Raw genomic sequence first — 56168 nt, 5'->3', positions numbered from 1 at the left:
GGAGCCGTCGCCCTCGACCGCCTGCGCCGGATCGAGGCGGAGGTCGCCGCGCCGCGCCAAGCGGATCCACGCCCAGGAGACACTTACCCCGCGGACACTTACCCCGCGGGCACTCACCCGGCGGATCCGCATCCGGTGGATGCGGCTGGGATCCAGGGTCCCGCCGCAGCGCCTGCGCCGGATCGGTCGTCATCGGACGACGTGCTCGCCACCATCGAGCATCTGGCCGCGCTCCACGCGCGCGGCGTGCTCACCGATGCGGAATTCTCGACCAAGAAGGCGGAGCTGCTGGCGCGGCTGTGAGCGGCGCCCGACCGGCGGATCCGGCGCCGGTCGTCCGACCCTCCGTCCTCATCCCGAGGGGCCGCAGCGCGACGGAGGCCTCAGGACGGGGGGGAGGATCGGACCTGCCGGTTCCGAACGGCCTCAGACGATGCCGACGCGCAGCAGATCGTGGACGTGCACGATGCCCACGGGCCGTCCGTCCGCGACCGCGAAGACCGCCGTGATCAGCCGGCGGTTCATCAGTTCCAGCGCGGTCTGGGCGAGCTTGTGGGGCTCCACGGTGATTGGGTCGCGGGTCATGATGTCCGTGACCGGCGTGTCGAGGATCGCGGGGCCCATGTGGCGGCGCAGGTCGCCGTCCGTGACGATGCCGACGAGGCGCCCGGCCGCGTCCGTGACGCCGACGCAGCCGTAGCGCCGCGCCGCGATCTCGATCAGCACCTCGGACATCAGCGCGGTCTCGTGGACCAGCGGCATGTCCTGGGGTCCGTGCATCACCTGCTGCACGGTCTTGAGGCGGGCGGCCAGGGTGCCGCCGGGATGCAGGGTGTGGAAGCGCGCCGAGGTGAAGCCGCGCCGCTCCAGGAGCGCCACCGCCAGGGCGTCGCCCAGGGCCAGCTGGATCAGGCTCGAGGAGGTCGGCGCGAGGTCGTGCGGGCAGGATTCCCGCACCCGGGGCAGTTCCAGCAGCACGTCGGCGGCCTTGCCCAGCGTGCTCTCGCCGTTGCGGGTGATGGCGACCAGGGGGATCGAGAACCGGCGGCTGAAGCCGACGAGGTCGGACAGCTCCGCGGTCTCCCCCGACCACGACAGGGCGATGATGACGTCGTCCCGGGCGATCATCCCGAGGTCGCCGTGGCTCGCCTCGGTGGGGTGGACGAAGAAGGCGTGCGTGCCGGTGGAGGCCAGCGTCGCGGCGATCTTGCGGCCGACATGGCCGCTCTTGCCGATGCCGCTGACGATGACCCGGCCCTTGCTCTGCAGGATCGTCTGCACCGCCTCCTCGAAGGCCGCGCCGAGCCGGCCCTGGAAGGCCGCGCTCGCCTCCTGCAGGGCCGCGATGCCGAGCTGGAGGCTGCGGATCCCGAGGTCACGGGTGGTGGCGAGATGCGCCGACGGCGCGTCGTAACGATCGTCGCGCAGGGCGCTGGAGGCGGGAGCGTTCATCGTTTCCGTTCTGGACCCGTCGACCGGATCCGGCACCGAGGGCCGGGCTCGCGGATCGGCGCAGCAAAGCGTGTCCGGCGACGCTAGGCAGCCGTCGTGGTTGAAATGTGACGCGGGGACGACGCAGCGCCGCACGCCGGTTGAAGGCGCGGCCGCCGCGGTCCATGCTGCCGGCACGCCATCCCGCATGCCACCCCGCGCCGCGGGCCCAAGGAGGGCACAAGCCCCATGACCATCCGCTTCCCCGACCCCGATCCCGCGATCCTCGCCCGCCGCGACGCGATCCTGGCCGGCCTCGCGCCCCTGGTCGCGCCGGAGGCGCTGGTGGTCAGCGAGGACGAGCGCCGGGCCTTCGAGACCGACGGGCTCACCGCCTACCGGCAGATGCCGCTCGCCGTGGTGCTGCCCTCCACCACCGCGGAAGTGGCCGCCGTGATGGCCTATTGCCACGCCAACAACGTGCGGGTCGTCCCCCGGGGCGCCGGCACCTCGCTCGCGGGCGGCGCCATCGCGCAGGCCGACGCGATCATCCTGGGCGTCGGCAAGATGACCAAGGTCCTCGACCTCGACTTCGCCAACCGCACCGCCCGGGTGCAGAGCGGCATCACCAACCTCGCCATCTCGGGGGCGGTCTCCCACGAGGGCTTCTTCTACGCCCCCGATCCGTCGAGCCAGCTCGCCTGCACGATCGCCGGCAACATCGCGATGAATTCCGGCGGCGCCCACTGCCTGAAATACGGCGTGACCACCAACAACCTGCTCGGCGTCACCCTGGTGCTCAACGACGGCACCGTGGTGGAGATCGGCGGCGAACACCTCGACAGCGGCGGCTACGACCTGCTCGGCCTCGTCTGCGGTTCGGAGGGTCAGCTCGGCATCGTCACCGAGGCCACCGTGCGGATCCTGCGGGCGGCGGAAGGGGCGCGGCCGGTGCTGGTCGGCTTCTCGAAGGTGGAGGATGCGGGCGACTGCGTCGCCGCGATCATCGCAACCGGGATCATCCCGGTGGCGATCGAGTACATGGACCGCGAGGCGATCCTCATCACCGAGGATTTCGCCCAGGCCGGCTACCCCCGCGACGCCGAGGCGATGCTGATCATCGAGGTCGAGGGCTCGGATGCCGAGTGCGACGCGATGCTGGCGCGGATCGAGACGATCGCCAAGGATTTCCGCCCGACCAGCGTGCGGGTCTCGCGCTCGGAGGCGGAATCGGCCGCGATCTGGAAGGGCCGGAAATCGGCCTTCGGGGCCACCGGCCGGATCTCCGACTACATCTGCATGGACGGCACGATCCCCACCGGCCAGCTCGGTCCGGTGCTGGAGCGGATCGGCGCGATCTGCGCCGGGAAGGGCCTGCGGGTCGCCAACGTGTTCCACGCGGGCGACGGCAACCTGCATCCGCTGATCCTGTTCGACATCAACACGCCCGGCGAATTGCAGAAGGCCGAGGCCGCCGGCGACGAGATCCTGAAGCTCTGCGTCGAGGTGGGCGGCTGCCTCACCGGCGAGCACGGCGTCGGCATCGAGAAGCGCGACCTGATGCGCTTCCAGTACGATCAGGTCGATCTCGAGCAGCAGATGCGGGTGAAGGCGGTGTTCGATCCGGACTGGATGCTGAACCCCGCCAAGGTCTTTCCGCTGGATGGGCGGCTCGCGGCCTGATCGGCGGCCGCGTGACCGTCAGGCCGGACCGCAGCCGGCCTGAATCCACAGCGCGCCAGGGCGCCCTGCAGGACCTGCGGACGGTGAGGACGCGACCGTCTCCGATCGCGCGCCTACGACCGTCCGGCTTCCGCGGCCGCGATCAGGCGGCCTCGACCTTGCGGCCGGCACGCGGCTTGGTCGCGGCGGCCGAAGCCTTGCGCCGGCTCGGGGCGGGGGCGGAGACCGCCTCGTCAGCGGGTTCCGCATCCTTGTCGGCGGACTGAGACCGGCCCGGCTGGCCGAGACCGAGGCTCTTCGCGAGAGCCGAGCGCTGGGCCGAGTAGTTCGCCGAGGTGGTCGGGTAATCGGCCGGCAGGCCGTAGCGCTCCCGATAGCTCTGCGGATCGAGCCCGTGCTTGGTCAGGTGGCGCTTCAGCGTCTTGTACGACTTGCCGTCGATGAAGCTGACCAGTCCGTCAGGCCGGATCGACTTGCGGATCTGAGCCGGCGTCGGCCGCTCGACGCTCTCGGTCGCCGGGGCGACCGGGCCGGATCCGATCGCGTTCAGGGCCTCATGGATGCTCGCGATCAGGGCCGGCAAATCGGCCGAGGGTAGCGAGTTGTTGGAAACGTAGGCCGCGACGACGTCCACGGTCCGTTCGATGTAGTCCAATTGCGATGTCGGCGCAGCTTCTGACATTCTCTCTTTCCTCGGCGCAAAAGCCTGGTTGGATCCTCACTTTTCGCGAGTTAAGACAGCGTCCAGAAAATGCAAGGCGATTCATACAATTATCTGTGATCGTGCAGAAGTCTAAACCTCGATCACGCGGCTGTGCTTACAGGGTATGGTTGCATAGATGGCACTTGAGGCGCACTTCTGAAGCGCTTTATCCCCGCCGGTCCCACGAATGCTAGCCGGATCCTGGAGCCGGGTTTTCGCTGGCGGCAGAGACCTTTACCGCCCGGACCGAGGGCGCACCTAGACGATCGCTCACGATTGCCCTGCGGTCATGCCGGGACAACGCTCGATCTTCGTACAGTTGTGGAAAGACGGGCGGGGCGCCTGCGTCATTTTCGCCCGCCGATCGCGACGTTAGACGAAAGTCTTACGCGGATCGAAGGCATCGCGCACAGCCTCGCCAGCGAAGACGAGCAGGCTCAACATCACGGCGATGACCAGGAAGCCGGTCAATCCGAGCCACGGCGCGGTGAGATTGTCCTTGCCCTGCGCGAGAAGCTCTCCGAGGGAGGGCGAGCCCGGCGGCAGGCCGAAGCCGAGGAAGTCCAGGGACGTCAGGGTGGTGATCGAGCCGTTCAGGATGAACGGCAGGAAGGTCAGGGTCGCCACCATGGCATTCGGCAGCAGATGAACCGTCATGATGCGGATGTTCGACAGGCCCAGCGCCCGCGCGGCCCGGACGTATTCAAAATTCCGGGCTCGCAGGAACTCGGCGCGCACGACGCTGACCAGCGCCACCCACGAGAACAGCAGCATGATCCCGAGCAGGACGAAGAAGCCCGGGGCAATGAAGGCCGAGATGATGATGATCAGGTAGAGGGTCGGGATGCCGCCCCAGACCTCGATGAAGCGCTGGAAGGCGAGATCGACCCAGCCGCCGAAATAACCCTGCACGGCCCCCGCGACGACGCCGATCACCGAGGAGACCGCGGCCAGGATCAGGCCGAACAGCACCGAGATTCGGAAGCCGTAGATCACCCGCGCGAGCACGTCCCGGGTGGTGTTGTCGGTGCCGAGCCAGTGCCAGGGAATGTCCGCGCAGCCCGTGCCGCCGAGCTTCTCGGCCACGGGCCGGCATTGCGCGTCGGTGAGCATCCAGGTGGGCGGGGACGGCGACGGCGTCGGCAGATCCTCGTTGATCGTGTCGTACGAGAACGGGATCGGCGGCCAGAGCGCCCAGCCGTTCGCCGCGATCTCCTTGCGGATCTCCGACGACCGGTAATCGGTCGTCGCGAGGAAGCCGCCGAACTTCTCCTCGGGATAGTCGACCAGCACCGGGACCAGCCACTCGCCCTTGTAGGACAGCAGGATCGGGCGGTCGTTGGCGATGAATTCCGCGAACAGGCTGAGGACGAACAGGACCGCGAAAATCAGGAACGACCCGTAGCCGAGCCGGTTGCGGCGGAAATTGTCGAGGCGGCGCCGGTTGAGCGGCGACAGGCGCGCGCGCCGGCCCGCGGCGGCGACCGGGACCGGTGCCCCCTCGTCCGGCCGCAGGACCAGCGGCTGGGCGCCGGGCATCGGCGCGGGCACGACCTCGCTCTCGCCGGGACGCGTGACCTCGTTCATCCGTGCTGTCTCCCGGCCCGTGCCGCGCGCCATCCCGCTGCCCCGGGGCTTGCCCAGAGACTTTCCCAGGGACTCGCCCAGGGATTCGGGCAGCCCCAGGACCGGCCGGACGGGGAGCGGCTGAGGGGGCTCAGCCGTCGAGCCGGGTCGCGGTGCCCTCGATCTCGGTGGGACGCAGACCGCCGCTGCGCTCCATCCAGCGGCGCAGCAGACGGACATTGCGGCGGTTGGCCTTGAAGGCGGCGTCGAACAGGTCGCCCGCCAGCGGCACCGCACCGATCAGCCCGTCGAAGGCGACGTTCATCCCCATCCGGGCCAGCAGCCAGCGCGGCGCGCCCAGGCGCTTCGCCTCGTAGACGATGAAGGAGGAGATCACCATGCCGGCCACGTCGCCGATCACCGGCACGAGGCCGATCAGCGCGTCGAACCCGACCCGCCGGTTGATGCCCGGGATGACGAAGGCCGTGTCCATCAGGTGGGCCAGCGTCTCCAGCCGGGCGAGGCTCGCCTCCCGGCCGAGATCCGCCTTCAGGAAGGCGGGGTTGGAGGGCGTCGCGCCCCCGGGGAACGTCTCGGCACGGGCGAAACGCCCGGCCTGGGCAGCCTGGGTGAAGTCCATGGTCGGGATCCGTCGGGAAGCCATCGTCCGCAACGATGTGGCCCCCCGGTCGGATCCCCGCAAGGACGGGGCCGCCACGGGTCACGCCGCCCTCCCGGCAAGATCGCTCATGCGGTCGAGGGCCGCATCCAGGGTGGCGTCGTCCTTGGCGAAGCACAGCCGGACGATGTTGCGGACGGCGGCGTCCGGGTAGAAGGCGCTCACGGGGATCGCCGCGACGCCGTGCCGGGTGACGAGCGCCTCGCAGAATGCCGCGTCGTCGGCGTAGCCGAGATTCGCGACGTCGATGTTGAGGAACCACGTGGCCCGGGCCGGCAGCACGGTGTAGCCGAGGCCGCGCAGGCCGTCCGCGAGCCGGTCGCGGGACCGGGCATAGCCGGCGCGCATGGCCTCGAACCACGGGACCGGCTTGCCCAGCCCGTAGGCCACCGCCTCCTGGAGGTTCGGGGGCGTGGTGAAGGTGAGGAACTGGTGCGCCTTGGCGAGCCCGCGCATCAGACGGGCATCGGCCATCACGAAGCCGACCTTCCAGCCGGTGAGCGAGAAGATCTTGCCCGCCGAGCCGATCTTGACGGTTCGCTCCCGCATCCCGGGCAGCGCCATCAGCGGCCGGTGGCGCGCACCGTCGAACACCACGTGCTCCCAGACCTCGTCGCAGAGCGCGGTCACGTCGAACCGCTGGCAGTAGCGGGCGAGCAGGTCGAGATCCTCGGGGGCGAACAGCGTGGCGCTCGGGTTGAGGGGATTGTTCAGCACCACGACGCGGGTCCGCGCCCCGAAGGCCTCCGCCAGCGCGGCCTCGTCGAGGCGGAAGGCCGGGGGTTGCAGCGCCACGATCCGCGGCACGCCGCCCGCCCGCCGCACGAGGGGCAGGTAGGCGTCGTACATGGGCGCGAACAGCACGACCTCGTCGCCGGGCTCGATCAGCGCCAGGAGCGCGCCGGCCAGCGCCTCCGTGGCCCCGGAGGTGACCATCACCTCGGTCTCCGGGTCGAGGACGAGACCCTGGTGCCGCGCGTAATGGGCGGCGACCGCCTCCCGCAGGGCCGGCAGCCCCATCATCGGGGGATACTGGTTCCAGCCGTCGCGGAGCGCCCGCGCGCCCCGCTCGCGCACGTCCTCCGGCCCGGGATCGTCGGGGAAGCCCTGGCCGAGATTGATCGCGCCGTGGACCCGCGCGAGCCGGGACATGGTCTCGAACACCGTCGTGGGGAGGGCGTCGAAGACGGGGTTGATGAAGGCGGGCTTCATGCGGCGCGGCAGGGGGCGCGGCTGTGGGCGCCGGGCATCGAGGGGGTCGGCATCGCCGGCCTGTAGCATGGGCGCCGCGCGTTGCGGAATGTGCGCGGTCGCACAGACCCGGATTCCGACGCGCACGCACCGGCTGACGAATGTTGACATTCATCACCCGTATCTTAGGTTCGGATCACGGCCGGAGCGGCGCACACGCCGACGGAGCTTCGCCCCCTCGCTCCGTCAGCGGGGTTCCGCTCCGGTCCCCAAGAAGGGCCATCGACTTGCGGGTCGGTGGCCCTTTCGGCATGTCCGGAGGCGGCCGCTCCGATCGTCGGGCGGGTCTTCCGGATGCGACGATGCGGCCTTCCTCACGCACGGTCCTCGGCTGCCTGATCCTGGCGCTGCTGATCGGCGGCGTCGGGATCGGCCTGCGCCGCGCCGTGACCGTCACCCCGGTGGATGACGCCTTCCGCGCGGTGCTGCGGGCCTATGCGGCGCCGGATGCGGCCGGCGGGACCCAGCAACACGACTGAAACGTCGCCGCCCTAGTGACGGCGCATTGGCCGGGCACCGGTAAGTGCACCGACAGGTGAACCCGCAGGTGAACATGTCGCCGCGGTAAGGAGCCGTTCGGGGCCCGGACAGCTTTATGGGCGTATGCTCCCGCACACGGGATCGGAGCCGTCGGTTCCCGAGGGACAGGGCGGCTTCAGGACAGGTCTTCGGGACGCGGCGTTCCGGAGGCGGAGTGGGGGCTTCGACAGCGAGGGATAGGGTGCCGCCGGTCGCGCAGGCGACCGGCATGTGCTCTAGTCAGGCATGAACGAGAGTTCACCGATCCGGACCGACACGGCCCGGGCTTACCAGCCCGGCGAGGCGCCCGCGCGGGAGGTCCGGACGCGGCGCTTCCGGCCGATCCGCTGGCTCGTGATCCTGATGCTGCTCGCCGGCGCCGGGGCGATCGGTCATCGCTGGTACGAGGCGCGCACCGACAAGGGCGCGGAGCCCGCGACGGCGCACAAGGGCGGCGGCCGCGGCGGCCGGCACGGCGGCGCCGACATGCCGCAGGCGGTGGGCGTCGCGGCGGTCACGACCGGCGACATGCCGGTGGTGCTCCAGGGCCTCGGCACGGTGACGCCGCTGGCCACCGTGACGGTGAAGTCGCAGATCAGCGGCTATCTCACCCAGGTGAAGTTCCGCGAGGGCCAGACCGTGAAGGCCGGCGACGAACTCGCGCAGATCGATTCCCGGCCCTACGAGGCGCTGCTCGCCCAGTACCAGGGCCAGCTCGCCCGCGATCAGGCGCTCCTGCAGAACTCGAAGCTCGACCTGCAGCGCTACCAGACCCTGAACCGGCAGGACTCGATCTCGAAGCAGAACGTCGACACCCAGGGCGCCCTGGTGAAGCAGAACGAGGGCACGGTCGCGGCCGATCAAGCGCTGGTCGACCAGCAGAAGCTCAACATCGCCTACACGCACATCACGTCGCCGGTGGACGGGCGGGTCGGCCTGCGTCAGGTCGACCAGGGCAACTACATCTCGGCCGCATCCACGGCGATCGTGGTGGTGACCCAGCTCCACCCGATCTCGGTGATCTTCACCCTGCCGGAGGACGACGTGGCGCGGGTGATGCGGCAGGTGCGAGCGGGCGCGAAGCTGACCGTGCGGGCCTATGACCGCGGCGACGCCCACGAGATCGCCGCCGGCCGGCTCGACACGGTCGACAATCAGATCGACACGACCACCGGCACGGTGAAGCTGCGCGCGCTGTTCGACAACGGCGACGAGGAGCTGTTCCCGAACCAGTTCGTGAACGCCAAGCTCACCGTCGACACGGTGCGGGGCGCGGCGCTCGTGCCGAATGCGAGCCTGCTCCAGGGCACGCCCGGCACCTACGTCTACCTGATGGACGGGGACAACAAGGTCACGGTCCGGCCGATCAAGACCGGCGAGACCGACGGGACCAACACCGTGGTGGTCTCGGGCCTGAAGCCCGGGGATCGAGTCGTCACCGACGGCACCGACCGGCTGAAGGACGGCGCCCCGGTGCGGATCACGGAGGGCGCACAGGCGGCGGCAGGGGACGGGAAGGCCGCGGAGGCCAAACCCGACGGCAAGGGTGAGGTGAAGTCCGGCGCGCCGACCGACGCGGCGGCGGATGTTCAAGGGACAGCGGAGGGCGGTCGTCGGCACCGGCGCCGTCAGGCGCAGTGAGGACGGGTCTGGCGCGCGGGACCCGCGGCCTCCCCTCCCCCTTCCGCGGAGTCGGGGAGATTCCGGAAGGTCAGTCCCAGTCTCCTCCTCATCCTGAGGTGCGGCGAAGCCGCCTCGAAGGAGGGCTCCAGGGATCGCGCGGCCGGCTGGAGAGCTCCTTCGAGGCCTGCTCTGCGCTTCGGCACCTTAGGATGAGGGCGCGGATGGGACGTCCGTGCCCCCCGATTCAAGCCTCCCTGCAGTGCAGGCTGTCCGGCGCGGAAGGGTCGCGCCCATGAACCCGTCCCGCCTCTTCATCCTGCGCCCGGTGGCGACGACGCTGCTGATGCTGGCGATCCTGATCGTCGGCGGCGTGTCGTACCTGAACCTGCCGGTCTCGGCGCTGCCGGCCGTCGACTACCCGACGATCCAGATCCAGACCTTCTATCCCGGCGCCAGCCCCGAGGTGATGACCTCCTCGGTCACGGCGCCCCTGGAGCGGCAGTTCGGGCAGCTCGCCAACCTCAACCAGATGACCTCGCAATCCTCCGCGGGGGCCTCGGTCATCACCCTGCAGTTCAGCCTGGACCTGTCCCTCGACATCGCCGAGCAGCAGGTCCAGGCGGCGATCAACGCCGCCGGCAACCTGCTGCCCTCGGACCTGCCGGCGCCGCCGATCTACGCCAAGGTCAACCCGGCCGACGCGCCGGTCCTCACCCTGGCGCTGACGTCGAAGACCCTGCCGCTCACCCAGGTGCGCGACCTCGCCGAATCGCGCCTCGCGCAGAAGATCAGCCAGGTGGCGGGGGTCGGCCTCGTGAGCATCTCGGGCGGCCAGCGCCCGGCCGTGCGGGTGCGGTTCAACGCCCGGGCGCTCGCCGCCTACGGGCTCAACATCGACGACCTGCGCACCACGATCACCAACCTCAACGTCAACACGCCCAAGGGCACGATCGACGGGCCGACGCAGTCCTACGCGATCAACGCCAACGACCAGATCCGCGACCCGAAGGCCTACAATTCGGCGATCATCGCCTACCGTAACGGCGCCCCGGTGATGCTCTCGGAGGTGGCCGACGTGGTCGAGGGGCCGGAGAACACCAAGCTCGGCGCCTGGGCCGACGCGACGCCGGCGGTGATCCTCAACATCCAGCGCCAGCCCGGCGCCAACGTCATCGCCACCGTCGACAAGATCAAGGCGCTGCTGCCGCAGCTCCAGGCGAGCCTGCCGGCCGCCGTGGCGGTGGCGCCGCTGACCGACCGCACCACCACGATCCGCGCCTCCGTGGAGGACGTGCAGTTCGAGCTGGGCCTCGCCATCGCCCTGGTGGTGCTGGTGATCTTCCTGTTCCTGCGCAGCCTGTCGGCGACCCTGATCCCGAGCCTGTCTGTGCCCCTGTCGCTGATCGGCGCCCTGTCGGTGATGGACCTCTACGGCTTCTCCCTCGACAACCTGTCACTGATGGCGCTGACCATCGCCACCGGCTTCGTGGTCGACGACGCCATCGTGGTGATCGAGAACATCGCCCGCCACGTGGAGGCGGGCGACTCGCCCCTGGAGGCGGCGCTCAAGGGCTCCCGCGAGATCGGCTTCACCATCATCTCGCTCACCGTCTCGCTGATCGCGGTGCTGATCCCGCTGCTGTTCATGGGCGACGTGGTCGGGCGGCTGTTCCACGAATTCGCCATCACGCTGGCGGCCACCATCATCATCTCGGCGGTGGTCTCGCTGACGCTGGTGCCGATGCTGTGCGCGCGGCTCCTGAAGCACGTGCCCGAGGCCGAGACCCGCCGCCGGGAGGGCGTGCTCTCCCGTCTCGGCCGGCGCGCCATCGACGCCACCATCGCGTCGTACGGGCGCTCCCTGCGGGTGGTCCTCGACCACCAGGGCCTGACGCTGCTGGTGGCGCTCGGCACGCTGGGGCTCACCGTCTACCTGTTCGTGGTGATCCCCAAGGGCTTCTTCCCCGTGCAGGACACGGGCGTGATCCAGGGCATCACCCAGGCGGACCAGTCCGTCTCCTACGCGGCCATGGCCGAGCGCCAGCAGCGCATGGCCGAGATCGTCCTCAAGGACCCGGACGTGGCCAGCCTGTCCTCGTTCATCGGGGTCGACGGCCAGAACGTCACGCTCAATTCCGGCCGGATGCTGATCAACCTGAAGCCCCGGGATGAGCGCACGGCCTCGGCCAGCGCGATCATCCGGCGGATCTCGGCGGCGGTCGCGAACGAGCCGGGCATGCGGCTGTACATGCAGCCGGTCCAGGACCTGACCATCGACACGGCGGTCTCGGCGACCCAGTACCAGGTCATCCTCGAGAGCCCGAACATCGACGATTTCGAGACCTGGGTGCCGCGCTTCACCGCGGCGCTGGCGAAGTCGCCCGTGGTGGCGGACGTGGCGAGCGACCACCAGGGCCAGGGGCTCGCCGCCTACGTGACCATCGACCGGCCCACCGCCGGCCGCTACGGCATCACCCCGGCCACGATCGACAACGCCCTCTACGACGCCTTCGGCCAGCGCATCATCTCGACGATCTTCACCCAGTCCAACCAGTACCGGGTGATCCTGGAGGCCGATCCGAAGCTGCACACGACCCTGCGCAGCCTCGACGCGATCTACCTGCCCTCCTCCACGGCGACCAACGGGCAGGTGCCGCTCTCCGCGGTGGCGCGGATCAGCGAGCGGCGGGCGCCGCTCCTGATCTCGCATCTCGGCCAGTTCCCGGCCACCACCGTGTCGTTCAACCTCGCCCCGGGCGCCGCCCTCGGTCAGGCGGTCGAGGCGATCGACACGGTCAAGGCCGAGATCGGCCTGCCGCCCTCGTTCCGGGTGGTGCCGCAGGGCTCGGTCTTCGCCTTCCAGTCGGCGCTCGGCAACGAGCTGTTCCTCGTGCTGGCGGCGATCGTCACCGTCTACATCGTGCTCGGCGTGCTCTACGAGAGCTTCATCCACCCGATCACCATCCTGTCGACCCTGCCGTCGGCGGGGATCGGGGCCCTGCTCGGCCTGATGCTGTTCGGCCTGTCGCTCGACATCATCGCGGTGATCGGCATCGTCCTGCTGATCGGCATCGTGAAGAAGAACGCCATCATGATGATCGACTTCGCGCTCCAGGCGGAGCGCGAGGACGGGCTGGAGCCCCGGGAGGCGATCTTCCAGGCCTGCCTCCTGCGCTTCCGGCCGATCCTGATGACGACGCTGGCGGCTCTGTTCGCCGCGGTGCCGCTGATCCTGGGCACCGGCGTGGGCTCGGAGCTGCGCCAGCCGCTCGGCATCTGCATCGCGGGCGGCCTGATCGTCAGCCAGGTGCTGACGCTGTTCACGACGCCGGTGATTTACTTGGCCTTCGACCGGTTGGAGCGGCGGATTTCCGGGCGGCGGGGGCCCGATCTCGCGGCCGGCGAGGCGCTGCCGTGAACATCTCCGAGCCGTTCATCCGACGGCCGGTGGCGACCACGCTGCTCACGATCGGCGTGCTGCTGGCGGGCGTGTTCGCCTTCCTGAAGCTGCCGGTGGCGCCGCTGCCGCAGATCGACTTCCCGGTCATCCTCGTCCAGGCGCAGATGGCCGGCGCCTCGCCCGAGACCATGGCCACCACCGTGGCGGCGCCGCTCGAACGGCGGCTCGGCGCCATCGCCGACGTCAACGAGATGACGTCGACGAACGCCCTCGGCTCCACCCGGATCGTGCTGCTGTTCGGCCTGAACCGCGACATCGACGGTGCGGCCCGCGACGTCCAGGCCGCCATCAACGCGGCCCGCGCCGACCTGCCGGCCTCGCTCCGGCAGAACCCGACCTACCGGAAGTTCAACCCCGCCGACACGCCGATCATCATCCTCGGCATGACCTCGGAGACGCTCACCCGCGGGCAGGTCTACGATTCCGCCGCCACCGTGGTGCAGCAGAAGCTGTCGCAGCTGCCCGGTGTCGGCAATGTCGATATCGGCGGCTCGTCCCTGCCGGCGGTGCGGGTCGAGCTCGATCCCACGGCCCTGTTCAACTACGGCATCGGCCTCGAAGGCATCCGGGCGGCTTTGGCCTCGGCCAACGCCAACTCGCCCAAGGGCGAGATCGATGCGGGCGACCGCCGCTACCAGCTCTACGCCAACGACCAGGGCCGCAAGGCCGCCGATTACCGCGACATCATCGTGGCCTATCGCAACGGCGCCGCGGTGAAGCTCACCGACGTGGGGGAGGTGCTCGACGGGGTCGAGGACAAGCGCAACCTCGGCATCGTCAACGGCAAGCCCGGCGTGCTGCTGTTCGTCTACAAGCAGCCCGGCGCCAACGTGGTCGAGACCATCAACGCCGTGAAGGAGGCCCTGCCGCAGATCACCGCGGCGCTGCCGGGCGGCATCGACATCAAGCTCACCGGCGACCGCAGCGCCACGATCCGCGCCTCGCTCTCGGCCACCGAGGAGACGCTGCTGGTGGCGGTCGGCCTCGTCATCCTGGTGGTCTTCGCCTTCCTGCGCTCCTGGCGGGCGACCCTGGTCCCGGCGGTCGCCGTGCCGATCTCGATCATCGGCACCTTCTCGGCGATGTACCTGCTCGGCTACTCGCTCAACATCCTGTCGCTGACCGCGCTGATCATCGGCACCGGCTTCGTGGTCGACGACGCCATCGTGGTGCTGGAGAACGTCCAGCGGCACATCGAGGAGGGCAAGCCCCGGCTCCAGGCGGCGCTGATCGGCGCCCGGGAGGTCGGCTTCACGGTGATCTCGATGAGCCTGTCGCTCATCGCGGTGTTCCTGCCGATCCTGCTGATGGGCGGCCTCGTCGGGCGCATCTTCCAGGAATTCTCCGTCACCCTGTCGCTGTCGATCCTGATCTCTTTGGTCCTCTCGCTCACCACGACGCCGATGATGTGCGCCCGGCTACTCCGGGCCGAGGGGCACGGCCCCAACGGCGAACCCCCGGCGGGCCGCCGGCCGAACTGGCTGATCCGGATGCTGGAGGGCGGCTTCTCGCGTCTGCTCGGCGCCTACGAACGGACCCTCGCGGTGGCGCTCGCCCATCCGCGGCTCGTGCTGCTGAGCCTGCTCGCCACAGTCGGCCTCAACGTCTACCTCTACATCATCGTCCCGAAGGGCTTCTTCCCCGAGCAGGATACCGGGCAGATGATGGGCGGCATCCAGGCCGACCAGCGCATCTCGTTCCAGTCCATGGAGAAGAAGCTCAAGCAGGCGACCGCGATCGTCGGCGCGGATCCGGCGGTGGAAAGCGTCGTCGGCTTCACGGGGGGCCGCGGCACCAACTCGGCCAACGTCTTCGTCGGCCTGAAGCCGCTCAACGAGCGGGCGCCGATCTCCGCCGTCATGGCGCGGCTGCGGCCGAAGCTCGCGCAAGTTGCGGGGGCGCGCCTCTACGTCTTCCCGCGCCAGGATCTGCAGATGGGCGGGCGCCAGAGCTTCGCCCAGTACCAGTACACCCTTCAAGGCGACACTGCCGCGGAGCTGTTCGCCGCCGCCCCGAAGCTGGTGGCGGCCCTGCAGAAGGATCCGACCTTCGCGGACGTAACCTCGGACCAGCAGGAGGGCGGGCTGGAGAGCCGGGTCGTGATCGACCGAGCGACCGCGTTCCGCTACGGCATCACGCCGATCAAGATCGACAACACCCTCTACGACGCCTTCGGCCAGCGTCAGGTCTCGACGATCTACAATCCGCTGAACCAGTACCACGTCGTGATGGAGATCGCGCCGCGCTACCTGGAGACGCCGGAGACGCTCAAGCAGATCTACGTCTCGACCTCGGGCGGCAACGCGCCGGGCTCGGCCACCACCAACGCGGTCGCCGGCACGGTGGCGGCGGGCGGGACCGTCAACATCAACACGGCGACCGGCACCAGCAGCCCGGGCAGCGGGTCGTCGGCGAGTGCCGCGACCGGCGCCGCCACCGGCTCCGGGGCGGTGGGCGGCTCGGGCAGCGCGGGCGCCGTCGCGGCGGCGGCCGCCGCCTCCGCCACCAGCACGGCCGACACCGCCTCGAACGCCGCCGCCATCGCGTCCGACTCGGCCCGCAACGCCTCCTCCAACGCCATCGCGGCGAGCAAGGGCGGGGCCTCGTCGAGCGCGCCCGTCTCGGCCGCCAAGGAGACGATGGTGCCGCTCTCGGCCTTCGCGCGGATCGAGCCCGGCAGCGCCCCCGTGCAGGTGAGCCACCAGGGCCTGTTCGTGGCGACGACGATCTCGTTCAACCTCGCGCCGGGCAAGAGCCTGTCGGACGCCACCGACGCCATCGACCGGGCCATGGCCTCCCTGCAGCTCCCGGCCACGATCCACGGCGAGTATGCCGGCGCGGCCAAGAACTACGTCGCCTCGGCCTCCCGCCAGCCGCTGCTGATCCTGGCGGCGATCCTGGCGGTCTACGCGGTCCTGGGGATCCTCTACGAGAGCTTCGTGCACCCGCTGACGATCCTCTCCACCCTGCCCTCGGCCGGCGTCGGCGCCGTGCTGGCGCTGCTGGTGACCGGCACCGACTTCACCATCATCGCGCTGATCGCCGTGTTCCTGCTCATCGGCATCGTGAAGAAGAACGCGATCATGATGATCGACGTGGCGATCGATTCCGAGCGGACCCGGGGCGCGAATCCCGTGGACGCGATCCGCGAGGCCTGTCTCCTGCGCTTCCGGCCGATCATGATGACGACGCTGGCGGCCATGCTCGGCGCCGTCCCGCTGATCCTGGCCAACGGCGAGGGCTCGGAGCTGCGCCGCCCGCTCGGCATCGCCATCGTCGGCGGGTTGATTGTGAGCCAGATCCTGACCCTCTACACCACCCCCGTCGTCTACCTCACCCTCGATCGCCTCCGGCACAGGGTGCTCAACCGGCGCAGGCGCGCGGGGCGGGGCGGAGAAGCGGCGCTGCCGGCCGGAGAGTGATGGTTAAGGTTTCACGTGAAACAGCGGCGGCTCCGGTCGGGTGTGAACATCTGTCCAACCCACGCCCTCATCCTGAGGTGCCCGCAGCAGCGGGCCCCGAAGGAGGGTTCCAGGGATCGCGCATCTGGCTGGAGCCGTCCTTCGAGGACACCGCTGCGCTCCGGCACCTCAGCATGAGGGCGCGGCTAGGCATGACGCCTGCGTCCGTCGGATTGTTGAGCCGCGAACCTGCCGCTGCCAATCGCCGGCGCCGCACCCTCGCATCCCTCCTCCTCGCCGCCCCGCTCCTCGCCGGCTGCGTGGTTGGCCCCGACTACACCCGGCCCTCTGTGGAGACGCCCTTCGCCTACAAGCAGGGCGGCGTCCGCGAGGACAGCCCGGCCTATGTCGCGGCGCGCAAGAACGGCTGGCGCGAGGCCCGGCCCAACGACGCCGTGGAGCGCGGCGACTGGTGGCGGGTCTTTCGGGATCCGAATCTCGACCGGCTGATCCGCCTCGTCGACGTCGACAACCAGTCCCTCCGGCAGGCGGTGGCGAATTACCGGCAGGCCCGGGCCCTCGTCGCCTCCGCGCAGGCCGCCCTGTATCCGACGGTGATCGGCGCGCCGAGCATCACCCGGACCGGCAGCGGCACCACCACACGCACCAACGTGGCGCTGCTCGGCCAGGCGAGCTGGGAGCTCGACCTGTTCGGCGGCACGCGCCGGACCATCGAGAGCGAGGCGGCCCTGGCGCAATCCGACGCCGCCACCCTCGCGCTGACCCGCTTGAGCATCCAGGCGGAGATCGCCGCCGACTACCTGACGGTGCGCTACGCGGATTCGCTCCAGAAGGTGCTCGAGGCGAACGTCGAGAATTTCAAGAAGACCTTGGCGATCACCGAGAACCAGTACGCCGCGGGCGTCGCGGCCCGGTCCGACGTGATCACCGCGCAGACCCAAGTCCAGACCATCGAGGCCCAGGCCATCGCGGTTCGCCTGACCCGCGTGCAGTACGTCAACGCCATCGCCACCCTGATCGGGCGCCCGCCCTCGGAGGTGTCGATCCCGGTGGCCGGAATCCCGCGCAATCCACCCGGCGTGCCGGTGGGCATCCCCGGCGACCTCCTGGAACGGCGCCCGGACGTGGCCCAGGCCGAGCGCCTCGTCCAGGCGCAGAGCGAGCGCATCGGCGTTGCGGTGGCGGCCTTCTTCCCCACCGTGACCATCTCGGCCCAGGGCGGCATCTCGGGGGCGACCCGCAACGGCCTGCTCTCGGCCGCCAACCAGGTCTGGTCTGTGGCGGCCTCTGGCAGCGAGGTGTTGTTCGACGGCGGCGCCCGCACGGCGGCCCTGCGCTCGGCCGAGGCCGGCTACGATTCTGCCGTGGCCGGATACCGGCAGGTGGTGCTGGCCGCCTTCGCCGAGGTCGAGAACCAGATGGCGGCCCTGCGTATCCTTGGCCAGCAGCAGAAGGCGCAGGACACCGCCGTGGACCTGTCGCGCAAGGCCGTGGAGATCACCCTCAACGAGTACCGGGCCGGCACCCAGAACTTCACCACGGTGGTGACCGCGCAGAGCCTGCTCGTGAACAACGAGGTCAACGCCCTCCAGGTGCGGCTGAGCCGCTTCACTGCGGCGGTCACGCTGATCCGCGCCCTCGGCGGCGGGTGGGACGCGCGCTCGCTGCCGAGCGATTCCGAGCTGAAGGGTCCGAGCCTGCCGATCGACCGGGGCGGGCAGGCGGTGCGCCCCGACGAGTAGGGATTTGCGGGCGCGGGCGGCCGGCTTCCGGTCGAGGCCGTCCGGTGATGCAACCCTCCGCATCGGCGCGACGTCGCAAAGCGGCCCAGGGTCCGGCGGCGTCGAAGGGCGTGACGGTGTCGGTCGCCCCGGAAGACGTGGCTGTGGGCTCAGGGTTCGAGGAACCGGGTATGCATGCGGGGTTCCTTGATCCTGGACCCGGCGCAGCATAGCCCCATAGGCGCCGGAACGGGCCTCGCCGTAGCGGGTTGTCAGGCCGGTTTGCCGCACTGCAGCCAGACGGGAGTCAGGGATGGCCGAGCCGACGACAGCCCTCAAGGATACGGCAGCCTGCGGCACGCAGCCGGCACCGCCCTGTACGCTGGTGATCTTCGGGGCCGGTGGCGACCTGACGAAGCGCCTGCTGATGCCCTCGCTCTACAATCTCGCGGGCGCGGGGCTCCTGGCCGAAGGCTTCTCGATCCTCGGCATCGACCACAACGACGGCACTGACGAGTCCCTGCGCGACAACCTCACCCAGACCCTGGAGGCGTTCAGCAAGGACCCGACCTCGGAGTTCCACGCCGACCACATCGACCCGAAGAGCTGGGGCTTCATCCGAGACCGGCTCCACTACCTCAAGGGCGATTTCGAGAAGCCCGAGACCTACGCGGCCGTGAAGCAGAGGGTCACCGGCAGCGCGGTGTTCTACTGCGCGGTGGCGGCCCGCTTCTTCGGGACCATCGTGGACGGGCTCGGTCAGGCCGGGCTGCTCAAGCAGGAGGGCGACGGCTTCCGCCGCGTGGTGATCGAGAAGCCGTTCGGCTCCGATCTCGAATCGGCCCGGGCGCTCAATGCCCGGATCCTCAAACAGGGCGACGAGAGCCAGTTCTACCGGATCGACCACTTCCTGGGTAAGGAGACCGTGCAGTCGATCATGGCGTTCCGCTTCGCCAACGGGCTGCTGGAGCCGGTCTGGCGGCGGGAATACATCGACAGCATCCAGATCACGGCGGCCGAGACGGTGGGCGTCGAGGAGCGCGGCGGCTTCTACGAGCCGACCGGGGCGCTGCGCGACATGGTGCCGAACCACATGTTCCAGCTCCTCTGCATGGTCGCCATGGAGCCGCCGAACTCCTTCGACGCGGAGGCCGTGCGCACCGAGAAGGCCAAGCTCGCCGAGGCCGTGAAGCCGATCCCGCCCGAGGATGCGGTGCGCGGCCAGTACACGGCCGGCACCTCGGAGGGGCGCGACGTGCCCGCCTACCGGGACGAGCCGCACGTGGCGAAGGACTCGGTCACCGAGACCTACATCGCCCTGAAGCTCAACATCGAGAACTGGCGCTGGGCCGGGGTGCCGTTCTACGTCCGCACCGGCAAGCGCATGACCGGGCGGCGCACCGAGATCGCGGTGCTGTTCAAGCCGGCGCCGTTCAAGATGTTCGAGGACACGCCCACCGCCGATCTCGCGCCCACCGTGATGCGGATCCAGATCGATCCCGATCACGGGGTCAGCACCGAATTCAACGTCAAGGTACCGGGACCGCAGATGGCGATCGGCCGGGTCCGGTCCGGCTTCCGCTACAAGGACTTCTTCGCCGACCGGCCGAATGTCGGCTACGAGACGCTGCTCTACGATTGCATGACCGGCGACGCGACGCTGTTCCAGCGCGCCGACAACATCGAGGCCGGCTGGGCGGCGGTCGATCCGCTGCTCAAGGGCTGGCCGCAGGGAGAGGTGACCTTCTATCCGGCGGGCAGTGCCGGCCCGAAGGAAGCCGACGCACTCCTGGCTCGCGACGGCCGCCACTGGCTGGGTCTCGACGGCGAGACCGACTGAGAGGGGGCCGCCTGATCGGTTCTCCGCCGGGCGGCCGCACGATAGCCTTCCCCATAGCCTTCCCCATTCGTGAGGATGCGACAGCCTTCCGGCGTCGAGAGGGTTGCCTCGGGCGGGGGGCGCGTCACCGTCGACAGGCGCTTTCCGGACCGCGACGCCATCGACGATCTGACGGCGTTCGACAACCCGGCTCCCGCCATCGCCCCCGACGAGCGGTTGGCGAAGAGCGGCCTGCTGGAGGGATCGTCCCGCGCTCGATCGACCCGGCCGTCTGCCCAGCGGGCGGAAGCCGGTCGTGCACCGTCGTTCCGTCATCGCGCACGATGTGGCCGACGCGACCATCCGCGTCCTGCACGGCGCTCCGCCGTGGCCGCCGAGCGGGAAACGAGGGCGCGGTCGTGGTCGCGGAGCGCTGAACCCGGATCCGGTTTCAGCGGCGCTTGAACGGCAGCATCGCGGCGACGGCGAGCGCGTCGACCCGGTTGTTGAGCGGGTCGCCGGCATGGCCCTTCACCCAGTGCCACGCCACGTCGTGCCGGTCGCGAGCGGCGTCGATCCGCCGCCACAGATCCTCGTTCTTCACCGGCTTCTTGTCGGCGGTGCGCCAGCCCCGGGCCTTCCAGGCGTGGATCCAGCTGGTGATGCCCTGGCGCAGGTACTGGGAGTCCGTGAACAGGTCGACGCGGCAGGGGCGCTTCAGGGCCTCCAGCGCCTCGATCGCCGCCAGGATCTCCATGCGGTTGTTGGTGGTGTGGGCCTCGCCCCCCGAGAGCTCCTTCCGGGTGTCGCCGAAGATCAGGATCGCGCCCCAGCCGCCCGGCCCGGGATTCCCCGAGCAGGCGCCGTCCGTGTAGATCGTGACGCGCTTCGGCTCGGCCGCGGCCTGGCCGCCCGGCCCGGTCGCGTCGGCGCTCACCGGGCCCTCAGCGCGGCCGCCCGTAATCTCGCGCGTCCCGGGCCTGCCGGTGGAAGGTGAGCCGGCGATCGAATTCCCGCGGATCCTTCGGCTTCACCAGGGCGCCCGGGGGCACGTTCAGCCAGTCCACCAGCCGGGTGAGCATGAAGCGGAGCGCGGCGCCCCGGCACAGGATCGGCAGGGCCGCGACCTCGGCGGATTCGAGCGGCCGCACCGCCTCGTAGCCGGCGATCAGCCCGGCCGCCATGTCCCGGTGGAAGGTGCCGTCGGCCTCGAAGCACCACGCGTTGAGGCAGACCGCGAGGTCGTACGCGAAGGCGTCCGTGCAGGCGAAGTAGAAGTCGATCAGGCCCGACAGGGCATCGCCGATGAAGAAGACGTTGTCGGTGAACAGGTCCGCGTGGATCACGCCGCTTGGCAGATTCCGCGGCCAGTGTGCCTCGAGGACGGCGAGGTCGGACCGGGTGCGCGCCGCGAGACCGGGCTCGACCGAATCGGCCTGGTCCTCGGCCTGCGCGAAGAGCGGCCGCCATGCGGAGACCGAGAGGTTGTTCTCCCGCACCATCGGGAAGTCCCGGCCGGCGGCGTGCAGCTCGGCCAGCGCCCGGCCGAGCGCCCGGCAATGCTCGACGCCCGGCGTCTTGACCGAGACGCCCTCCAGGAAGCTCACGATGGCGGCGGGGCGGCCGCAGAGCTGTCCGAGGGCCTGGCCGGCCCGGTCCCGCACGGGCTGCGGGCAGGCGAGGCCGCGGGCCGAGAGGTGCTCCATCAGCCCGATGAAGAACGGCAGGTCCTGTTCCCGGACCCGCTTCTCGTAGAGGGTCAGGATGTAGGAGCCCTGGGTGGTGTGCAGGAAGAAATTCGAGTTCTCGACCCCCTCGGCGATGCCCTTGAAGGAGAGCAGGCTGCCGATCGCGTAGGCGGACAGGAAGTCGGCGAGCGCCGCGTCGGATACCTCGGTGTAGACGGCCACGTGTTCGCGCTCTGATTTCGGAAGGTCAACATGGCAAGGGGCGCCGAAGCGCCCCCGCATAGAGCATGCCGAGCCTCAGGCCCGCGTGTCGGCCTGGACCGCCTACTCGGCGGCCTCGCTGCGCAGCTCCCGCGGCAGCGGGAAGACCATGTCCTCGATCACCGTCGAGACCGTGTCGACGATCACGTCGTAGCGGGCCGCGAACGCGTCGATGATCTCCTCCACCAGCACCTCGGGCGCCGAGGCGCCGGCGGTCAGGCCGAGCTTGCGGATGCCCTCGAAGGCCGGCCAGTCGATCTCCTCGGCGCGGAGCACCAGACGGGTGATCGGGCAGCCGACGCGTTCGGCGACCTCGCGCAGGCGCTGCGAGTTCGAGGAGTTCGACGAGCCGACGACGATCAGAGCGTCCACCAGCGGGGCCACCTGCTTCACCGCCTCCTGGCGATTCGTGGTAGCGTAGCAGATGTCGTCCTTGTGCGGCCCGGTGATGGTCGGGAACTTCTTCTTCAAGGCGTCGACGATGTGCCTTGTGTCGTCCACCGACAGGGTCGTCTGGGTGACCCAGGCGAGGTTGTCGGGATTGTCCGGGGTGAGCGCCGCGATCTGGTCGAGATCCTCAACCAGGGTGATCGAGCCCTTGGGCAGCTGGCCCATGGTCCCCACCACCTCCGGATGCCCGGAATGGCCGACCAGCAGCACGTGGCGGCCGCGCTTGTGATGGATCTCGGCCTCGCGGTGGACCTTGGTCACCAGCGGGCAGGTGGCGTCGATGGTGGTGAGCCCGCGCGAATCGGCGTTGGCCGGCACGGTCTTCGCCACGCCATGGGCGGAGAAGATCACCGGGGCGCCGCCGTCCGGCACCTCGTCGAGTTCGCGGACGAACACGGCGCCCTTCCGCTTCAGGCTCTCGACCACGTACTTGTTGTGCACGATCTCGTGACGGACGTAGACGGGCGGCCCGTAGATGGCGAGAGCCCGTTCCACGACATCGATGGCCCGCACCACGCCGGCGCAGAAGCCGCGGGGGGCGCAGAGCAGGATTTCCAGCGGCGGCTTGCCGGCGGTGCCCGGAACGGGCTCGGTGGTCGCGATTTCGACGGTCATGAGGGGGATGTGGCGAGGGCGGGGCGGTCCTGTCAACAGGACTGGCCCAGGAACCGGGCGGGAAGAGGGAAGCGGAGCCGCTCTGTAGCACGATTGCCGCGGGAATTGGACCCGCGCCGTTCGCAGAGCGTCACGCAGGGCCGCTGCGCCGTCCGCGGTGGGGGACAGACGGTTTTCGTGAGCGACACCCGTCTCGTCTATGCGCAGGGCGCCGGCACAGCCGGCTAAAGCCGCCGGATGCCCGTCACGGCGCCGAAGCTGTGCGCCTCGATGCGGGCGACCGCCTCCGCCAGCGGCTCCGCCGCCACCGCCATGTGGTGGCCGTTGGCGTGGATCAGCGTCTCGGGATCGCGCATCAGCCCGACATGGCCGCGCCAGAACACGAGATCGCCCCGGCGCAGGTGCGCGAGGTCGAGGGGCAATGCCTGCCCGAGGGCCCTCTCCTGCATGTCGGCGTCGCGGGGGCAGGGCAGCCCCGCCATGTCCAGGCAGAGCTGCACCAGACCGGAGCAGTCGAGCCCGAGACTGGTGCGCCCACCCCAGAGATAGGGGGTCCCGGCCAGCCGCATGGCCGTGGCCACGTAATCCGGTTCGCGGCTCTCCACGGAGGCGCAATGCCGGGCGAACACATAGCCGCCCCGGGTCTCCAGATACGCGCCCGACTCACCGGTCGCCACGAGGCGGGCGCCGAGGCTGAGATGCCCGAGGACCGGCCGTTTCAGGTCCGGTTCGGGGTAGAGGAAGGTGCGCAGGGCCGTGACGCGGTGCGTCGGCTCCGGATCGGCCGGGCCCAGGCTGTCGGCGGGCAGGTAGCCGACATAGCCGTCGCGGGCGAGCTGCACGAAGGCGAAGCCCTCGGCCGCTTCGTAGAGATCGACCGCGTCGCCGAGGAGCGCCTCGGTGTCGAGCCCCGCGCCGGGATCGGGCTCGCGGCGCAGCGGCGCGGACGGCGCGGTCACGCGCAGCGGCGTGCCGGCGACGTAGCGCGCCGCCGTGACGCGGTCCCGCAGGCGGAGATCGGCGACATGCGGCCGGGCCGGAGTCAGCCGGGGATCGAGGGGTTCGCTCATGCGCAGATCCTACCATGAATCCGACCCCGCCGGGCTGACGGGCGGGTCAGCGCGGTCGCGCTGGAGCGACGCTTCCGGACGCTCCTCTGCGCCACTATGCCGCGCCGAGCGGTATAGGGGCCTGGACGGCCCGGATTCCGCCGCCGGATTGCTCGGATGCCCGGCCGATGAGGCGTCGGATGCCCCGGGGCGCGTCACATCTCCGTTCCGGATCCGCGAGACATGTGCCCAAGGCGCCCATCACACGTTTTTGATGCACTGCACAACCCGCGCGGAAGGCGCTATGTTCAGGGTTATGAAGACCGCGAGTCGCCCCGTGAAGAAGACACAGAAGAGCTTCGCCGACCTGCCGCCGATCCGCGTCCGCCGCGAGCCGCCGACGGTGAACGAGGCGGTCGCCGCCGCGCAGGACCTCGCCGACGATGTCGAGCAGCAGGTCGAGATCGCCGCCGGCCTGATGGGCCTGCCGGCTGACGAGGTCCGCCCGCACGTCCTGGCGGCCAAGAAGGCCAAGCCGGAGCGCGTCCCCGAGCGGATCCTGACCCATGCGAGCCCGAGCCGGGCACCCCGCACCGTGGTGGTCGAGCGCCGCACCCGCCCGACCGTGGTGATCGAGCGGCGCAGCCGCCCCCTCGACCCGCGCCGCTGAGCGGCCGTCAGGACGACCGCGTCACCACGCCAGCGTCTCGCCCCGGTAGTCGAGGTAGTGGGCGCCCGGCCGGCCGAGCTGCGCCCCGATCACGTCGGCGAGGCCTGTGACGCTGGTCGCCACGTCGATGTCGGCCTCCGCCCCGCCCATCTCGGTGCGCACCCAGCCCGGATGCAGGATCAGCACGGAGACGTTCTCCGCCCGGTGCCGGATCTCGAAGCTGCGCGCCAGGGTGTTCAGCGCCGCCTTGCTGGCCCGGTAGGTCTCCCAGCCCCCGGTCTCGTTCAGGCCGACGCTGCCGAGGATCGAACTCATCATCGCGATGCTGCCACCAGGGACGAGGCGATCCAGGAAGGCCTCGGCGAAGCGGATCGGACTGATCGCGTTGGTGAGGTAGACCTGCGCGGCGACATCGCGGGGCACCGCGTGCGCCGGGTCGTGCGCCAGGGTGGCGACACCGGCCACCACGAAGATCAGGTCGAAGCGCTCGGAGGCCAGCCGGTCGTGCAGGGCGGTGACGCCGGGATCGTCGTCGATGTCGGCGGTCTCGACGCGCAGGGCCTCCGGGCCGAGGCCGGCGAGGGCGGGGGACGGCCTGCGCTGGGTGGCGGTGACGCGCCAGCCGCGGGCCAGGAATGTCTCGACGAGGCCGAGCCCCAGGCCCCGCGAGGCCCCGACGATCAGCGCGTGCTTCTGCGATTGGGTCATGGTCGGTCTCCGGGTCTCGGCCGGATAAGGTTCGATCGGCCGCGGAGGTTGCGTGACCGGGGTTCGGTCTCGAACGGGCCGAGCCCGGGGTTCGCACGTGATCCGCGTGACCGGACGAATGTCCGGGTCGGGTGGTTTTCCGCCGGTCTCCTTTGGAGGATCAGCGGCGCAGAACGAGACGTCCGCTCAATCTACCATCCAGACCCGCTACAAGAGCCTCGGTATGCGGATGCCGGGCAGCCGCCCCTCATCTGACACCTCAGGCTGTTAAACCGGCGGTGGGCTTCCTGATCTCGTAATCGCGCATTCCCGGTCCCGGTCCCTTGATCTCAAGGTTTCCCGCATCCCCGAGGGCCTGGATACGACCGAACAGCACGATATCGCTGACGCCCTGACCCGGCGGATCAACCTCAACGGCGAGGTGGTGCAAGGTGCGACCGATCACCCTCGCCGCGACCTCCCAGTCTGTCGCGGCCTGAGCGATGAGCACGGCGTCGTAGTGTGTCAGCGGTGCCGATACCAAGCGGCCATTGCGCACGATGCGCAGAGGTGCATCCTCGCTCCTCAATGCTGCCCACCTCGCTGCGGCAGCATTGCACTCGGAGCGAGAGAAGACACGTCGCCTGTCCCTCAGGCGGGACGCGATGATGTCCTCGCGACGCATGATCCCGAGCGACCAGGGCCTTCGGACGCCGTCACGCGTGACGAAGTCGAGGGCTGTGGCGTCGATGATGTCGAAGGGGCGGCCATTCATGCGGAACGCAAATTCGAGGAAACTGGCGTGCTCGGTCGCGTCGCTCATGCAAACCCAATAGACGGGCTGCACGCGGGTCGACGTGGCTTCCATCCATGGCTCCTCTGCCTCGCGCTGGTCGGCGTAGGGATCGGGTCGCAGGATGGCTCTGAGCCACGCGTGTCGAACATCTGGGTCCGGCGGATTGATGGGGCCGAAATTCAGGTCGCCCGAGAGCGCGATGACCCGCGCTTCGTCGCCCTGTGACCGAAGAGCGTCACGGATGGTGTCCGCCCTGCTTGCACCCCACGCCACGTGGATGACTTCGGCCTCACCGGGCATCTGTGATCCTCCATCGCCGCATAGTGGTCAGGGCGGCTGGAAGCTTTGTCACCACGCGACGTAGCTGCGGTGTGACCCTGCTGGGCTTCTGTGTAACGTTCGGTGACAGCACCCGGGGTCTCGTGAGCCCTCGTCGCCAAGCGTCGGTCTCGCGTCCGGTTTCGGGCAAAGGGGAGACGCGTCTGGGCGACCATGTTGGGTCGATAAGAGGCCGTCCGCTTCTCTGGCCAGCCTTCTCCAAAGCGGTCGTTCCTCTTTCGGCCATGCCCTGCTGGCGCCGATGACCTCCGAGCGTCTCAGATGGGTGGTTTCCCGCCGGTCTTGTGTGGATGGCTCCCGCATTGCAAGTGGCGAATTGAGCTTCTGACGGGTTGGTCGGGTGCAGTCTTGTGTCCGGCCTGTCGATGCAGTCGTTCATGTTGACCGCTGGCCCTGATGGGATCCGCGAGCTGGGTCCCACTCTGCTTTGCGGGCTATGACGCCCTGGACTAGCGGCGGGGTGTCCCGGCTCCCGGTCTGACCGGTTCGCCATCAACTCTCATCGTCCTCGCAACCTGGAAACGTCTCCTCTGCGTGCTGTCAGGCGGCCGTGGCCGCCGGTGCGCGGTAGGTGCCGCCGCGGGTCATGATCGCCCAGGCGACCCGCGCCGTGCGATTGGCCGCCGCAACGGTCACCACGCGCACCGGCTTACGCTGCAGCAGCGCCGGCAGCCGCGGGTCGACCGAGGTCGGTGTCGTCTTCGCACGCCGGATCAGAGAGGTCATGCCGACCACGAGCAGCCGGCGCAGGTAGCGGTCGCCCATGCGCGAGATCCGGCCCAGGCGCTCCTTGCCGCCACTGCAGTTCTGCAGCGGTGTCAGGCCCAACGAGGCCGCGAACTGCCGACCGGAGCGGAAGCGTTCGGGCTCGCTCACCGAGGCGGCCAACGCGGTTGCCGACACGATGCCGACACCCGGGATCGTCGCCAGGCGCTGCGACAGGTCGCTGTCCCGATGCCAGGCGAGCAACTCCTTCTCCAGTCGGGTGAGCTGGATCTGCACGGCACCGATCTGATCGGCCAGCCCGGTCACCACGCGCTGGGCGAGCGGCGGCACCTCGGCCGCGTCTCCGGCCGAGAGCCGGGCCGCCAGTTCGAGCGCGTGCCGCAGGCCCCGCGCCATCTCGATCCCGAACTCGGCGAGCAGGCCGCGGATCATGTTCACCAACTGCGTGCGTTGCTTGACCAGCAGGTCGCGCGTCCGGTGCAGCGCCAGCGCCGCCTGCTGCTCGGTCGACTTCACCGGCACGAAGCGCATGCTCGGGCGCGTGACCGCCTCACAGATTGCAGCGGCATCGTTCGCATCGGTCTTGCCGCGCTTCACATACGGCTTCACGTAAGCCGGCGGCATCAGCCGCACGTCGTGGCCCAGGCTCATGAGCTCCCGGGCCCAGTGATGCGCCGTGCCGCACGCCTCCATGCCGACCAGGCAGCGCGGCAGCTTGGCGAAGAACGGCACGACCTGCGCCCGCCTCAGAGCCTTGCGCACGACGACGTGCCCAGCTGCGTCGACGGCGTGGACCTGGAAGATGCTCTTGGCCAGATCGATGCCGACGGTGGTGATCTCCATGGGGATGGCTCCTGCATGAGCGTGGCTGCTGCTTCGGCAGCGACCACATCTTGGCACCGAGATGCCGTCAGTCGGAGCGGGAGCCATCCACCCCATCTGCTTTCGGGAATCGAGGTTGGGGAAGCGGATGCCGCTCAGATCTCTGGGGTTGATTTCTCGACGGTCTCTCGCCCCGTGCGGCTTGAGGCCCGTGGCCTGACCGCGACCTCCATTCGTTCCCGCGCCTCGAAAGCCATCCCGACAGGCCGACCCCCTCCCCTGGGGGCGGATCCTGGGGATCCGCTGAGGGCGCTGACGGAAGGCGCGCGGCGCAGACACGCCGGGCCTGCTCGTAGGCCGCCCGCTCCGTCTCCGCACGCGCGCCAGAAGCGACGCTGTAGCCTGTGGTCCTGCGCAAAGCGCGTGATGCGCCACGATGATCCGATGGGCGGCCTCGACGGCGATTCGCCGTTGTCGTCCGAGGCGGCGCGGTGCCTCGTCGTCAACGAAGCAGGTTCGGGGGCACCGGCGGGCTCGCATTGAGCAGAGTGATCGTCACCCGTCGGTTCGGCGCGATGTAGGGATTGTCGGGGAAAACCGGCTCGGTGTCGGCGCGTCCCACCACGGACGAGAAGTGGTCATTGGGAACCCCGGCACCCGACAGGATCTCGCGCACGGCGAGCGCACGCCCGGCGGTGAGATTCCAGGGTTCGGCGGTCCGCGCCGAGCCCGGGCGTGCGGCGGCCGTGTGGCCGGTTATCGACAGGCTGTTGGGCAGCCGGCGCAGGGCGGGCGCGAGCGCCTCCAGCACGCGACGGGTGCGCTCGTAGGGGTCGACAGAGCCCTCGCGGAACATGGCGCGGCCGTCCTGGTCCACGAGGGACACGTTCACGCCCTCCTTGGTCTGCTCGATCACGATGTTCTTCGACAGCTCGGCGATGTCGGGCATCGTCTGGAGCGCCTGCCGGAGGCTGGCTATGGCGCTGTAGTTCACCTCCGTGCTGGCGGCCGGGCGGCTGGCATCGAGATCGCTGGTGCGGCCCGGACTGGTCGGGCGCACTCTGTCCTCCCGCTCGGCAGAACCCCGCTCCGCGTCGCGGGGCGTGGACGGCTTGTTGCCTGACGTGTCCAGGGCGGTGCCGTACAGGATCCCGCCCGCGCCACTGGTTGCAGGGCTCAAAGCCGCCGGCGAGAAGTATTCCGCCAAACCGATCTTCTGCTCCTGCGTCGTCATGCTGATCAGCCACATCAGCAGAAAGAACGCCATCATGGCGGTCACGAAGTCAGCATAGGCGATCTTCCAGGCCCCGCCGTGATGGGCGTGTGCGGCCTTCTTGACCTTCTTGATGATGATCGTGGTCATCGAATCCCTGCCGGATAGCGGGTCAGATCTGGGCGGGCAGAGCGGCGGTTGCCGCTTCCACTTCGCTGAAGGTCGGGCGGACGTCGCTCATCAGAGACTTGCGGGCAAATTCTATCGCCATGACCGGCGGCTGGCCGCCGATGTGGGCGAGCAGACCCGCCTTGAGGGAAAGGTAGTATTTGGATTCGGCCTCGAAGAGGCTCTTGAGCGACTGCGCCATGGGCCCGAAGAAGCCGTAGGCGACGAAGACGCCAAAGAAGGTGCCGACGAGTGCGCCGCCGATCAGATGCCCCAGCACCTCCGGCGGCTCCTTGATCGCCCCCATCGTCTTGATCACGCCGAGCACGGCGGCGACGATGCCGAGCGCCGGTGTTCCGTCGGCGAGCGCCTGCATGGCAGACACGACCCGCTCCTGCTCCTGGTGGTGCGTCTCCAGTTCCTGATCCATGAGAGCGTCGATCTCATGGACGTTGTTGGCACCCAGCGACACCATGCGCATGTAGTCGCAGACAAACTCGACCGCGTGATGATTCGCTGCAAAGGTCGGAAAGGCGTTGAACAGGGTCGACTCGCCCGGGTTTTCAATGTGCGGCTCGAGCGCCATCGAACCCTTCTGCTTCGCAAGCTTGAACAGTGAATACTGCATCCCCAGCAGTTCGACATAGGAGTTCTGCGTGTATTTGGGGCCCTTCATCAGGGTGCCCAGCATGGCGGGCACGGCCTTGAGCACCGGCCCGGTGTTGCCGATGACGAAGGCACCGATGGCTGCACCGAGGATGATGACAAACTCGAACGGCTGCCAGAGGACTGCCAAGTGGGCACCCATCGCCGCGTAGCTGCCGAACACGCAGACGAAGACGATCAGTGTGCCGACGATCAGCCGCATGATTTGCCATCCTTGCGCGGCGGCAGGTACGGACCCCGCGAAGCTTTGAAGGATCCAGCAAATCACTGAACAAGGTTAATGCTGCGTTTAGAGCGGCGGCCGGAGGATTATGGGACGGTCGGTCCCAACGTGGGGTCGAGCGGGTTTGACCCGGCGTGACGGGTGCGGGCGTGTCGCACGCGCGAACGCGCGGGTTCACGGGTCCTTGGGCCTAGCCGCCGAGCCTGCCGCTCCATCCCCGCCACTCCATCCCCAGAGCCGGCGCATGATCTGCGGCTCGGACGGCATGCGGGGGCTGCGCAGGGGCTTCGGCTTTGCCGGTGAAGGGCTTCGGCTTTGCCGGTGCATGGACCGTGCGCGAGCGGCACCCGATGCTGGCCCGCTGCTTCGCACTTCCCGCGGCGAACAAGGCGTGACGGCGGGGCGATGGACGACCGTCCCCGCATCCCTCCCGCCTCGCGGCATGGCGGTTACGCCGTGGCCGGAGTTCCGCAGGCGCCCCGTGGGCCATCAACGCCCAGACGATCCGCGCCATCATGTCCGCCAGGGCGACGGTGACCCGCATGCGCGGCTGGCGCGACCGCATGCCGGCCGACCTCGCCCCAGCTGTGTCGGGATCCCCGGGCGAACCGCAGCGTCGGGCGCCGCGCCGCAGATCGCCTCCGCGTCGGCCATGGCGCTCTTCTGCCGCTTCGCGAACGGCTTCACGCATGCCGGAGGGATTGAGCCGCGTGTCGTGACCGGCCAAGCCTATCCCGCATGCCCAGTGACGAGCACCGGCGCAGATCTCCATCGCGCCCATGCATCGGGGAGGTGTCGCGACGAACGCCCGCCTCGGATCACGCCGCAGCATCGTGCGACCCACGGCTGTGCCACTCGCATCCGAGCGGTGACCCTGGAAAATCGACTCGACCGGATCGATCCCGCCGGTGCTCACCCCACCTGGGGACGCCGCCTGCAGGGGTGTCGCAACACCCCCGCTCTGGCACAGCGATGCCGTCGGGGGATGTCCACCCCAACGCTCAGGGTGGTTTTGCGGCGGTCCCCGGCCGAGATGAGGACGCATGGGAACGACCGTCGATGAACGGTTTCATTATTTTTGAGAGATAGTCATTCGGCCTATAAGGCACGAGTTTGGGCTATACCAATGCGAATCGTGGCGAGCGGTGACGCAGAGACACAGACCGTACACCTGTCGGAAATCCTGGGTGCCTTGAGCCATGCCCTGGATCTGACGGAAGGTCAGCCCGTGGGGCATTGCATTCGTGCAACATGGATCGGCTTCCACATCGGCCGCGCGATGGGCCTGCCCGACCTTCAGCTATGGGAACTCTACCATACGATCATGCTGAAGGATCTCGGCTGCTCAAGCAACGCCGCGCGAATCTGCGAACTCTATCTATCCGACGACCTCAGCTTCAAACGTGACTTCAAGACGGTGAGCGACAGCTTGCCGAAGGTGCTGGGATTTGTCTTCGCTCACACGGGCTTGAAGGCAGGCTTGGCCGAACGGTTCCGCGCGGTGCTCAACATCTTGCAGAACGGTGGAGCGATCGCCGACGAGCTCATACAGACCCGCTGCCAGCGCGGTGCCGCGATCGCCCGGCAGCTCCGCTTTTCGACGAGCGTCTGCGACGCCATCCACGCGCTGGACGAGCACTGGAATGGCAGCGGCCGGCCGGACCGCCTCACGGGCGCTGCGATCCCGCTCTACGCCCGTGTGGCGCTGCTCGCGCAGGTGGTCGACGTCTTCCACGCCGCAGCTGGCCCTTCGGCCGCGATCGCCGAGGTGCGGGCGCGCTCTGGCACATGGTTCGACCCGCAGGTCGTCGCCTGCTTCGAAGCGGTCGCGGCCGAACCCCGCTTCTGGGAGATTCTGGGTTCGGATGAGGTCGAGGCGGCGGTGTTCGCCCTGGCACCGGTCAGCCCGATCGCGGTGGACGAGGACTACCTCGACGACATCGCCCGCGCGTTCGCCCAGATCATCGATGCCAAGAGCCCCTTCACCTCCGGCCACTCCGAGCGGGTCGCGGTCTACGCCGATATGATCGCGGCCGAACTCGGCTTTACTGCGGAACGCCGCCGCTGGCTCAAGCGGGCTGCGCTCCTGCACGACATTGGCAAACTCGGGGTCTCGAACGCGATCCTCGACAAGAACGGCAAGCTGGACGATGCCGAGTGGCAGGACATGCGCAATCACGCCGCCCTGTCGGAGACCATCCTGGCCCGCGTGGCGGTGTTTCACGAGATGGCCTGTATCGGCGGCGGCCATCACGAGCGGCTGGACGGCAAGGGCTATCCACGGGGGCTGAAAGGCGATGCGATCGTACCCGAGATCCGGATCGTCTCGGTCGCCGACGTGTTCGACGCGCTGACCGCCGACCGACCCTACCGGGCCGCCATGCCGCTTGAGAAGGCGCTCGGCATCATGCGGGCGGATGTCGGCACAGCGTTCGATCCGGCCTGCTTCGCGGCGCTGGAGCGGGCGCTCGCCGCGATCGAAGGGGATCTCGCCCGGGCGGCCTGAGCCGCGTCGCCGCTCACCGATCCTCTTGCCTACCGGGCCGGCGCCATCGGGCCGGGCCGGCCGCCGGCAGCCTCGCTGCGGGGCGCGACAGTCCGGGATGCCACGATGACGACCGTGCGCACCGCCCATCCCAGGGCCGTCGAACCCAGGGCACTGAGGCACAGTGCGTCGAGGGCGCGGGTGATCATGGTCCGAGATTCCTGGCGGAGAGAGGCGTGAGGGCGGGCGGCTGCCATCCGGACGTCGCCCGCTTTGCGAGCCCAGAGAGCACGACGCGTCGATACATTCTGATAGGAACGTCCGTTGTATTTAATACAACCTCGTTTTACTTTCTGGTTGTAGCTTTCCTCATCACGCTGGCCCCGCCGGAAGGAGGGCGCCTTCGTCCGCTTCCGGGGACCGCACGATCCGGCCTCACGGGCGACGTCGGGTCGATAGGAGGCCATCCGCTTTCCGGCGGGCCTGCGCCGAAGCGGACCGGCCGCCTTCGGCCAGTTCCAGTCCCGTAGACAAGCGCCCCTAAATGAAAGCTGGGGGTGGACAGCCGAGGGTCTGCTTCCGGTGCGAGAGACAGCAAAGCAGACGCTATCGAAGGGTTGACGTAGTTCGACACCGCTCGTCCTGCGTTGCGCTCCTGCGCGCAGCCCGTGTCTGGCCCGTGCGCGCAGGTCTAGTCGTTGTGTTTCAGCGAATACCGCCGCTGGCGGTGATGTTCTCGCCGGTAAGCCAGCGCGCGTCATCGGACGCGAGGAACGTCACGACGCCCGCGATGTCATCCGGGTGGCCGGCGCGGCCGAGAGGTGTCTGTGCGACCATCCCGGCTTCCATCTCCGAGCCGGAGATACCGGCCGTGTGCGTCCCTTCGGTCACCACGTAGCCGGGGCTGACCACGTTCACGCGTATCTTGCGCGGGGCCAACTCATTGGCGAGGACGCCCGAGATCGCGTTCACCGCGCCCTTCGTGCCCGCGTAGACCGCCGCCGCCGGCGTATGCACGTGCGTGATCGCCGAAGAGATGTTCACGATGCTCGCGCCTTCGCCGAGATGCTTCACGGCCGCCCGGGTCGACAGCAGAATGCCGAGCACGTTGACGTCGAACTGGCGGCGATAGTGTTCCTCTGTGACCTCTTCGATCGCCGCGAACTCGTAGATGCCGGAGTTGTTGACCAGCACGTCGAGCCGCCCGAACTCCCGCACCGCCGCCTCGATCACACCCTGCGCCTCGGACGCTTTGGACACGTCGCCCTGGACCGCGATGGCCCTGCCGCCGGCCGAGGTTATGGCCGCCACGACGGCGTCAGCCCCGGCCCTGCTGGACGCGTAGTTCACCACCACAGCGGCGCCATCCTGGGCCAACGCCTTGGCGATCCCCGCACCGATGCCTTTGGATGCTCCGGTCACGACGGCGACCTTGCCCTCAAGCTTCGACATGTGTGCTATCTCCGACTGGGACCGGCTCCGGAATGGCAGCCTTAGACCCATAGTTCGGAACTTCGGAACTAATGGAGCGTCGTTCAAGACCCCATATGGACGAAATATGAGACCCCTGTTTCACCCCGCTATCGAGGACGTGCGTCCAGCGGCGATCCTGCACGCGCTCGCCGATCCGAGCCGCGCGGCCATCTTCGCCAAGATCATGCAGGCGGGCTGTGTCGAGGCCTGCTCGGCAGTCTCGGCAGTTGGGGACCGGGTCATCCCAAAATCCTCGCTGTCCAACCACTTCAAGGTTCTGCGCGAGGCCGGTTTGATCCGCAGCGAACGTCACGGCGTCGAAGTGCGCAACCATTCCCGCTGGATCGAGGTGGAGGCACGCTTTCCCGGTCTGCTGGCAGGGATCATCAATGCCTACGCATCAGACCAGCGCCACGACTTGCGTGCTGCGGAGACACCCACACTCGATAAAGACGCGACCTAGGTCTGCATCCGAGAATGCTCCAATCCACCGACGGCGACCGACTTGGGTCGGGAACGGAAGGCCCGTTTGGGTTGGTAGCGGACCTTACTCCGGTTGACGATGCCCGAGGCTCTCGGCGAGGCGCACGAGATACCCATCGGGGTCTTGGACGAGACACTCCCTCTGTCCGCCCTCCACCGGTCCGGTCCGATACCAAGCCTCGCTCGGTTCTTCGAAGAGCGGCCATCCCGCCGTGGCGAGCGCCGTCAGGATCGGCGCAAGCTGATCGACCATGATCTGGAAGTTCACGCCACGTCCGTAAGGGCGCTCCAGCGTCCCCGTATCCCAGCGACCATTGCGCTGGCACAGCATGATCTGCGCGCGGCCTCGTACAAGGTAGGAAAAGCGGGCAGCCGGTCGATCATAGGCGACACCAAAGCCGAGCAGATCGCACCAGAAGCGCAGGCTTGTGTCGAGGTCGTAGACAGCCAGTTCCGGCGTTAGGGCGGAGAACCCACCCTCCGGGGGGTGGCCGGAGCCGGTGGAGCGGGCGCGAGCAATGGGGTCGGCGAGCGGTTCCATGACGCTTTCCAAGCCATGCACGAGCGAAGGAGATCAAGGTCCGCTTCGGGTCGAGTGCGGAACGGCGGCGGGGGGTGGAAAGCAGCCTGACTGCTTCTGAGTGGGTTTACCGGGAATCGGCCATCCTCGGCCCGCCAGCGCGATTCGAGGATGGCCTGCCGTTGGATCAGTGACCGCCGACGGCGAACGTCGCCCCGGGCTTATCGTGAGTGCCGATACGCTCGACCATGGTTGCCGTCGCCTCGTTCATGCCGACGACGTCGACCGTGATGCCATGGTGGCGGAGCTTCAGGACGACCCGGTCAAGAGCGTTGATAGCCGAGATGTCCCAGAAGTGTGCCGCCTGCAGGTCGATCACCACGCCCGTCAGCCCTTCCTCGCGGAAGTCGAAGGCGGCGTGGAAGGCTTCCGCCGTGGCGAAGAAAATCTGCCCGGTTATCCGGTAGGTCCGCACGTCGCCCTCGCCACGGGAAGACCGGACGGCGAAGAACTTCGTGACCTTGTGGGCGAAGAACAACCCGCTCAGGATCACGCCGAACAGCACGCCCTTGGCGAGGTCGTGAGTGGCGACCACCACAGCGACAGTACCGAGCATGACCACGCTCGACGCCTTCGGATGGGTGACCAGCGTGCGCAGGGATTTCCACTGGAAGGTGTTGATGGAGACCATGATCATCACGGCCACGAGCGACGCCATCGGGATCTGCGCCACGTAAGGCCCGAGCACCACGATGAGGAACAGCAGGAACACACCGGAGAATAGGGTCGAGAGGCGCCCGCGGCCGCCGGAGGAGACGTTGATGACCGATTGCCCGATCATGGCGCAGCCGGCCATGCCGCCGAGGAACCCGGAAGCGATGTTGGCGACGCCCTGGCCGGCGCATTCACGGTTCTTGTTCGAAGTCGTGTCGGTCATCTCGTCGACGATGGCCGCGGTCATCAAGCTCTCCAGCAAACCGACCATGGTCAAGGTCAGTGAGACCGGAAGGATGATCCACAGCGTGTCGAGGGTGAACGGCACCTGTGGCAGGGCCACCCACGGCAGCTCGCTCGGGAGCGCCCCCATGTCGCCGACCCTGTGGATGCCGAGGCCGAGGTACATCGAGACGGCGGTGAGCAGGACGATGGTCACCAGCGGTGATGGCACGGCCTTGGTCAGGTAGGGCAGCCCGTAGATGATGCCGAGGCCAACGGCGGTCATGACGTAGACCGTGGTGCCTTGGCCGAGGAGCTCGGGCATCTGCGCCAGGAAGATCAGGATCGCCAAGGCGTTGACGAAACCGGTGACCACCGACCGCGAGACGAACCGCATCAGGTTGCCCAGGCGCAGGGCCCCGGCGACGATCTGCAGGAGCCCGGTGAGGATGGTGGCGGCGAACAGGTAGCCGACGCCGTGGTCCTTCACGAGGCCGACCATGAGGAGCGCCATGGCGCCGGTGGCGGCGGAGATCATCGCCGGGCGGCCGCCGGCGAATGCGGTGACCACGGCGATACAGAAGGAGGCGTAGAGGCCGACCTTGGGATCGACACCGGCGATGATCGAGAAGGCGATGGCCTCGGGGATCAGGGCCAGGGCGACCACCGCGCCGGCCAGCAGTTCACGCGTGACGTTCGGAGCCCATTCGCTCCGGAGGTGTACGAGATTCATGATGGGTGGGAGACTTTCGTCGTCCCGCACGCGCGACGTCCGCGAACCCGTGCGGGAGGCGCAACACGGCGGGTCGGCCTCCTTGGAGGTCCGCGACACGGTCGCCGTCGATTGCGTGGTCCGGCGGATCGGCGGCCGGAAGAGCCACCCGGGCTTTCACCGGGTCCTGTCGTATGGCCCCTCGTACATCACCAGACTGGTGCGTTGCAACATCCGAACGATACCCAGTGCGTCCCCGCCGCAAGACCGGCTTCGGCGTACCAGCTTTTGCACGTCTGCTTACCGGGCCTACTCAACCCGCATTGTACGGCCGAGGAAGGTCGGAACCAGCCGCCGCTCCTGTCGAACGGACCGAGCTTTGAGCCGAAAACAGATCAGTCGGCGGTCTGGACCGACCACGTGGCGTGACGAATGCCCGGGGCGCGGGCCAGTTCGGCCGTGACGGCATCGAGCTCCTCGGCCTTCACGGCGCTGGCCGTCAGGGTCGCCACCACATCCACCGCGGTCTCGCCCCGCTCCTCCACCTCGACGCTGCCGACCGGGTAGTTCGCCGCCTCCAGGCGCTCCACCAGCAGATCCTGCGCCGGACCGGCCTCGCCAGGCGCCGTGGTGACCTGGACCTCGTAGGTCGCCTCGGTGGCGGATTCGCGAATTGGCGCGCGGTTGATGGCATTCACCAGCGGCCGGAGCGCGGTGTTGCAGGCCAGAACCGTCACCATCACGAACACGGCCTCCAGGGGCAGGTCCGCACCGCAGAAGGCCCCGACGGCCGCCGAGCACCACAGGGTCGCGGCCGTGTTGAGGCCGCGGACGTTCATGCCCTCCTTCATGATCACGCCGGCGCCGAGGAAGCCGATGCCGGAGATCACATAGGCCACCGTGCGGACGCCCCCGTCCGGGCCGGTGAGCCGCATGCCGAGATCCACGAAGGCGCTCGCTCCCACAGCGACCAGCACCGCCGTCCGCAGGCCCGCGGTGCGTTGCCGGTACTGGCGTTCGGCCCCGATCACCGTGCCGAGCACGAAGGCCACGAGCAGGCCGATGGCGGATTTCAGTTCTTCGGGGAAGGCGGCGTAGCTGGTCATCCGCGGTCTCATGGAAGCGGGGAGGTGACGAAACCGTGACACCATGGCCCGGCCCGGATCCGAAAGGGCGTCGGAACCGGGATTGACGGCCGCACCGGGCAGCGGGCACACCGGCAAGAGCCTGAGGATCCCTTAAGAATTCGGGACCCGGTCGAGGAGACGTGCAGGATGCAGCACACGGCCCGAGCGGCGGACGGGGTCCGCGCAAGATCCCGCAGCGCAAGATCCTGCCGCACAGGATGCGTCCGCGTATGAGCGGCGTCCTCGCCGAGCGTCGGCCCGACACCGTTCCCGACGACGCCCTGCACGGCCGCGTCATGGCGCTCCGCGAGGGGCTGGAGCGCGGCCTGATCGGCAGCGCCGGCCTCGTCGAGCGCCTGCTGATCGGGCTGCTCACCGGCGGCCACCTGCTGATCGAGGGCGCGCCGGGGCTGGCCAAGACCCGCGCGGTCAAGCGGCTCGCCGACGGGCTCGACGGCTCCTTCGCGCGCATCCAGTGCACCCCGGACCTGATGCCGGCCGATCTCACCGGCACCACCGTCTGGCGCCAGGACAGCGGCACGTTCGAGTTCCTGCCGGGGCCCCTGTTCCACGCCCTCGTGCTGGTGGACGAGGTCAACCGCGCGCCGCCGAAGGTGCAGTCGGCGCTCCTCGAATCCATGGCCGAGGGGCAGGTGACGGTCTCAGGGACCACCCACCGCCTGTCCGATCCGTTCATGGTCGTGGCGACCCAGAACCCGATCGAGCATGCCGGCACCTTCCCGCTGCCGGAGGCGCAGCTCGACCGCTTCCTGCTGCACGTCGTGGTCGACATGCCCGACGAGACCACGGAGCGGGCGATCCTCGACCTCGTGGAGGGCGAGATCACCCACCACGTCGACGCCATGACCATGCGGTTGTCGCTGGCGGATGTGCGCGCGGCCCGGGAGGCGGCGCTCTCCACCTACGTGTCGCCGGCCCTCAAGGACTATCTCGTGCGGCTGGTGGCGGCGACCCGCACGGATGCGGCGGCCCCGGACCTGCGCGCCATGATCGAGCACCCGGCCTCGCCGCGGGGCACCCTGGCGCTGATGATGGCCGGCAAGGCCCGGGCCTGGCTGCGGGGCCGCGACCACGTCATCCCCGAGGACGTCACGGACCTCGCCCGGGACGCCCTGTCCCACCGCATCGGCCTGACCTGGCGGGCGGCCGCCGAGGGCAAGACGGCGCGCGGCCTCGTCGGCGAACTGGTGCAGCGGGTGCGGGCGCTCTGACGGTGTTCGGGCTCCGGATTCCGGGACGTGCTTCCCCGCCCCCCTCTGCGGGGGAGGAGACCCTGCGCGGCAGCGGGGGAGCGGGGCAGCGCGACGGATCGGGAAATGGCGCCCGTCGCGACCTGTCCGGAAGCGTCGCTCCCCTCGCCCGACCCGGCCTGACGGCCGGGGCCCCCGCAAAGGGGGGAGGAACGAGAAGCGCCGCGGGCATCCACCTCTCGGGCGAGGCGCTGATGGGCCTGCGCCACCTCGCCCGGCGGGGTTCCGCGCCCGCCACCCGGACCCTGGCAGGGCTGCCCGGCGGCATCGTCACCCGGCGCCGCGGCCGCGGCTCCGAGCCGGAGGATGTCCGCCTCTGGTCCGAGGGCGACGACCGCCGCTTCATCGACCGCAACGCCACGGCCCGCACCGGGCAGCTGCATGTCCGCACCCACCACGACGAGCGCGACCGCGCCGTGGTGCTGCTCGCCGATTTCCGGCCCTCCATGCTGTTCGGCACCCGCCGGGCCCTGCGCTCGGTGGCGGCCGCCGAGGCCCTGGCGCTGCTCGGCTGGCGGGTCGCGGCCGATGGCGGCCGGGTCGGCCTCGCGGTGGCCTCGGCCGGCGCGCCGACCGTGCTGCGGCCGGCGGGCGGCGAGCGCGCCATGATCGCGGTGACCGGCGCCCTCGCCCAGGCCCATGCCGACGCCCTCGGGACCGAGTCCGGTTCGCGGGCCCACGCGGAGCCGCCGCTCGAGGCGACCCTCGCCCTCGCCCGCAGCCTGCTGCCGGCCGGCGGCCACCTCGTCATCGCCAGCGCCCTCGACGATCCCGGCCCGGGCTTCGACGAGCTCCTGACGCTGCTCGCCGAGCGGATCGCCATCCGGCTGATCCTGGTGAGCGACGCCTTCGAGCGCGCCCGGCCGCCGGGCTACTACCCCTTCGCCCTCGCGGATGGCCGCCGCGGGACCGCGCTGCCGACGGCGGCCGGGCCGGCGGGCGAATCCGCCGAGGCCCGGCTCGCCGACTATGCCCGGCGCGGCATCGCGGGCGTTCGCCTCGACGTCGAGACTGGCCCGGAGGCCTATGCGCCGCTCATGGAGCGCCTCGATGCGGTGCTGTGAGGTCCGACACGGCGGTCCGATCCGATGAACCCCGTCACTCCCGCCGAGATTCCCCTGTCCCTCGAACAGCTTCGGGGCCTGCATCTGCCCGGCGGCGCCGCCGGCGCCCTGCAGGGGGAGGTCGTCGCCGCGGCGGCTCTGGGCTTCCTTGCCGCCCTGCTGGTGGGGCTTGTCCGCTACGGGCGCGGCCGGGCGCGGGCCGGCATCCGCCGGGCGGCGCTGGCCGAACTCGCCCGGAGCCGGAATCTCGATCCGGAGGCGCGCCTCGTCGCCCAGGCCCGGCTCCTGCGCCGTCTCGGCCGGACCCTCGGCGGCGAGACCGAGGCCCGGGCGACGGGCGCCGACTGGGCCGCCCGCCTGGACGCGCTGTTCAGGACCGATTTCTTCACCCGGGGCGCCGGCCGGGTGCTCGCCGACGGGCTGTACCGGCGGCAGGATCCCGACCTCGACGCCCTGGACGCCGAACTCGGCCGCCTGATCGGACGGCTGCGGGCATGAGCGCGTTCCTGCCCGCATGGCTCAGCGCCCTCCTGTCGGCCTTCGACTGCGCCGCGCCCTGGGCGCTCCTGGCCCTCCCCCTGCCCCTGCTGGCCGCCCGCCTGATCCCGGCCGAGCCCGAGGGCGGCAGCGGCGCCCTGCGCGTGCCCGGCACGCTGGTGGGCGGGGCGCGCTCCGGCGCCGACCTCGCGGCCCGGGGGCGGCGGCGGGCCCTGCTGACCTGGACGCTCTGGATCGCCCTGGTGGCGGCCCTGTCGGGCCCGCGCCTCGTCATGCCGGCGGCCGCGCTCCCGGCCTCGGGCCGCGAGATCATGATCGCCATGGACCTGTCGGGCTCGATGGAGCGGCGCGACTTCGCCCTCGACGGCGAGACCGTGAACCGGCTCACCGCGGTCAAGCGCGTCGGCACCGACTTCATCCGCCGCCGGGCCGGAGACCGGATCGGCCTCGTGATCTTCGCCGACCAGGCCTACGTGGCGGCGGCCCTGAGCTTCGACACTGCCGCGGTCGCCCGCGCCCTCGACGAGGCGACGATCGGCATCAGCGGCCGCTCCACCGGGATCGGCGACGGCCTCGGCCTCGCCCTGCGCCGCCTGGACCCGCGGGATGCGGACGGCGAGGCCGCCTCCGGGAGGCAGTCCGGTGCCAAGGCCGCGAAAGCCGTGATCCTGCTCTCGGACGGCGCCAACAATGCCGGCCAGACCGCCCCCAAGGACGTGGCGGACCTCGCCAAGACGCTGGGCATCAAGATTTACACCATCGCGCTGGGGCCCCGCGACATGGCCGATGCCGATGGCGAGCAGGACGTGGTCGACACCGAGACCCTGCGCGACATGGCGCAGGCGAGCGGCGGCGAGGCGTTCCGGGTGCGCACCACCGAGGATCTGGTCCGCGTCGCCGACGCCATCGACCGGCTTGAGGGCGGCCGCGCCCTGGCTCCGCCCCTGCCCCTGCGCCGGGACCTCTGGCCCTGGCCGGCCGCCCTGGCGCTGCTGGCCGCCGCCGCCCTGCTGGCCAGCCGGAGGGGGGCGTGATGGGTCCACGGTTCGCCGCCTGTCCGGCACACGCCGTCATCCTGAGGTGCCCGAGCGCAGCGGAGGCCTCGAAGGAGCCCGCCCGCCGGCCGCGCGCGCCCTGGAGCCCTCCTTCGAGGCCCGCTGCGCGGTCACCTCGGGATGAGGGGATCCGGGTGGGAGACGCCGCCCGATGAGCTTCCTCGACGCCTTCGCGCTGCTGCGCCCCTGGTGGTTCCTGGCGATCCCGGTGGTCGTCCTGCTGGCGCTCCGCGCCGCGTGGCGCTCGGCGCCGTTGGGCGACTGGGCCCGGGCGGTGGATCCGGCGCTGATGGCCCACCTCGCCCGCACCGGCGCGGTGCTGGGCGGCCGGCGGCAGGCGAACCTCGCCGCCGCCCTGGCGGCCGGCCTGATCGCCCTCGCGCTCACCGGCCCCGCTGTGGAGCGGGCGGACGGGCGGACCTTCCGCAACCTCGACGAGACCGTGATCGTCGTCGACCTGTCCCGCTCGGTCACGGAGGGCGGCAACCTCCAGGGCGTCCGGCAGGCCGCCGCCGCCGTCGCCGAGGCCGCCGGCACCCGGGCGGTCGCCCTCGTAGTTTATGCGGGCGACGCCTACCTCGCCGCCTCCCCCACCACCGACCGCGACAGCCTCGGCACCACCCTGTTCGCCCTCGATGCCGACACGGTGCCGGACCGCGGCACCCATCCCGAGCGCGGGCTGGCGCTGGCCCGCCGCACCCTGGCGGAGGCCAACGTCGTGGCGGCCGACGTGGTGCTGATCAGCGACGGCGACGGCATCGGCGAGGCCGCCACCCGCGAGGCCCGCGCCATCGCCGAGCACGGCTGGCGGCTCCAGGCGCTGTTCGTCCCCGCCGACAAGCCGCTGCCGCCCGGCGCACCGAAGCCCGACCGGGCCGCCCTCGACGCCCTCGTCCGGGCCGGCGGCGGCACCGTCGCCGACATCGCGACCCCCGGCCCGGTGCTCGACGCGGTCGGCGCCGGGCTCAGTCAGCACCTCGCGGCGGGCGGCTACGGCGTCCTGGCCTATGCGGATCTCGGGCGCTGGCTGCTGCTGCTGGCGGCCCTGCCGGTCCTGGTCCTGTTCCGCAGGAGCGCCTGATGCGGCTCACCCTCCCCGACACGGGCTTCGCCGTCCCGCTCCGCGCCGGCCTGCCGCCGCGCTGGCGCCGCCGCGCCCGGATCGCCGGCCTGGCGCTGGCGGGGATCGGCCTCCTGGCGCTGCTCGCCGTCTCGCAGCCCCGGACCGGCTTCGGGCGCCTGCTGATGGGCCTCGGCCTGCCGGGGCTGGCCGCGGACGTCTTCGTCGATCCGGCCTGGCGCGCCGCCGCGCTCTACGAGGCCGGCCGCTACGCGGACGCGATCGCGCTGTTCCGCACCGGCGGGCGGCGCGCGAGCTACAATCTCGGCAACGCGCTCGCGAAGGCGGGCGACCTCGAGGGCGCGCTGGCGGCCTACGACGAGGCCCTGCGCTTCAACCCCCGCGATGCCGACGCCCAGGCCAACCGCTCGCTGATCGCCCGGATGCGGGCCGAGGTGATCGATCGCGGGCCCGGCGGCGGTATCGCCAACGGCACCGCCCAGTACGGCGCCCGCTACAACAACACCGCCAACCAGGACCAGAACAACGACATCAACGCCGCCTCCAGCGGCGAGGGGCTCGCCGGCAACAAGGAATCGAACGCCAGCGCGTCGCTGCCCGGCAACAGCAAGGTGTCCCGCCGGGGCAAGGCCGAGCAGCAATCGATCGACACCGGCAAGGGCCAGGCCCGGGGCTCGGCCGGCGACGCGGCGGGCCGGGGCCGGACCGGGGGCGGTTCCGCCATGGTGGCCGAGGCGCCCGAGCGCGAGGTCCGCCGGGTGACCAAGAGCTTCGAGGCCCACGAGATCCGACCGGACCGGCTCTGGCTCCAGACCCTGCCGGACGATCCCGGCCGCTATCTCAAGCTGCGCCTGCGCGCCGAGCAGACCCGCCGGGTCGAGGCCGGCACCGCGATTCCCGCCGGGAGCAACCCGTGGTGAGTTTTTCTGGGGTCTTCGAGAGGCGCGCCCGCGCGCTCCTCCTCCTCGCTCCCCTCCTCGCTCCCCTCCCCGCCCGCGCGGAGATCGAGCCGGGCGACCTCACCCTGACGGTGACCGCCGAACTGAACGGCAACAGCGCGCCTTTCTCCCGCGAGATGGTGCTCTTGAAGATCCACGGGGTCTACAAGCAGCCGATCCTGCTCGAGGAGGTGGTGCAGCCCTCCCTTGCCAACTTCTCCTGGACGCAGCTCGGCCGGGATCACTGGAGCAAGACCAAACTTCCCGACGGCCAGAGCGCCATCGCGTTCGACCGCACCGTGGCGGTCTTCCCGCACCATGCCGGGCAGTTCACCATCGAGCCGTTCACCCACAAGCTCACCGTCAACGATGTCGGCGAGCGGCGGGTGGTCGAGGTGCGCTCGAAGCCGATCCCCTTCCCGGTCGCACAATGGACCGAGCCCAGCGGCGGCCCCGACGCCAAGGAGCCCTGGTGGCTGCCGGCCAAGGACGTGGCGATCACCGATTCCTGGAGCCCGGATCCCGAGACCATCAAGGTCGGCGAGACCACCCGCCGGATCGTCACCCTGGAGGCGCAGGGCATGGTCGCGGAGGGCCTGCCGCCCCGGCCGGTCATGCGCACCCGCGGCATCATCACCTTCGCGGGCCCCGTCACCCGCGAGACCCTGCTGACCCCCTCGGGCCCCGTGGCGCGGGCCACCTACCAGTGGGACGTGAAGCCCGGCGTGCCGGAGATCATCCCCCTCGACGCCATCGCGATCCCGTGGTTCGACACCAACACCCGCACCATGCGCGAGACGGAAATCCCGGCCCGGCAGATCGGCGGCGGCCTGCCCGACCGGGAGACCGACCGGGCGCCCCCCGCGATCCCCTCGCCGCTCGTGGTCGCCGCCTCGGCGCTGGCCGCCTTCGGGCTGGGCTTGGCGCTGATCGGCTTCGGCCTTGGCCGGCCCTCCTTGCGCCTGTCCCGCCCGACCCGGCGCGCGCTGCAGGCGGCGGCCCGTTCCGGAGATCCCGCCGGGTTCCGCGCGGTCCTGGACACGGCGATGCGGGAAGCGCCGGACCTGGCTCGCATCTGGCGGGCGCGGCCCGGTCTTGTCGCATCCTTCGCGGCTCTCGACCGGTCGGTGTTCGGCGCATCGGGCGCGCCGGTCCCGGACCTGAGGGCATTGGCCAACGCCCTGTCCCGGTCCGAACCGGTCGCCGCCGCGGCCCGGGAACCGGACCGGCTCGCCCCCCTCGACGGTCCGGCCCGCTGACTGATCGTCGGCTTGTGAACGCGCCTCCGGGAACGGCGCGCCGCATGGCGGCTTGGGCTGCCGGCGCTGATCGCCACCGGAGATTTCGTTCATGCCCGCGATCCTGAACAGACCCGCATGTGCGCTGGCCGCGATGCTCGTCCTCGGCCTGGTCGTCCCCACCGCGCTGCCGTCGGCGGCCTTCGCCCGGTCCTCCGGCACCGAGCGCACGCTGAAGATGGTCGACACCGACAAGGACGGCACGATCGATCTGGCCGAGGCCCAGGCCGCGGCCGGCAAGGTCTTCGACGCCGCCGAGACCGACAAGGACGGGACCGTCGACGCCAAGGAGCTGAAGGGCCGGGTCAGCAAGACGGACCTGAAGGCCGCCGACACCGACAACGACGGCACCCTCGACCGCAAGGAATACCTCGCCCTGGTCGAGCAGCGCTTCAAGGCGGCCGATCCCGACAAGGACGGCACGCTCGACGCCAAGGAACTCAAGACCCCGGCCGGACGCAGCCTGCTGCAGCTCCTGAAATAGGCGCGGATCCCGGAGACTCCGCCGTTGCACAGTCCATGAGCAAGTATTATTCCTGTGCAACGGCTTAAGTTCTGGGCAGGCATCAATATTTTGCACTATCTTGCGTCATCTGAATTGACCTCGTAGGTTTCGGTCATCCGGGCGGCAAAGCATCGGATGAACCACCAGGGAGGAGCGCGATGGCACGCGCCAACGAGGTCAAGGACAGGTTCCGCGCGCGGCTGCAGGAGGCGGATGCCCGCAGCAACGACTTCCGCAAGAAACTCCTGGAGGAAGGCGCCCGGGCGTTGGAGCCGGTGGTCGGCGTCCTGAACCTCATGGCTGAGGTGCTCAACGAGGAGGACAACGTCCACGGCAGCATCACCGGCCTCGAGGCCAAGATCGATCAGGACAACTTCATCAGCCTCTGCGCGCGGCTGCGCGGGACCGACACCGAGCAGAAGATCAAGATCAAGTACGGTCCGGAACTCGGCGGCAGCAACTACATCTCGGTCTCGGGCCTGAACCAGCGCTACAACGAGCGCCTCGTGCCGGGGGCTGCGAGCTGCGCCATCGGCCGGACCGTCGGCAGCGACATCCAGCTCGACGAGCACCGGGGCGACGAGCTGGCCGAGGTGGTCCGCGAGGTGGTCGAGGATTTCTATGCCGCCCAGATCGAGCAGCGCAGCCACTTCGCCTACGCTCGCTGAGCCTTGCGGCTTCGCCGATCGATCCAGCACGGTGGGTTCATGACAGGGCGCGGGTCCGCTCTCCCGCACGGGAGGGGACCCGCGCCGATCCGAACCGATCTGTGAACCCGCCGCGCCCCCCCGACCCACCAGCGCGGGAGCCGGAAAACCGGATTCCCCTTACCGGCATCCTGCGCTAAGCCTGTCCCGATGGGGATGGAGCGCCCCGACAACCGCCCGACTCGGAGGCCGGGCTGATGGCTCCTACCGCACGGGCGCGCCTCAGCCGTCCGCGGTGGGGCCGTGCGCCGAAGCCGCGACAGGACGTGGCTGCCCGACCGAACAGGAAGGGCCGGCATGATCAACACCCTCATCGTCGTTGTCGGAGCCGGGCTCGGGGGCGGGTGCCGCCACGGGATCAACGTGGCGGTCGCCCGGCTGCTGCCGGGCCTCGGCTTCCCCCTGGCCACGCTGATCATCAACGTGCTGGGCTCGTTCCTGATGGGCGTGCTCGCCGAGGGCTTCGCCCTGCGCGGCGCGGCGGGTCACCCGGCACGGCTGTTCCTGACCACGGGCGTGCTCGGCGGCTTCACCACCTTCTCGACCTTCTCCCTCGACGCGATCAGCCTGTACCACCGGGGCGAGACCGCCGCCGCCGCCCTCTACGTTGGGGCCTCGGTGGCGACCGGTCTGATCGGGCTGGTGGCGGGCCTCACCCTGGTGCGGGCGGTCCTGAGCGGCAGCTGAGGCCGTCCCGGCTTCAAAAGGGCTGCGAGCTTTTGCGGCTCCGGGGCGGAGCCCGGGTCGTTCAGGGGCTCCGCCCCCGAACCCCGCCAAAGGGCTGAGCCCTTCGGAAACCCCTCTCAATCCGCGATGAACTTCAGCCGGTGGTCGCGGTAGAGGTCGACGATCGCCGCCGCGGTCTCCTCGATGGAGCGGCGCGTCACGTCGATGGTCGGCCAGCGGTTCCGGGTGAACAGCCGGCGGGAGGCGGTGATCTCGTCCGCCACCGCCGAGCGGTCGACGTAGAGGGACGATTCGTCGGCGTTGAGGCTGGAGAGCCGGTTCTGGCGGATCTGCACGATCCGCTCCGGCGAGGCGAACAGCCCGACCACCAGGGGCTTGCGGGCGCGCTCGATCGCCGGCGGCAGCGGCATGCCCGGCACCAGCGGCAGGTTGGTGGTCTTGAGGCCGCGATTGGCGAGGTAGATCGAGGTCGGCGTCTTCGAGGTCCGGCTGACGCCGAGCAGGATCACGTCCGCGTCCTCGAGATCCTCCGGCAGGTTGCCGTCGTCGTGGGCCAGGGTGAAGTTCATCGCGTCGATGCGCTTGAAGTACTCGGCGTTCAGCATGTGCTGGGCGCCGGGCCGGGCCGTGGTCTCGGCGCCGAGATAGGCGCGCAGCAGGTCGTGGACCGGCCGCAGCACCGACAGGCAGGGCGAGCCGGTCTCCCGGGCGACCTCCTCCAGCCGCTCGCCGAGGTCGCCCCCCACCAGGGTGTAGAGGACGAGACCCGGCGCCGCCCGGATCTCCGAGATCACCCGGTCGAGCTGCGCGGCCGAGCGCACCAGCGGATAGACGTGCTCGATCGCCGACACGCCCTCGTACTGCGCGGCCGCCGCGCGCCCGACATTGATCAGCGTCTCGCCGGTGGAGTCGGAGACGAGGTGGAGGTGGAAGTAGCTGCGGCCCATTCCGATCGCCTCTGCGGTCGCCATTCGCGGCGCCCACGTTGTCCACCGCCGGCCGCCAGGGGAGTCGATGAGTGTGGATAGGATGCCCCGCCGGGCCGGTCCAGGGCGATACCGGTGCGCGCTATCGACTCCGCCGTTCACAGGCAGACGATCGGGGCGCATGGATTCCGCCTCACTGGGAGAATCCGGGACGCGTCCGGGGTCCGCACACGACTCGGCGTTGCCAAGGCGCTGTCGGATCTGGTCGTTCTCGCAAGATGGAGCAAATCCTTTAAAGCCTCGTTAACGGCGCGGCGCCGGGGACCGCCTGTGGACGCTTTTGTGCCCCCGTGATTCGGCCCCCCAAGAGAAAAAACAGAGTCCTAGATTCTCTCTTTTCTTTTCGAAGGGGCCTGTGTGGGGATCGGCGCGCCTCGACTCGACAGGAGGCCCGCCGACGGGCATGCGGGATGACGGATACGGGATGGGAACGACGATGACGGGGACGGAGCGCAAGTCCGAGCGGAAGGTGCTGCGCGTCCTCGACGGGGAGGCGATCGGTCCGCCCCCCGCCTGGATGATGCGGCAGGCCGGCCGCTACCTGCCGGAATACCGGGCGACCCGGGCCGAGGCCGGCTCGTTCCTCGACCTCTGCTACAGCCCCGACTTCGCCGTCGAGGTGACGCTCCAGCCGATCCGGCGGTTCGGCTTCGATGCCGCGATCCTGTTCTCGGACATCCTGGTCGTGCCCCATGCGCTCGGTCAGGACGTGCGCTTCGTGGAGGGCGAGGGGCCGCGCCTCGATCCCCTCGACGGCCGGGAGGCCTTTTCGAAGCTGCGCGAGGCCGGCGACCCGGCGGTGATGACCCATCTCGCACCGGTCTTCGAGACGGTGACGCGGCTGCGCGCGGAACTGCCCGGCGAGACCACGCTGCTCGGCTTCTGCGGCGCCCCCTGGACGGTGGCGAGCTACATGATCGGCGGTCGCGGCACCCCGGACCTCGCCCCCGCGCGGGCGCTGGCCGAGGGCGACACGGCGCTGGTGGACGGGCTGATCGACCGCCTCGTCACGGTGCAGACCGATTACCTCGTGCGCCAGCTCGAGGCCGGCGCCGACGCCGTGCAGATCTTCGAGTCCCATGCCGGCACGCTGCCCCTCGCCGTGCCGACCTCCGACGGCACCGTCGAGCCCGTCGGCGACGTGGCGGAGAGCGCCCTGCCGGGCGCCCCCGCGGCGGACGCCCTCACCCGCTGGTCCCTGCAGCCGATCGCCCGGATGGTGGCGGGCGTCCGCGCCCGGGTGCCGGGCGCCAAGATCATCGTGTTCGCCCGCGGCTCGGGCCTCGACGGCCATGCCCGGGTGGTGCCGGAGACAGGCGCCGATGCCGTCGGCGTCGACTGGGGGGTGGACCTGAAGGCCCTGCGGGCGACGGTGCCGGCCACCACGGTGACGCAGGGCAACCTCCATCCCGAGACGCTGATCGAGGGCGGCGCGGCCCTCGACGCGGCGGTGGATGCCGTCCTGGAGGCGACCGCCGGCCGGCCGCACATCTTCAACCTCGGCCACGGCATCACGCCCCAGACGCCGGTGGCCCATGTCGAGCGGATGCTCGCCCGGCTGCGCGGCCAGGGTTGAGGCTGCGCCCGTGCTGTACGACTGGATCAAGGCCGGCCACGTCATCAGCCTGATCGCCTGGATGGCGGGCATGCTCTACCTGCCGCGGCTGTTCGTCTACCATGCGAGCCTGCCGCCGGGTTCGGAGGCGCAGAGCGCGACCTTCAAGGTGATGGAGCGCCGCCTGCTCAAGGCGATCATGAACCCGGCCCTGATCGCCACCTGGCTGTTCGGGGTGGCGCTCGCCTGGATGAGCGGCTTCTATGCGAGCCCTTGGCTCCAGGCGAAGTTCGCGCTGGTCCTGGCGATGACCGGTATCCATGGCTGGCTCGCCCGGATGGTCAAGGATTTCGCCGCCGACCGGAACACCCGCGGTCATCGGTTCTACCGGGTGCTCAACGAGGTGCCGACGCTTCTCATGATCGGCATCGTCATCCTGGCGATCGTCAAGCCGGGCTTCTGAGACCGGGTCGATTCACCCGGCTGCCGCGCTGCGCGGAGCCTTTCCGCCGCCGGGCCGTTTCCTGGCCATGCCGAAGCCGCTCGTCCTCGCCCTGGCCCTCGCCGCCCTCGCGGCTCCGATCGCCGCCCCGGCTGCCCGGGCCGCGAGCTTCCCGTGCGACAGGGCCGAGGCTCCGGACGAGAAGGCGATCTGTGCCCATCTCCCGCTCAACGACCGGGACGTCGAGATGGCGACCCGGTTCGAGATCCTGAAGAGCGTGCTGCCCATGGGGGGCCAAGCCAAGCTGCGCGACGATCAGGAGGCTTGGCTGACGGAGCGGCGCGCCTGCAGCGGCGATGTCGCCTGCCTGACAGCCGCCTACGACGGGCGGCTCAAGGTGCTGCGCGGGGTGCTGTCCGAATTCGCCAAGCAGGGCCCGTAGCCGTCGCGGTGCTCCGCAAGGACACCACCACGACGGTCCGCCCTCCTCAGAGCCGCGCCAGCAGCCGCTCCGCCAGCGGGTTCTCGGCCGCGAAGGCATAGTCGACCCGCCGCACCGTCACGGCCCGCGCCCCCGCCTCGACCAGGGCGCCGGCGAGGTCGAACACCGCGCCCTCAGGGCAGCGCAGGACGATCTCGCCCTCCGGGCCCTTCGGGGCGCCGTAGGGCAGCTCGGCCTCGTGCAGGCCCGCCAGGGTGGCGAGGTCGATGGTGCCGCTCTCCGGCAGGGCGGCCCGCACCTCCCGGGTGGTCCGGGCGCGTTCCTCGGCGGCGATGCGGCCGAGCACGGTGCGGAGCGCCGCCCGCTGGCCCTCGCCCCAGGGCGCCTTCAGCGAGGCGACGAGGTTCGCCTCCGAACGCAGGATGATGCCGTCGTCCAGCACCTTCAGGGCGTTGGCGGAGAGCGTCGCCCCCGTCGTGGTGATGTCGACCACGATCTCGGCCGAGCCCGCCGCCGGCGCCCCCTCGGTGGCGCCGAGGCTCTCGACGATCCGGTAATCGGCGACGCCCTTCTCGGCGAAGAACCGGCGGGTCAGGTTCACGTATTTGGTGGCGACCCGCAGGCGCCGCCCGTGGCGGGTGCGCATGCCGGCGGCGACCTCGTCGAGGTCGGACATGTCGCGCACGTCGATCCAGGCCTGGGGTACGGCGACCACCACGGTGGCGTTGCCGAAGCCCAGCGGCGTCAGCAGCTCCACTTGGCCGCGCACGTCCGGCAGGGTCTCGCGGATCAGGTCCTCGCCGGTGACGCCGAGATGGGCGGCGCCCGAGGCGAGCTGCGCGGCGATCTCGGAGGCCGAGAGGTAGCGCACCTCGACGTCGGGGACGCCGAGCAGCTTGCCCCGGTAGTCGCGGGCGCCGGCGCCCTGGGCGAGCTTCAGACCGGCCCGGCCGAAGAACGCGCTGGCGTTCTCCTGCAGGCGGCCCTTGGATGGCACGGCGAGGATCAGCGGCATGGCGGTCGCGTCCGAAGCACTCATCGGCCGGCTCCCGCCACGCGCGCGATCCAGAAGGTGCAGCCCACCGCGGGCAGGGGCGCCGGGCTGCCGAGATGGCCGAGCAGGCCGTCGTAACGGCCGCCGCCGACCAGGATCGGGCCCTGCCCTTCGGTCACCTCGAAGATGAAGCCGGTATAATAGTCGAGGTTGCGGGCGAAGCCGCCCTGGAAGCGGAACCGCTCGATCGGCAGCCCGCGGGCCGCGATGAAGCCGGTGCGCTCCTCGAACAGGTCGAGGGCGGCCGCGAGGGCGTCGTGGCGGATGCCCGCGTCGGCCACCAGCGCCCGCAGGTCGCGGGCGGCGGCATCCGGATGGCCGGCGATGGCCCGGTAGCGGTCGAGGAGGATGCGGTTCTCGGCGTTGAGCCCGGCCCCGCCATGGGCCTGCGCGGAGGCCTTGGCGAGGAAGCGCTCGGCGATCTCGCCGGCGCTGCGCCCGCCTACCGCCGAGATCCCGGCGATCGCCAGCACGTCCTCCACGAAGGCGCGCACGCCCCGCGGGTCCTGGCCCTGGATCGCCGCCAGCAGGCCCGCATGGGGATCCTCCGGGCGGGTCCCCTCGGCGCCGTTGGTGACCACGTCCAGCGAGCGCCCGGCGGCCAGCGCCCGGAGCGTCCGGCGCTTGGCGGCGGGCGGGACCGCGAGGCCGTCGAGGAGCGCCACGGTCAGCCCCATGTCGCCGAGCCGCACCGCCGGATCGGTCCGGCCGAACAGGGCGAGGCCCTCGAGGGCGAGACCCAGCACCTCGGCGTCGGCGGCCGGCGTGTCGCTGCGCCCGATCGACTCGATGCCGGCCTGGAAGAACTCGTCGGGCTCGTCGGCGGCGAGGCGGAAGACCGGACCGCAATAGCTGTAATCGGCCACCTGCCCGTCGGCCTCCGCCCGGTGGAGGCGACAGACGGGAATCGTGAATTCCGGCCGCAGGCACAGCTCGGCGCCGCCCGCATCCTGCGTGACGAAGATCCGCCGGCGGATGTCCTCGCCCGACAATTCGAGGAACGGCTCCAGCGGCTGCAGCACCGGCGGCGTCACGGGCCGATAGCCTGCCGCCGCCAGATGCGCGAGCAGCCGCGTGCGCGCCGCGTCCCCCGCCCCCGTCTCGCCTGCCTCCGGTCGTGTCATCGGATCCATCCTCGCGGGCGCTCTGTAGCAACCGTGGCCGGACTTGGCGACACGTCGCAGGGCGGTGCGGTGCGCAGGACTGCGCAGGTCCCCGTACCGCGGACCGATACGCGCTACGGCGCCACAGACTTCACCCGCTCGGAGCAGCCGCTCAGAGCGGCCGGCCGCCGCCGAGACGCGCCCCGCGGGGGCGCCGGACCGGCTTGCGGCGGGCGATCACGGTCAGGGCCGGCGCTCCGGCGATCCCGGCGCTCAGGACGGGGGCGCTGCCGGTCCCGGGGGTGGCCTGGGCGACGGCGCTCGGCAACCGGTCGAGGACCGGCCGGGCGGCCCAGACGGGGCCTGTCCCGGCGCAGATCAGGCCGGCCGACAGGATGAGGATCTTCGCGCGCATCCCGACATCTCCCCCGACCCCTCCACGGAACCGACCGAGGATAACGCCGCCGGAGCCGCCGCGTTCGACCTGCGCGCCTCAGGTCTCCGAAGCCGTGAAATGCCGGGCCAGCACGGCGCGGACCTGCGCCACCAGATCGGCCTCCGGACACGAGATCTGCGCGGGCCGCGCCGCCTTCCACTCGGCGTTGCTGGCGATGGATTCGGCCGCCTGGGCACCCGCGATCAGGTCCTTGATCTGGACCTCGCCGGCCAGACGCTCGTTCGAGCCCTGGATCACCGCCACGGGTGCGCGCCGGCGGTCGGCGTATTTCATCTGCGCCTTCATGCCGGCGGCGCCGAGGTAGAGCTCCGCCCGGATGCCGTCGGCGCGCAGGAGCGCCACCAGCCGCTGGTAATCGGCCATGTTCTCCCGGTCGAGGACCAGCACCACCACCGGCCCGGGCGCCTCGGCGCCGGCGAGCAGGGGGCTGCCCACGAGCTGCAGGGCCGAGAACAGCCGCGAGACGCCGATCGAGAAGCCGGTGGCCGGGACCGGCTCGGACCGGAACCGCCCGACGAGCCCGTCGTAGCGCCCGCCGCCCGCCACCGAGCCGAAGCGCACGGTCTGGCCGTCCTCGTTGGTGACCGGAAACGTCAGCTCGGCCTCGTAGACCGGGCCGGTATAGTATTCGAGGCCGCGCACCACGCTCGGATCGGCGCGGATCACGTCGTGACCGTAGCCGGCGGCGGCGCAGAGGCGCATGATCGCGTGCAATTCGGCGATGCCCTCCCGGCCGGTCTCGGACTCGCCGACCGCGTCGTGCCAGCCGGCGAAGAACTTCTCCCAGAACGCCATCTTGTCGGCGCCGTCGCCGGCATCGGCCTGGAACGACACGTAGGCGAGGATCCGGCCGATCGCCGTCGCGTCGAGGCCCGCGCCCTTGGTGAAGTCGCCGCTCTCGTCCTTGCGGCCGGCGCCGAGGAGGTCGCGCACCCCGTCGACGCCGAGCCGGTCGAGCTTGTCGATCGCCCGCAGGACCGTCAGGCGCTGGCCGGCCTTGTCGGGACCGGCGAGCCCGATCGCCTCCATGACGCCGTCGAGCACCTTCCGGTTGTTGACCTTGACCACGTACTGGCCGCCGAGCCCGAGGCGGTTCAGCGTGTCGGCCATCAGCATGCAGGTCTCGGCATCGGCCGCGACGCTGCCGGCGCCCACGATGTCGGCGTCGAACTGCATGAACTGGCGGAAACGGCCCGGCCCCGGCTTCTCGTTGCGGAACACGTAGCCGGCCCGGTAGCTGCGATACGGCTTGGGCAGGGCGTCGTAGTTCTCGGCGACGAAGCGCGCGAGCGGCGCCGTCAGGTCGTAGCGGAGCGACAGCCACGCCTCGTCGTCGTCCTGGAACGAGAACACGCCCGCGTTCGGACGGTCGAGGTCGGGCAGGAACTTGCCGAGCGCCTCGGTGTACTCGACGAAGGGCGTCTCCAGGGCCTCGAAGCCGTAGAGCTCGAAGCTCTTGCGGATCGTCTCCAGCATCCGCCCCTGCGCGGCGATCTCACCGGCGCGCCGGTCGACGAAGCCGCGCGGCAGGCGGGGCTTCAAGGTCTCGGCCTTCTCGGCCTTGGGGGTGTCGGCCTTGGACATGTGCGCGCGTTCGCTTCTCGCGGACCCGGAGCCCGGGTCCGGCATCGGATCTTGAATCGTCTCCGCCGGGCGGAGAACCCTTGGCCGGGCTCTAAAGCATGCCGCGCGAAAGGGGAATTCGGTTGGCGGGGCTTCGATTGGCGGGGCTCAGTACGGCGCCGTCAGCTTGAGCCAGAGCAGGGCCGCGAGGCTCACCACGGCGATCGGCATCTGCAGCGGACGCAGGCGGGCATGCGCCAGCGGCACCTCGCCGGCGCGCGCCGCGATCGGGTCGAGGATCCCGATGGCGGCGTAGCCGAGGATCAGCATCGCCAGTGCCGGCACGGCCTTGCCCATCACCGCCGTGAACAGGCTGGCCAGCCCGAGACCGTACAGGATCAGCATCGTCACGAGCTGCGACACCTGCGGGCCGCCCTCGGTCCGGAAGCTGACGCCCCGGCGCACCCCGGCCAGGAACAGCAGGATCGAGGCCGCATAGAGCAGGGTGAACAGCGCCACCAGATAATCGAGGGGCTGGCCGTTCAGCCACCACGCCACCGCGGCCCCGACGGCGATCGGCACCATGGGGCCGAAGCCGAAGACGAGGTCGAGCCAGGGGATCCGGCGCGGCTCGCGCGTGGTGAGGGTGCGTCCGGTAGCGTCGTCGCGCATGGCGGTCAGGGGGGACTCTCGGTTGGACGGTCTGCTGCGCTGCAGCACCGGGACGGGGAACGGCCGCGCGCCGGCCCGGTTCCGATGACCCCGTCTGCGGGCTTGCCTCTCTAGCGCCGGCTCGGCGTCCCGGCGAGGCCCTTGCGGCCGGGCCTTTGCGGTCCCCGCGCCGGCATCCCGCGCCGGGCCCTTGAGTGCGGGCGAAAAAGGCGTTATCTCTACTGCGCCCTCATCACAAGGTCTGCGCCGCAGCGCGCCCGTGAGCCGCGAGGGTCCTGCCTCATCGGTTTCGCCAATCTGACCCCGGGCCCCTCGCCGCAGCGCGGCCCGCTCTTCGGCGCCCATCCCCCGGGTGCCTGGCACTGAACCGGCCCTCCCACCTCTTCCGTCGGTTGCAAGACACCCCATGACGCCAAACCCCGACGCCCTCGCCGACATCGAGACCGCGGAGCCGGCCGATGCGCCCACCATGCCCGCCGCCCTCGAGGGCGTCCGCGAGGTCAAGCTCCAGGACCTCAAGTCGAAGACGCCCACCGACCTGACGGCCTTCGCCGAGGAGGTCGAGGTCGAGAACGCCTCGACCATGCGCAAGCAGGAGCTGATGTTCGCCATCCTGAAGCAGCTCGCTGCCAAGGAGGTCGAGATCATCGGCTCGGGCACCGTCGAGGTGCTGCAGGACGGCTTCGGCTTCCTGCGCTCCTCCGACTCGAACTACCTGCCGGGCCCCGACGACATCTACATCTCGCCGACCCAGATCCGCCGCTTCGGCCTGCGCACCGGCGACACCGTCGAGGGCCCGATCCG

At 70.2% G+C, this 56168-nt stretch carries 50 protein-coding genes, 2 pseudogenes, 1 riboswitch and 1 other annotated feature (2 of these 54 cut by a window edge); of the genes and pseudogenes, 26 read left to right on the top strand and 26 right to left on the bottom strand.

What is annotated here, in order from left to right:
- A protein-coding gene (locus P9K36_RS25100) for an SHOCT domain-containing protein (protein WP_278306191.1) crosses the window boundary here: on the top strand, positions 1–303 show its final stretch. Its footprint begins 534 nt before the window's first position; the window shows 303 of its 837 coding nt (coding positions 535–837); the start codon falls outside the window, past its left edge; the stop codon is at positions 301–303.
- 123 nt (positions 304–426) lie between these two features.
- On the opposite strand, the gene P9K36_RS25095 is transcribed toward P9K36_RS25100, so the two are convergent.
- On the bottom strand, positions 427–1452 hold the full coding sequence (locus P9K36_RS25095) for a KpsF/GutQ family sugar-phosphate isomerase (protein WP_043759616.1): 1026 nt from the start codon (positions 1450–1452) through the stop codon (positions 427–429).
- 228 nt (positions 1453–1680) lie between these two features.
- On the opposite strand from P9K36_RS25095, the gene P9K36_RS25090 reads away from it, so the two are divergent.
- Positions 1681–3114 carry an FAD-linked oxidase C-terminal domain-containing protein gene (locus P9K36_RS25090; RefSeq protein WP_278306190.1) on the top strand — a complete coding sequence of 478 codons (1434 nt, stop codon included), beginning with the start codon at positions 1681–1683 and terminating at the stop codon, positions 3112–3114.
- A 142-nt stretch (positions 3115–3256) separates the two neighbouring features.
- Here the strand turns inward: P9K36_RS25090 and P9K36_RS25085 are convergent, their stop codons facing one another.
- The 4 genes from P9K36_RS25085 to P9K36_RS25070 all read right to left on the bottom strand — a co-directional run bounded on the left by P9K36_RS25085 (position 3257) and on the right by P9K36_RS25070 (position 7274).
- Positions 3257–3796, bottom strand: coding sequence for a MucR family transcriptional regulator (locus P9K36_RS25085; RefSeq protein ID WP_043346338.1), 540 nt, complete (start codon positions 3794–3796; stop codon positions 3257–3259).
- A 393-nt stretch (positions 3797–4189) separates the two neighbouring features.
- Positions 4190–5404 carry an ABC transporter permease gene (locus P9K36_RS25080; protein WP_278306189.1) on the bottom strand — a complete coding sequence of 405 codons (1215 nt, stop codon included), beginning with the start codon at positions 5402–5404 and terminating at the stop codon, positions 4190–4192.
- A 130-nt stretch (positions 5405–5534) separates the two neighbouring features.
- Positions 5535–6023, bottom strand: coding sequence for a DUF4112 domain-containing protein (locus tag P9K36_RS25075; RefSeq protein WP_043346332.1), 489 nt, complete (start codon positions 6021–6023; stop codon positions 5535–5537).
- Between the two features lie 81 nt (positions 6024–6104).
- Complete coding sequence (locus P9K36_RS25070; protein ID WP_278307327.1) at positions 6105–7274, bottom strand: aminotransferase; 1170 nt, start codon at positions 7272–7274, stop codon at positions 6105–6107.
- A gap of 341 nt (positions 7275–7615) precedes the next feature.
- Between P9K36_RS25070 and P9K36_RS25065 the strand changes: the two genes are divergently transcribed.
- From P9K36_RS25065 to zwf, 6 genes are all read left to right on the top strand, one after another.
- Positions 7616–7792 (top strand): hypothetical protein, encoded by a 177-nt coding sequence (locus P9K36_RS25065; protein WP_236952745.1) that lies wholly within the window; start codon positions 7616–7618, stop codon positions 7790–7792.
- A gap of 286 nt (positions 7793–8078) precedes the next feature.
- A complete protein-coding gene (locus tag P9K36_RS25060) occupies positions 8079–9473 on the top strand; it encodes an MdtA/MuxA family multidrug efflux RND transporter periplasmic adaptor subunit (protein ID WP_111473559.1) in 1395 nt (464 codons plus the stop codon).
- A 274-nt stretch (positions 9474–9747) separates the two neighbouring features.
- Positions 9748–12873, top strand: a complete 3126-nt coding sequence (locus P9K36_RS25055) for an MdtB/MuxB family multidrug efflux RND transporter permease subunit (RefSeq protein WP_182592656.1) — start codon at positions 9748–9750, stop codon at positions 12871–12873.
- Complete coding sequence (locus P9K36_RS25050; RefSeq protein ID WP_278306188.1) at positions 12870–16337, top strand: efflux RND transporter permease subunit; 3468 nt, start codon at positions 12870–12872, stop codon at positions 16335–16337. Before P9K36_RS25055 ends, P9K36_RS25050 begins: the two co-directional genes overlap by 4 nt.
- Positions 16338–16636: 299 nt before the next feature.
- On the top strand, positions 16637–18079 hold the full coding sequence (locus tag P9K36_RS25045; RefSeq protein WP_278307326.1) for an efflux transporter outer membrane subunit: 1443 nt from the start codon (positions 16637–16639) through the stop codon (positions 18077–18079).
- A gap of 292 nt (positions 18080–18371) precedes the next feature.
- Positions 18372–19898, top strand: a complete 1527-nt coding sequence (gene zwf, locus P9K36_RS25040) for a glucose-6-phosphate dehydrogenase (protein WP_043346314.1) — start codon at positions 18372–18374, stop codon at positions 19896–19898.
- A gap of 430 nt (positions 19899–20328) precedes the next feature.
- Here zwf and rnhA read toward each other — a convergent pair whose 3' ends face one another.
- From rnhA to P9K36_RS25020, 4 genes are all read right to left on the bottom strand, one after another.
- The gene (rnhA, locus tag P9K36_RS25035; RefSeq protein WP_278306187.1) at positions 20329–20814 is read right to left on the bottom strand and encodes a ribonuclease HI; all 486 of its coding nucleotides are present in this window, start codon (positions 20812–20814) and stop codon (positions 20329–20331) included.
- A 7-nt stretch (positions 20815–20821) separates the two neighbouring features.
- A complete protein-coding gene (gene thrB / locus P9K36_RS25030; RefSeq protein ID WP_278306186.1) occupies positions 20822–21787 on the bottom strand; it encodes a homoserine kinase in 966 nt (321 codons plus the stop codon).
- 102 nt (positions 21788–21889) lie between these two features.
- Positions 21890–22891 carry a 4-hydroxy-3-methylbut-2-enyl diphosphate reductase gene (gene ispH, locus P9K36_RS25025; protein ID WP_043346311.1) on the bottom strand — a complete coding sequence of 334 codons (1002 nt, stop codon included), beginning with the start codon at positions 22889–22891 and terminating at the stop codon, positions 21890–21892.
- 224 nt (positions 22892–23115) lie between these two features.
- Positions 23116–23961 carry an NlpC/P60 family protein gene (locus P9K36_RS25020; RefSeq protein WP_278306185.1) on the bottom strand — a complete coding sequence of 282 codons (846 nt, stop codon included), beginning with the start codon at positions 23959–23961 and terminating at the stop codon, positions 23116–23118.
- 316 nt (positions 23962–24277) lie between these two features.
- Between P9K36_RS25020 and P9K36_RS25015 the strand changes: the two genes are divergently transcribed.
- Positions 24278–24610: a hypothetical protein gene (locus P9K36_RS25015; RefSeq protein ID WP_236952744.1), complete on the top strand. Its 333-nt coding sequence runs from the start codon at positions 24278–24280 to the stop codon at positions 24608–24610.
- A gap of 21 nt (positions 24611–24631) precedes the next feature.
- On the opposite strand, the gene P9K36_RS25010 is transcribed toward P9K36_RS25015, so the two are convergent.
- The 5 genes from P9K36_RS25010 to motA all read right to left on the bottom strand — a co-directional run bounded on the left by P9K36_RS25010 (position 24632) and on the right by motA (position 30229).
- Complete coding sequence (locus P9K36_RS25010; RefSeq protein ID WP_278306184.1) at positions 24632–25318, bottom strand: SDR family oxidoreductase; 687 nt, start codon at positions 25316–25318, stop codon at positions 24632–24634.
- Between the two features lie 259 nt (positions 25319–25577).
- Positions 25578–26393, bottom strand: coding sequence for a DUF3658 domain-containing protein (locus tag P9K36_RS25005; protein ID WP_053611324.1), 816 nt, complete (start codon positions 26391–26393; stop codon positions 25578–25580).
- Positions 26394–26972: 579 nt separating this feature from the next.
- Positions 26973–28001: an IS110-like element ISMmg2 family transposase gene (locus P9K36_RS25000; protein WP_043758515.1), complete on the bottom strand. Its 1029-nt coding sequence runs from the start codon at positions 27999–28001 to the stop codon at positions 26973–26975.
- A 481-nt stretch (positions 28002–28482) separates the two neighbouring features.
- A complete protein-coding gene (locus P9K36_RS24995; RefSeq protein WP_043346296.1) occupies positions 28483–29343 on the bottom strand; it encodes a flagellar motor protein MotB in 861 nt (286 codons plus the stop codon).
- 22 nt (positions 29344–29365) lie between these two features.
- Positions 29366–30229, bottom strand: coding sequence for a flagellar motor stator protein MotA (motA, locus tag P9K36_RS24990; RefSeq protein ID WP_043346294.1), 864 nt, complete (start codon positions 30227–30229; stop codon positions 29366–29368).
- Between the two features lie 323 nt (positions 30230–30552).
- On the opposite strand from motA, the pseudogene P9K36_RS24985 reads away from it, so the two are divergent.
- Positions 30553–30645, top strand: a pseudogene (locus tag P9K36_RS24985) (IS6 family transposase); the annotation flags it as partial.
- A gap of 205 nt (positions 30646–30850) precedes the next feature.
- Here the strand turns inward: P9K36_RS24985 and P9K36_RS24980 are convergent.
- Positions 30851–31190 (bottom strand): annotated as a pseudogene (locus tag P9K36_RS24980) (IS110 family transposase); the annotation flags it as partial.
- 186 nt (positions 31191–31376) lie between these two features.
- Between P9K36_RS24980 and P9K36_RS24975 the strand changes: the two are divergent.
- Positions 31377–32756: an HD-GYP domain-containing protein gene (locus P9K36_RS24975; RefSeq protein ID WP_274926559.1), complete on the top strand. Its 1380-nt coding sequence runs from the start codon at positions 31377–31379 to the stop codon at positions 32754–32756.
- Between the two features lie 29 nt (positions 32757–32785).
- On the opposite strand, the gene P9K36_RS24970 is transcribed toward P9K36_RS24975, so the two are convergent.
- Both P9K36_RS24970 and P9K36_RS24965 read right to left on the bottom strand, forming a co-directional pair.
- Positions 32786–32944, bottom strand: a complete 159-nt coding sequence (locus P9K36_RS24970; RefSeq protein WP_158498469.1) for a hypothetical protein — start codon at positions 32942–32944, stop codon at positions 32786–32788.
- A 496-nt stretch (positions 32945–33440) separates the two neighbouring features.
- Positions 33441–34187, bottom strand: coding sequence for a glucose 1-dehydrogenase (locus tag P9K36_RS24965; RefSeq protein WP_278306182.1), 747 nt, complete (start codon positions 34185–34187; stop codon positions 33441–33443).
- A 106-nt stretch (positions 34188–34293) separates the two neighbouring features.
- Here P9K36_RS24965 and P9K36_RS24960 point away from each other — a divergent pair, with 106 nt between their 5' ends.
- Positions 34294–34671 (top strand): helix-turn-helix domain-containing protein, encoded by a 378-nt coding sequence (locus tag P9K36_RS24960; RefSeq protein WP_274926562.1) that lies wholly within the window; start codon positions 34294–34296, stop codon positions 34669–34671.
- 84 nt (positions 34672–34755) lie between these two features.
- Here the strand turns inward: P9K36_RS24960 and P9K36_RS24955 are convergent, their stop codons facing one another.
- The 3 genes from P9K36_RS24955 to P9K36_RS24945 form a co-directional block, all read right to left on the bottom strand.
- Positions 34756–35232 carry a VOC family protein gene (locus P9K36_RS24955; protein WP_083935945.1) on the bottom strand — a complete coding sequence of 159 codons (477 nt, stop codon included), beginning with the start codon at positions 35230–35232 and terminating at the stop codon, positions 34756–34758.
- A 166-nt stretch (positions 35233–35398) separates the two neighbouring features.
- Positions 35399–36880 carry a SulP family inorganic anion transporter gene (locus P9K36_RS24950; RefSeq protein WP_043346287.1) on the bottom strand — a complete coding sequence of 494 codons (1482 nt, stop codon included), beginning with the start codon at positions 36878–36880 and terminating at the stop codon, positions 35399–35401.
- 114 nt (positions 36881–36994) lie between these two features.
- Positions 36995–37050 (bottom strand) — a sequence feature (sul1 is cis-regulatory element that is thought to sense ions involved in sulfur or methionine metabolism; They are found in Alphaproteobacteria).
- Between the two features lie 204 nt (positions 37051–37254).
- Complete coding sequence (locus P9K36_RS24945) at positions 37255–37965, bottom strand: MgtC/SapB family protein (protein ID WP_043759600.1); 711 nt, start codon at positions 37963–37965, stop codon at positions 37255–37257.
- 251 nt (positions 37966–38216) lie between these two features.
- Here P9K36_RS24945 and P9K36_RS24940 point away from each other — a divergent pair, with 251 nt between their 5' ends.
- The 10 genes from P9K36_RS24940 to crcB all read left to right on the top strand — a co-directional run bounded on the left by P9K36_RS24940 (position 38217) and on the right by crcB (position 47090).
- Entirely contained in the window at positions 38217–39218 is a 1002-nt protein-coding gene (locus tag P9K36_RS24940) for a MoxR family ATPase (protein WP_075381017.1), read from the top strand.
- A 233-nt stretch (positions 39219–39451) separates the two neighbouring features.
- On the top strand, positions 39452–40321 hold the full coding sequence (locus tag P9K36_RS24935) for a DUF58 domain-containing protein (RefSeq protein WP_043386180.1): 870 nt from the start codon (positions 39452–39454) through the stop codon (positions 40319–40321).
- A 24-nt stretch (positions 40322–40345) separates the two neighbouring features.
- Positions 40346–40819 carry a DUF4381 family protein gene (locus tag P9K36_RS24930; RefSeq protein WP_051976194.1) on the top strand — a complete coding sequence of 158 codons (474 nt, stop codon included), beginning with the start codon at positions 40346–40348 and terminating at the stop codon, positions 40817–40819.
- The gene (locus tag P9K36_RS24925; RefSeq protein ID WP_170861886.1) at positions 40816–41853 is read left to right on the top strand and encodes a VWA domain-containing protein; all 1038 of its coding nucleotides are present in this window, start codon (positions 40816–40818) and stop codon (positions 41851–41853) included. Before P9K36_RS24930 ends, P9K36_RS24925 begins: the two co-directional genes overlap by 4 nt.
- Before the next feature lie 172 nt (positions 41854–42025).
- Entirely contained in the window at positions 42026–42955 is a 930-nt protein-coding gene (locus tag P9K36_RS24920) for a VWA domain-containing protein (RefSeq protein WP_043386178.1), read from the top strand.
- The gene (locus P9K36_RS24915; protein WP_075381014.1) at positions 42955–43875 is read left to right on the top strand and encodes a tetratricopeptide repeat protein; all 921 of its coding nucleotides are present in this window, start codon (positions 42955–42957) and stop codon (positions 43873–43875) included. The genes P9K36_RS24920 and P9K36_RS24915 overlap by 1 nt, the downstream gene beginning before the upstream one ends.
- Entirely contained in the window at positions 43869–45152 is a 1284-nt protein-coding gene (locus tag P9K36_RS24910) for a BatD family protein (RefSeq protein ID WP_075381013.1), read from the top strand. Before P9K36_RS24915 ends, P9K36_RS24910 begins: the two co-directional genes overlap by 7 nt.
- A 91-nt stretch (positions 45153–45243) precedes the next feature.
- Entirely contained in the window at positions 45244–45675 is a 432-nt protein-coding gene (locus P9K36_RS24905; RefSeq protein ID WP_043346265.1) for an EF-hand domain-containing protein, read from the top strand.
- 179 nt (positions 45676–45854) lie between these two features.
- Positions 45855–46364: a hypothetical protein gene (locus tag P9K36_RS24900; RefSeq protein WP_043346263.1), complete on the top strand. Its 510-nt coding sequence runs from the start codon at positions 45855–45857 to the stop codon at positions 46362–46364.
- 182 nt (positions 46365–46546) lie between these two features.
- A riboswitch (Fluoride riboswitch) is annotated at positions 46547–46617 on the top strand.
- An 83-nt stretch (positions 46618–46700) separates the two neighbouring features.
- Positions 46701–47090, top strand: coding sequence for a fluoride efflux transporter CrcB (gene crcB / locus P9K36_RS24895; RefSeq protein ID WP_091955375.1), 390 nt, complete (start codon positions 46701–46703; stop codon positions 47088–47090).
- Positions 47091–47206: 116 nt separating this feature from the next.
- Here crcB and P9K36_RS24890 read toward each other — a convergent pair whose 3' ends face one another.
- On the bottom strand, positions 47207–48037 hold the full coding sequence (locus P9K36_RS24890; RefSeq protein ID WP_043346269.1) for a pyruvate, water dikinase regulatory protein: 831 nt from the start codon (positions 48035–48037) through the stop codon (positions 47207–47209).
- Between the two features lie 463 nt (positions 48038–48500).
- Here P9K36_RS24890 and P9K36_RS24885 point away from each other — a divergent pair, with 463 nt between their 5' ends.
- The 3 genes from P9K36_RS24885 to P9K36_RS24875 all read left to right on the top strand — a co-directional run bounded on the left by P9K36_RS24885 (position 48501) and on the right by P9K36_RS24875 (position 50515).
- Positions 48501–49652, top strand: coding sequence for a uroporphyrinogen decarboxylase (locus P9K36_RS24885; RefSeq protein ID WP_278306181.1), 1152 nt, complete (start codon positions 48501–48503; stop codon positions 49650–49652).
- A gap of 10 nt (positions 49653–49662) precedes the next feature.
- Positions 49663–50094 (top strand): protoporphyrinogen oxidase HemJ, encoded by a 432-nt coding sequence (hemJ, locus tag P9K36_RS24880; RefSeq protein ID WP_043346260.1) that lies wholly within the window; start codon positions 49663–49665, stop codon positions 50092–50094.
- A gap of 67 nt (positions 50095–50161) precedes the next feature.
- On the top strand, positions 50162–50515 hold the full coding sequence (locus P9K36_RS24875; RefSeq protein ID WP_043386172.1) for a lysozyme inhibitor LprI family protein: 354 nt from the start codon (positions 50162–50164) through the stop codon (positions 50513–50515).
- Between the two features lie 46 nt (positions 50516–50561).
- Here P9K36_RS24875 and hisG read toward each other — a convergent pair whose 3' ends face one another.
- From hisG to P9K36_RS24850, 5 genes are all read right to left on the bottom strand, one after another.
- Positions 50562–51554, bottom strand: coding sequence for an ATP phosphoribosyltransferase (gene hisG, locus P9K36_RS24870; protein WP_043386169.1), 993 nt, complete (start codon positions 51552–51554; stop codon positions 50562–50564).
- The gene (locus P9K36_RS24865) at positions 51551–52693 is read right to left on the bottom strand and encodes an ATP phosphoribosyltransferase regulatory subunit (RefSeq protein WP_278306180.1); all 1143 of its coding nucleotides are present in this window, start codon (positions 52691–52693) and stop codon (positions 51551–51553) included. Before P9K36_RS24865 ends, hisG begins: the two co-directional genes overlap by 4 nt.
- Before the next feature lie 151 nt (positions 52694–52844).
- Entirely contained in the window at positions 52845–53087 is a 243-nt protein-coding gene (locus P9K36_RS24860) for a hypothetical protein (RefSeq protein ID WP_043353874.1), read from the bottom strand.
- Positions 53088–53165: 78 nt separating this feature from the next.
- A complete protein-coding gene (gene hisS / locus P9K36_RS24855) occupies positions 53166–54713 on the bottom strand; it encodes a histidine--tRNA ligase (protein WP_043759587.1) in 1548 nt (515 codons plus the stop codon).
- Between the two features lie 147 nt (positions 54714–54860).
- A complete protein-coding gene (locus P9K36_RS24850; protein WP_043353871.1) occupies positions 54861–55364 on the bottom strand; it encodes a DUF3429 domain-containing protein in 504 nt (167 codons plus the stop codon).
- A 406-nt stretch (positions 55365–55770) separates the two neighbouring features.
- Between P9K36_RS24850 and rho the strand changes: the two genes are divergently transcribed.
- Positions 55771–56168 carry the start of a transcription termination factor Rho gene (rho, locus tag P9K36_RS24845; protein WP_043386160.1) on the top strand. 952 nt of this gene lie beyond the right edge of the window, so the window shows 398 of its 1350 coding nt (coding positions 1–398); its start codon is at positions 55771–55773; its stop codon lies beyond the right edge, outside the window.

Source organism: Methylobacterium sp. 391_Methyba4 (genome assembly GCF_029691625.1).
Lineage (GTDB): Bacteria > Pseudomonadota > Alphaproteobacteria > Rhizobiales > Beijerinckiaceae > Methylobacterium > Methylobacterium fujisawaense.
The sequence above is the reverse complement of the archived record's forward strand: the minus strand, read 5'-3'. Positions and strand labels throughout refer to the sequence as shown.

What these genes read in the sequence shown, in the direction of transcription:
- P9K36_RS25095 (WP_043759616.1), bottom strand. Translation starts at nt 1,452, where the DNA reads ATGAACGCTCCCGCCTCCAGCGCCCTGCGCGACGATCGTTACGACGCG.
- P9K36_RS25090 (WP_278306190.1), top strand. Translation starts at nt 1,681, where the DNA reads ATGACCATCCGCTTCCCCGACCCCGATCCCGCGATCCTCGCCCGCCGC.
- P9K36_RS25085 (WP_043346338.1), bottom strand. Translation starts at nt 3,796, where the DNA reads ATGTCAGAAGCTGCGCCGACATCGCAATTGGACTACATCGAACGGACC.
- P9K36_RS25080 (WP_278306189.1), bottom strand. Translation starts at nt 5,404, where the DNA reads ATGAACGAGGTCACGCGTCCCGGCGAGAGCGAGGTCGTGCCCGCGCCG.
- P9K36_RS25075 (WP_043346332.1), bottom strand. Translation starts at nt 6,023, where the DNA reads ATGGACTTCACCCAGGCTGCCCAGGCCGGGCGTTTCGCCCGTGCCGAG.
- P9K36_RS25070 (WP_278307327.1), bottom strand. Translation starts at nt 7,274, where the DNA reads ATGAAGCCCGCCTTCATCAACCCCGTCTTCGACGCCCTCCCCACGACG.
- P9K36_RS25065 (WP_236952745.1), top strand. Translation starts at nt 7,616, where the DNA reads ATGCGGCCTTCCTCACGCACGGTCCTCGGCTGCCTGATCCTGGCGCTG.
- P9K36_RS25060 (WP_111473559.1), top strand. Translation starts at nt 8,079, where the DNA reads ATGAACGAGAGTTCACCGATCCGGACCGACACGGCCCGGGCTTACCAG.
- P9K36_RS25055 (WP_182592656.1), top strand. Translation starts at nt 9,748, where the DNA reads ATGAACCCGTCCCGCCTCTTCATCCTGCGCCCGGTGGCGACGACGCTG.
- zwf (WP_043346314.1), top strand. Translation starts at nt 18,372, where the DNA reads ATGGCCGAGCCGACGACAGCCCTCAAGGATACGGCAGCCTGCGGCACG.
- ispH (WP_043346311.1), bottom strand. Translation starts at nt 22,891, where the DNA reads ATGACCGTCGAAATCGCGACCACCGAGCCCGTTCCGGGCACCGCCGGC.
- P9K36_RS25020 (WP_278306185.1), bottom strand. Translation starts at nt 23,961, where the DNA reads ATGAGCGAACCCCTCGATCCCCGGCTGACTCCGGCCCGGCCGCATGTC.
- P9K36_RS25010 (WP_278306184.1), bottom strand. Translation starts at nt 25,318, where the DNA reads ATGACCCAATCGCAGAAGCACGCGCTGATCGTCGGGGCCTCGCGGGGC.
- P9K36_RS25005 (WP_053611324.1), bottom strand. Translation starts at nt 26,393, where the DNA reads ATGCCCGGTGAGGCCGAAGTCATCCACGTGGCGTGGGGTGCAAGCAGG.
- P9K36_RS25000 (WP_043758515.1), bottom strand. Translation starts at nt 28,001, where the DNA reads ATGGAGATCACCACCGTCGGCATCGATCTGGCCAAGAGCATCTTCCAG.
- P9K36_RS24995 (WP_043346296.1), bottom strand. Translation starts at nt 29,343, where the DNA reads ATGACCACGATCATCATCAAGAAGGTCAAGAAGGCCGCACACGCCCAT.
- motA (WP_043346294.1), bottom strand. Translation starts at nt 30,229, where the DNA reads ATGCGGCTGATCGTCGGCACACTGATCGTCTTCGTCTGCGTGTTCGGC.
- P9K36_RS24975 (WP_274926559.1), top strand. Translation starts at nt 31,377, where the DNA reads ATGCGAATCGTGGCGAGCGGTGACGCAGAGACACAGACCGTACACCTG.
- P9K36_RS24970 (WP_158498469.1), bottom strand. Translation starts at nt 32,944, where the DNA reads ATGATCACCCGCGCCCTCGACGCACTGTGCCTCAGTGCCCTGGGTTCG.
- P9K36_RS24965 (WP_278306182.1), bottom strand. Translation starts at nt 34,187, where the DNA reads ATGTCGAAGCTTGAGGGCAAGGTCGCCGTCGTGACCGGAGCATCCAAA.
- P9K36_RS24960 (WP_274926562.1), top strand. Translation starts at nt 34,294, where the DNA reads ATGAGACCCCTGTTTCACCCCGCTATCGAGGACGTGCGTCCAGCGGCG.
- P9K36_RS24955 (WP_083935945.1), bottom strand. Translation starts at nt 35,232, where the DNA reads ATGGAACCGCTCGCCGACCCCATTGCTCGCGCCCGCTCCACCGGCTCC.
- P9K36_RS24950 (WP_043346287.1), bottom strand. Translation starts at nt 36,880, where the DNA reads ATGAATCTCGTACACCTCCGGAGCGAATGGGCTCCGAACGTCACGCGT.
- P9K36_RS24945 (WP_043759600.1), bottom strand. Translation starts at nt 37,965, where the DNA reads ATGACCAGCTACGCCGCCTTCCCCGAAGAACTGAAATCCGCCATCGGC.
- P9K36_RS24940 (WP_075381017.1), top strand. Translation starts at nt 38,217, where the DNA reads ATGAGCGGCGTCCTCGCCGAGCGTCGGCCCGACACCGTTCCCGACGAC.
- P9K36_RS24935 (WP_043386180.1), top strand. Translation starts at nt 39,452, where the DNA reads ATGGGCCTGCGCCACCTCGCCCGGCGGGGTTCCGCGCCCGCCACCCGG.
- P9K36_RS24930 (WP_051976194.1), top strand. Translation starts at nt 40,346, where the DNA reads ATGAACCCCGTCACTCCCGCCGAGATTCCCCTGTCCCTCGAACAGCTT.
- P9K36_RS24925 (WP_170861886.1), top strand. Translation starts at nt 40,816, where the DNA reads ATGAGCGCGTTCCTGCCCGCATGGCTCAGCGCCCTCCTGTCGGCCTTC.
- P9K36_RS24920 (WP_043386178.1), top strand. Translation starts at nt 42,026, where the DNA reads ATGAGCTTCCTCGACGCCTTCGCGCTGCTGCGCCCCTGGTGGTTCCTG.
- P9K36_RS24915 (WP_075381014.1), top strand. Translation starts at nt 42,955, where the DNA reads ATGCGGCTCACCCTCCCCGACACGGGCTTCGCCGTCCCGCTCCGCGCC.
- P9K36_RS24905 (WP_043346265.1), top strand. Translation starts at nt 45,244, where the DNA reads ATGCCCGCGATCCTGAACAGACCCGCATGTGCGCTGGCCGCGATGCTC.
- P9K36_RS24900 (WP_043346263.1), top strand. Translation starts at nt 45,855, where the DNA reads ATGGCACGCGCCAACGAGGTCAAGGACAGGTTCCGCGCGCGGCTGCAG.
- crcB (WP_091955375.1), top strand. Translation starts at nt 46,701, where the DNA reads ATGATCAACACCCTCATCGTCGTTGTCGGAGCCGGGCTCGGGGGCGGG.
- P9K36_RS24890 (WP_043346269.1), bottom strand. Translation starts at nt 48,037, where the DNA reads ATGGGCCGCAGCTACTTCCACCTCCACCTCGTCTCCGACTCCACCGGC.
- P9K36_RS24885 (WP_278306181.1), top strand. Translation starts at nt 48,501, where the DNA reads ATGGGAACGACGATGACGGGGACGGAGCGCAAGTCCGAGCGGAAGGTG.
- P9K36_RS24875 (WP_043386172.1), top strand. Translation starts at nt 50,162, where the DNA reads ATGCCGAAGCCGCTCGTCCTCGCCCTGGCCCTCGCCGCCCTCGCGGCT.
- hisG (WP_043386169.1), bottom strand. Translation starts at nt 51,554, where the DNA reads ATGAGTGCTTCGGACGCGACCGCCATGCCGCTGATCCTCGCCGTGCCA.
- P9K36_RS24865 (WP_278306180.1), bottom strand. Translation starts at nt 52,693, where the DNA reads ATGACACGACCGGAGGCAGGCGAGACGGGGGCGGGGGACGCGGCGCGC.
- P9K36_RS24860 (WP_043353874.1), bottom strand. Translation starts at nt 53,087, where the DNA reads ATGCGCGCGAAGATCCTCATCCTGTCGGCCGGCCTGATCTGCGCCGGG.
- hisS (WP_043759587.1), bottom strand. Translation starts at nt 54,713, where the DNA reads ATGTCCAAGGCCGACACCCCCAAGGCCGAGAAGGCCGAGACCTTGAAG.
- P9K36_RS24850 (WP_043353871.1), bottom strand. Translation starts at nt 55,364, where the DNA reads ATGCGCGACGACGCTACCGGACGCACCCTCACCACGCGCGAGCCGCGC.